The following is a 56931-nucleotide window of genomic DNA, read 5'->3' on the forward strand; positions in this document are numbered from 1 at the left end:
TAGCCGATGTTGGTGTAGACGAGACCGCTGGTGAAGTCGAGGTAGCGGTTCCCGTCGTAGTCCCAGAAGTACGAGCCCTCGGCAGCGGCAAGCCCGCCGCAGGCGCACCGCACCGCCCGCTCAATCCAGCACCCGTGCCAGATACGCCCGCAACAGCTCCCGCGTCTCCCCCACGATCTCCTCGTCCCCCGACGGCCCCACCCGGAACGCCAGCTGCAGCAACGCATCCGCCGCCTCGACCGAGACCAGCACCGCCCGCCGCAGCTCCGCGTCAGCCGGGGCGCGGCCGAGGTGGCCCGCGAGCATGTCGGCCAGGCGGTCGGCGACCTGGTGGTTCGCGCCCGAGGCGGGCGCACCCACCGGGATCTGGTAGCCGAAGTCGATCAGCGCGAAGCCGGGAACGGTCCGCTTCATCGCCAGATATTCGTCCAGTACGGCATCGAGGGCGCCCCGCCAGTCCCCCGCCGGAAGCTCCTCGAGACGGCCGCCGATGCGTTCGGCGTACGTGTCCAGATTCCGATGGGCCAGGGCTTCGGCCAGCGCACGCTTGTTGCCGAAGAAGCGGTAGACGGAACCGATGGGCACCCCGGCCCTGGCGGCCACCGCGCGGGTGGACAGCTCCTCGTAACCGGTCTCGTCGAGGAGCTCGGCGCAGGCGTCCAGTATCCGGGTGAGCCGTTCGGCGCTGCGCTGCTGCACGGGCGCACGGCGGAGGTGGGCTGGGGACACGCCGTCCATCATGCCGTCCCGTTCCCGTTGACGGGGCGGTCCAGCAATCCTACGGTTGTCCATAGGATTCCTTCAGCACCGGGAGCGGACGATGAGCGGCATCGAGCAGGCGCGGAAGACGGCCGAAGGCCTTGGGCATCTGGCCGGCTTCGGCAATGAACACAGCTCGGAGGCCGTGCCAGGCGCGCTTCCGCACGGACGCAATTCACCGCAGCGCGCCCCGCTGGGGCTGTACGCGGAGCAGCTGAGCGGCAGCGCGTTCACCGAGCCGCGCGCCCACAACCGCCGCTCGTGGCTGTACCGCATCCGGCCCTCGGCCGCGCACCCGGCCTTCGTGCGCATCGACAACGGCGACGTACGCAGCGCGCCCTTCACCGAGACCGTCCCGGACCCGAACCGGCTGCGCTGGAACCCCCTGCCGGAGCCCGCGCCGGGGACAGACTGGCTGGCCGGTCTGTGGACGCTCGGCGGAAACGGCGACGCGACCCAGCGCACCGGCATGGCCGTGCACCTGTACAACGCCAACTCCTCGATGACGGACCGGGTATTCAGCGACGCGGACGGCGAGCTGCTGATCGTGCCCGAGAAGGGCGGCCTGCTGCTCCGCACGGAGCTCGGGCTGCTCGCCGCCCGCCCCGGCGAGGTCGCGCTGATCCCCCGCGGCGTCCGCTTCCGCGTCGAGCTGCTCGACGAGAGTGCCCGCGGCTATGTATGCGAGAACTACGGGCAGCCCTTCCAGCTCCCCGACCTCGGCCCGATCGGTGCGAACGGCCTCGCCAACGTCCGCGACTTCCTCGCGCCGGTGGCGGCCTACGAGGACGTGGAGGGCCCGGTCGAGGTCGTCAACAAGTTCTGCGGCAACCTCTGGGCCGCGACCTACGACCATTCGCCGCTGGATGTCGTCGCCTGGCACGGCAACCACGTTCCGTACGTCTACGACCTGCGCCGCTTCAACGTGATCGGGACGATCTCGTACGACCACCCGGACCCGTCGATCTTCACCGTGCTGACCTCGCCGAGCGACACCCCGGGTCTGGCAGGTGTGGACTTCGTCGTCTTCGCGCCGCGCTGGCTGGTCGGCGAGGACACGTTCCGGCCGCCGTACTTCCACCGCAATGTAATGAGCGAGTACATGGGCCTGATCGAGGGCGCGTACGACGCGAAGGCAGAGGGCTTCGTTCCGGGGGGCGGCTCGCTGCACAACATGATGTCGGCGCACGGACCGGATCGGGAGACCTTCGACAAGGCCAGCGCCGCCGAGCTGAAGCCGCAGAAGATCGACGACGGGCTTGCCTTCATGTTCGAGACGCGCTGGCCGTTGACCGCGACCGGGCAGGCAGCGAACGCCGGACATCTGCAGAAGAGCTACGACGACGTGTGGCAGGGTCTTGAGCGCCACTTCCGGTCGTAGTACGGAGTACGCCGTGACCGCCTTCGCCCCCGACTCGCTGGTCCTGAACCGCAAGCTGCCGCTGTGGTACCAGGTCTCGCAGTCGCTGCGCGCCTCGATACTGGGCCGAACACCCGAGGCGTCGCTGCGGCTGCCCACCGAGGAGCAGCTCGCCGCCCACTACGGCGTCAGCGTGCTGACCATGCGCCAGGCCCTCAAGGAGCTCGAGGCGGAGGGCCTGATCAGCAGGCACCGGCGGCGGGGCACTTTCATCGAACCGGGGGCGCGACGGGGAGCGCCGAGGCGGCTGCTGGGCTCGATCGACGCGATCGTGGCCCAGCAGTCCGGCGAGCGCACGACGATCCTGGGGCACGGCCCCGGGCCGGTGCCCGGTGAGCTCGCGGAGTACTTCCCCGATGACACCGAGGTCGTGACGTACAAGCGGCTGCGCTGCGACGGCGAGAGCGGTGAGCCGACCAACTGGGCGGAGAACGCGGTCCGTCCGGACATCGCGGCGCGGCTCGACCTCGCGGATCTGGAGCGCTGGCCGATGACCAAGGTGCTGCGGGACGGGGTGGGCGTGCGGATCAGCCGCATCACGGACACGGTGGAGGCGCGCCTTGCGGACCCGCCGACGGCGGAGCTGCTGAAGGTTCCGCTGCTGAGCCCGATCCTGCACTACACGGGCGTGACGTACGACGAGGCGGGCCGGGTGGTGGACGTGGCCCGGATCCGGTACCGGGGGGACCGGTTCTCCTTCTCGGTCACCCTCGACGCGGAGTGAGCGCTGTCAGGGCCCGCGGTTAGCATTTCCGCATGCCGATGCTGGACGAGCTCATGCCGTGGGGAACAGCACCCCTGCGGCTGGGGCGACCCTGGGTGATGGCTCCGGATGCAGCTTCCCTCCAGGCGCGCTGGGATGCCCTTGTACGGGCGGAGGGCGTCGAGCAGGACACGTTGTTCGGGTGCACCCGGGCGCGTACGCCGCGCAGTGCCGCCAGCCAGCTGCCCGGGCAGACCACCGGCACCAGCCGGTTCGTGCGGGAGGACGGGCCCTGTCCGGTGCCGGTGCGGGTGTCCCACGGGGCCTTCGACGAGCAGTGGCTGATCCCCGACCACCGGCTCATCGACGTCGCCAGGCCCGAATTGTGGCGGGTGGCCGACGAGCGGCAGCTGTTCGTCGTCGAGCACTGCTGGGTGGCGGAGTCCGCGGGACCCGCCGTCAGTGTCTCGGCGATGCTTCCCGACGGGCACTCGCCCGCCGGACGGCCCGGCCGGATTCGTCCGCTGTACCGGCGGCCCGGTGGGATCGAGCCCAATCTCGCGCCGGGTCTGCTGTCCGCCCTCGGCAGCCGTTACGGGCGCGAGGTCGACGCCGACGAGCTGGTGGCCTGGATCGTCGCGGCCGCCGAGCCGTCGGCCGCCGGGTGCGTGGTGCCCCTGCCTGCCGACCCCCGCGTGTGGCTGTCCGGCGTCGAGTTGGGGCGGCGGATGACACAGATCCAGCTGCGCGGGGCGCGAGGTGGCGAGCGGCCCCGGCTGCCCGGCGGACGGCGCCCGTATGTGCGGGCCGCCGTGCCCGCGCGGCCCGACGCGATCACGTACGACGCCGAGGATGAGGTGCTCAGCCTGGGCGACGGCCGTATTTCACCCGTGCCCGCCGAGGCCTGGGACTTCCACGCCGGCGGTGTACGCATGCTGGAGCTCTGGTTCGAGCACCGTACCGCCGCGGCCGAGCCCGGGACGCTGGAGGCGATACGGCCCGCCGTATGGCCGCAGGAGTGGACCTCCGAGCTGCTTGAGCTGATCACCGTGCTGGCTCTGCTGGGTGAACTGCGCGGCCGGCAGGACGAGTTGAAGGTCGGCCCGGAGATCACCGAACTCCCGGGCGTGCTCCCCCCGCCGACCGCGGCCCGGCGGCCCGCCTCCGTGCTCGACCACCACGAAGAGGGCCCTGAAGGTCAGTTCGCCCTGCTGTGAGGGCCGAAGGTGCCGTTTCGCGAAAAAACACCAGGTGATACCCGTCGGGGGGTGACAAAGGTGGTACGTACACGGTAGGCACGGCTGTCATGAGCCATCAGCCCCTCCCCCTCGACGGGATCACGGTCGTCGCCGTCGAACAGGCCGTCTCGGCGCCGTTCGCCACACGCCAGCTCGCCGACCTCGGCGCCCGCGTCATCAAGATCGAGCGCCCTGACGGCGGCGACTTCGCACGCGGCTACGACACCGCAGCCCGCGGGCTCGCCTCGCACTTCGTCTGGTGCAACCGTGGCAAGGAGTCCATCGCCGTCGACCTCAAGGACCCCCGCGGCCTCGACATCGTGCGCCAACTCCTCGCGGACGCCGATGTGTTCGTGCAGAACCTGGCCCAGGGAGCGGCGGCCCGGCTCGGTCTGGACGCGGCCACCCTCTGCGCCGCGCACCCGCGGCTGATCGCCGTCGACGTCTCCGGCTACGGCGCGGAGGGACCGTACGCACACAAGCGCGCCTACGACATGCTCGTGCAGTGCGAGGCGGGCCTGGTCTCGGTGACCGGGACCGCAGAGCACCCCGTCAAGGCGGGCATTCCGGCGGCCGACATCGCGGCGGCGATGTACGCCTTCTCGGGAGTGCTGGCGGCCCTGCTGCGGCGGGGCACCACGGGGCTCGGCGGGCCGGTGGAGATCTCGATGCTGGACTCGCTGGCCGAATGGATGGGGCATCCCCTGCACCATGAAATGCACGGGGGCGAGACCCCGGCGCGCACCGGCGTCGCGCACGCCGTCATTTCGCCGTACGACGCCTACGCCACGGCGGACGGCGGCCAGGTTCTGCTGTCCGTACAGAACGACCGGGAGTGGCGGCGGCTGGCCGAGCAGGTGCTCGGCCGGCCCGAGCTGGGCGACGATCCGGTCTTCGCGACCAACACGGCCCGCACGGCCAACCGGGAGCAGACCGATGCCGTGGTGGCCCATGCCCTGTCGTCCCTGAGCCGCGACGAGGCGATCGGCAGGCTGGAGGCGGCAGGCATCGCCTGCGCCCGGCTCAACAGCGTCACGGACCTGGCCGCGCATCCGCAGCTCGCGGCACGCGACCGGTGGCGGGAAGTGGACTCACCGGCCGGACCGCTGCGGGCCCTGCTGCCGCCGATCATCCTGCCTGGCGGGGACGAGGCTCGGATGGGCGCGGTTCCCGCGCTCGGCGAGCACACCGACGCGCTGCTGAGGGCCCTGGGAATGACGGACGAGGGGACAGCGGCGCTGCGCCGGGACGGTGTGATCGCCTGAGCGCGTTCGCGTACGGGTGAAGTCAAGGGGAGGGGACGCCGACGCGCCCAGGTTGAGGAGCGCGGCGACGACGAGGCCGATGATCGGTGCCGGGCGCCGCTCAAGCCGTTGCGACGCCGCGGGTCCTGAAGGTGCCCGCGGCCCTACCTGCGGCTGCCGAACAGTGAGCGACGCAGCCGCTTGAGCGGCGCGAAGAGCGAAACTCGCGCACTCTTGCTCTTGCGGGTGTGCGCGACATCACGCGAGGTGAGCTCGCGCATCAGCGACGTCGCCTCGGCCGTCTCGCGCTGCGGGAGGGCGGGACCGCCCAGCACCGAGAGATGGCGGTCGAGACGCGTGCTGGTCGCACTGCTCCCACACGTGATCGCAGGCACACGCGCCCTGCTGCGCATTGCTATCTGTTCCATGTCACTCCCCACCCGTACGAGGGCACCCGGCCCGGGCAGGTTAACCCTATCGCCCCGCCGTGACACTCGTGTATCCCGGTCGCAGGATTCACCACACCAGTACGCGAGTTGACGACTACTCTCCGAATCCGCCTGATTCCAGGGCGAGTTGGACAGCCCCTCGGCAAAAGCTCTCTCAACTTCTCAGAACTTCTCGGACTGACGACCAATCCGTTCCGTACTCCGCACCGAATGGCTGGCATCGGAGCAGAACCAGCACTCGCGAAGGACGGATTCGATGACCGCAATGAGCAGCAGCGGGCGGGGGCCCACGAGGCTCGCCGCTCTTACCTGCGTGGCGCTGGCGGCCGGGGCGCTCGTGGCCTCCGGTGTGACCGGGGTCGAGCCGGGCACCGCCCGGGCCTCCAGCCACCGGGAGGCGCCGCTGATCTCCGGGCAGCCCCAGTACGACAACACGGACCTGTATGCGTTCGTCAGCCCCGACAAGCCCGACACCACCACGATCGTGGCCAACGTGCTGCCGTTCGAGGAACCGGGCGGCGGCCCGAACTTCTACAAGTTCGCCGACGACGCCCAGTACGACATCCACATCGACAGCGACGGTGATGCCCAGGGCGACCTGATCTACCGGCTGACCTTCAAGAACCACGTCAAGAACGGCAATACGTTCCTGTACAACACCGGTCCTGTCACCACGATCGACGACCCGGACCTCAACATCACGCAGACGTACGACATCGATCTGCTGAGGCTGAAGAACCAGCATGTGATGCACTCCACGAAGATCGGCGACGATCTGCCGGTGGCACCGTCGAACGTGGGCAAGGCGTCCATGCCGGACTACCAGGCCCTGCGCGACCAGGCCGTGCAGCAACTCGCGGGCGGATCAACGGCGTTCGCGGGCCAGGCGGACGACCCCTTCTTCGCGGACCTGCGCGTCTTCGACCTGCTCTACGGCGGGAACCTCACCGAGGTCGGCAACGACACGCTCAAGGGCTACAGCGTCAACTCCGTCGCCCTGCAGGTGCCGACCGCGTACATCCGGCAGTCGGAGAAGCAGCCGATCGTCGGCATCTGGTCGACCACCCAGCGCAAGAGCGCGAGCGGTCACTGGACGCAGGTGTCACGGCTCGGAATGCCGCTGGTCAACGAGGTCGTCATTCCCGTCAAGGACAAGGACAAGTTCAACGCGTCCCACCCGTGGAACGACGGTGACTTCCTGAAGTTCGTCACCCAGCCCGAGCTGCCGAAGCTGATCGAGGGCATCTACAAGATCAAGGCCCCGGCCGAACCCCGCAACGACCTGGTCTCGGTGTTCCTGACCGGCGTCGACAAGCTCAACAAGCCGCCGCACGTCCGGCCCGCGGAGGCGCTGCGGCTCAACACCGGTATCGCGCCGAGCGCAGAGCCCAAGAGGCTGGGTGTGCTGGACGGCGACAACGCCGGATTCCCCAACGGCCGGCGCCTGACGGACGACGTTCTGGACATCGCACTGCAGGCCGTCGAGGGCGAACTGGTCGGCTCGAAGAACGACTTGGGCGACGCGGTGAACGAGAACGACCAGAAGTTCGGTGCGGCCTTCCCGTATCTGGCCCTGCCGACGGCAGGCTCGCGAGGCGCGCTCGCCAAGGAGGGCGCCGCCAAGGACGCCCAGGGCAATCTGCTCAGCGGGGGCGCGTCGTCCGCATCCTCCAGCAGCGACTTCACCGACAACACGCTGATCGCCTCCGCGGTCGCCGCCGGTGCGGGCGTACTGCTGGTCGCTCTGGGTCTGAGCTGGTGGCGGATGCGGCGCCGGAACATCTACCGCTGACCGACCCGGCGCACGACGGATCGACGGATCGACGAGAGGAAAGGGCAGATTCATGTCCCTGCGAAGGGCGCCAGGAACGACCGCGGCCGAAGGCCGCGACCCGGGGGGCCGGGAGACCGGCCCCCGGTTCGGGGCGGGACGCGTGGCCGGGGTGCTGCTGCCCGCCGGGATGCTGGCCGTCGCTCTGACCGTGGGCATCGTCGTGTCCGGCGGTGCGGGCAACGAGCCCCCGGCAGCCCGCACCGCCGCGCCCGTGGCGGACGCACCGTTCGACCGGATCGGCACCGGTGACCTCGCCCGCGGGGTCACCGGCCTCCAGGCGCATCTGCGGGCGCAGCCCAAGGACGCGCGGGGGTGGGCGGCCCTGGGTGCCGCCTATGTCGAGCAGGCCAGGACCAGTGGCGACCCGACCCGGTATCCGCAGGCCGACAAGGCGCTTGCCCGTTCCCTGGCGCTGCAGCCGCGGGACAACGACACGGCCCTGGCGGGTCGTGCCGCGCTCGCGGCGGCGCGGCACGACTTCCGTGGCGCGCTGCGCGAGTCGGAGGCCGCGCTGAAGGTCAACGCCTTCAGCGAGCGCGCGCTCGCCTCCCGGATCGACGCCCTCGTCGAACTGGGCAGCTATCCAAAGGCGTTGGCGGCAGCCAAGGAGGCCGATGGCCGCCGCCCCGGCATCCCCGTCTTCACGCGCTATGCGTACGTACTGGAGCTGCGCGGCGACATCGCCGGCGCGCGGCGGATACTCGGCGGCGCGCTGAACTCGGCTTCCTCCCCCGGCGACACGGCGTATGTGGCCACCGCGCTGGGTCAGCTGGAGTGGACCCAGGGGGCGTACGCCCCGGCGCTGAAGTACTTCACTACGGCGCTCGACGCGGACCCGGGCTATCTGCCCGCGCTGGAGGGCAGGGCCCGCACCCAGGCCGCCCGCGGTGACGCCAAGGGCGCGCTGTCCGGGCTCGAAGCGGTGGTGGACCGGCTGCCGCTGCCGGGTCAGCTGGTGGCGCTGGGTGAGCTGTACGAAGCGGGGGGCCGCGCGGCGGACGCCCACGCCCAGTACGAACTCATCGGCACCTGGACCGAGTTGGCCCGCGCCAACGGCGTGGACACCGATCTCGACACCGCTCTGGCGCTGGCCGACCATGGCGACAAGGCCGAGGCGCTCAAGGCCGCGCGCGCCGAGTGGGGCAAGCGCAGGACCGTGCACACGGCGGACGCTCTCGCCTGGGCGCTGCACGTCAACGGCCGTTCCGCGGAAGCCCTCCCGTACCTCGCCACATCGGCGCCGGCCGGCTGCCGCAACGCGACGTTCCTCTACCACCGCGGCATGATCGAGCGCTCGGTCGGCAGGACGGACGCCGCCCGTGCGTCGCTCGGTGCCGCGCTGAAGATCAACCCCGGCTTCTCCCCGATCGGTTCACGTGCGGCCCGCTCCGCGCTGACGGCCCTGGAGGCGTCATGAAGAGGCGTACGACCGCCGTCGGCGCGGCGGTCCTCGTCGCCGGAGCGGCGCTCGCGGTGCTGCCCGCCGGGACGGCCGCGGCGCATCCCCTCGGGAACTTCACGGTCAACCGCTACGACGGACTCCTCGTCGCGCCCGGGCAGCTCGGTGTCGATCACGTAGAGGATCTGGCGGAGATACCCGCGGCCCAGGCCCGAACGAAGATCGATCGCGACGGCGACCGTGAGATGTCGCCGGGCGAGCTCACTCAGTGGGCCACGGTTCGCTGCCGGGACGCGGCGCGGGACAGCCGGGTCACGGTCGAGCAGCGCGCAATTCCGCTCACGCCCGGGGCGAGCCGCGCGCAGGTGCGTCCCGGGCAGGCCGGGCTGCCGACACTCCGCGTCGAGTGCCGGCTGACGGCCGAACTGCCCGACGGGCGGCAGACGATCGCCTTCCGGGCGGCGGGCGGAAGCCAGGGGCCTGGCTGGCGGGAGATCACGGCCCGCGGCGACCGGATGACGCTCGCCTCGTCCGACGTACCGAAGACGTCGGAGTCGCAGCGGCTGACGAAGTACCCGGACGGGCAGCTCTCCTCGGCGCCGGACCGCACGGCGGCCGCGCTCTCGGTCACACCGGGCGGCGCGCCCGCGGCGGCGGACCAGCAGGAGGCGGCGGCCCCGGCGTCCATACTGCCGCGCGGCGCCGACCGCTGGACGCAGGCGCTGACCGGCCTGGTGGCCCAGCGCGACCTGACCGCGGGATTCGCCGCACTGGCTCTGGCGACCGCGCTGCTGCTGGGCGCGCTGCACGCGCTCGCGCCGGGTCACGGCAAGACGGTCATGGCCGCCGCGGCGGCAGCGGGCGGGCGCAACTCCCTGCGCGACGTCCTGTCCCTGGGCGCATCGGTGACGATCACGCACACGCTCGGGGTGTTCGCGCTCGGCGGCCTGATCGCGGTGGGCTCGGCGGCGGCGCCGTCGGTGGTCGCCTGGCTGGGCGTCGCGAGCGGAGCGCTGGTGGCGGGGGCGGGGGCGGTGCTCGTACGCAGGGCCTGGCGAAACCGAGGGGCGGCGCACGGGCACAGTCACGGGCACGGGCACGGCCATGACCATGGGCACGGACACAGCCACGACCACGGATCCGCGCCGGGCCACAAGCACGGCGATGCGTCCGGGCATGGGCCCGGCCACGGGCCGGAACAGGACCACGGCCATGACCATGGTCATGCGCACAGCCACGGGCCGAGTCACACGCATGGCGACGGGCCCGGCCACGAACCGGAACACGACCACGGGCACAGTCACAGCCATGCGCACGGGCACGCCCACACCCACACTCACGACCACCGCTCGCTGGGGCTCCGCTCCACCATCCTCCTCGGCTTCGCCGGCGGACTCGTCCCCAGTCCCTCCGCCGTCGTCGTCCTCGTCGGCGCAGCCGCCCTCGGCCGGGCCTGGTTCGGGCTGCTGCTCGTCCTCGCGTACGGCGCCGGGCTCGCCCTCACCCTTGCCGCCGCGGGCTTCGCGGCCGTACGGCTCGGCGAGCGCGCCACCCGCCTGCTCGCCGACCGCAGCCGCCGCAAGGGACGGCTGTTCGCCACCGCCCAGCGCGCGCTCCCGCTGGGCACGGCGTTCATCGTGCTCGCCATCGGATGCGGATTGGCGCTCAAGGGGGCGGCAACAGCTCTTGCGTGAGCTAACTTGGGGTAGTTCCTCTGCTACCGATGGGGGCTCGCTGTGAGCGAAGTGCCGGGCGATTCGCGGCTGGTGGCAGGGCGCTACCGGCTGCTGAGCCCCTTGGGCGAGGGCGGGATGGGCGTGGTGTGGCGCGCCCGCGACGAGGTGCTGAACCGCGAGGTCGCCGTCAAGGAGGTCCGCGCCCCGGCCGGGCTCGGCACCGCGGACGAGCAGCGGCTGTACGCGCGTCTCGAGCGGGAGGCCTGGGCCGCCGGCCGGATCTCCCATCGCAATGTGGTGACCGTCTACGACGTGGCGACCGAGGACGGCCGCCCCTGGATCGTGATGGAGCTGGTGCGCGGGCTCGCGCTCTCCGATGTGCTGGACGCGGAGGGCCCCCTAGCCCCGCAGCGCGCCGCGCACATCGGCGCCGAGGTCCTCGCGGCCCTGCGCGCCGCGCACGAGGCGGGTGTGCTGCACCGGGATGTGAAGCCGGGAAACGTGCTCATCGGCAACGACGGCCGTGTCGTGCTCTCGGACTTCGGTATCGCGGCCGTCGAGGGGACCTCCAATCTGACGATGACGGGCGAGCTGATCGGCTCTCCCGAGTTCCTCGCGCCCGAGCGGGCGCTGGGGCGTACGCCGGGGCCCGAGTCGGATCTGTGGTCGCTCGGCGTGCTGCTGTATGCGGCCGTCGAGGGCAACTCCCCGTTCCGCCAGAACACCCCGCTGAGCACCCTGCGTGCCGTCGTGGACGAGGAACTTCCGCCGCCGCGCAGGGCCGGGGCGCTCGCGCCGGTGATCGCGGGGCTGTTGCGCAAGGATCCGGCACAGCGGCTGTCGGCCGAGGAGGCCGAGCATCTGCTGCGGGTGGTGGGCGCGGGTGGCACTGCGCGTACGACTCCTGTGCCGCCGGGACCGTACAGCTCCACCGTCTCGTCGACGTCCCCCACACCTGTCGGGCTCCCGGTCCCCCCGCCGCCGACGCCCGTTCCCGGTCCGGCCACCACGGCCACGACCGGTGTGGCGCCAGACCGTGCGCGGCGGGCGACCGTGGTGCTGATCGCCGGGGTGACAGTGCTGCTTCTGGCGGTCGGCGGCCTCGCCTGGGCGCTGGTCAACAACAAGAACCGGGCCGGCGGGGACGACAACGCCGGCAGCTCGAGCCCCGCGACGGGCAGTTCGGGCACCAGTCCCGGCAGCACCTCGTCCGCCCCAGGAGCCGGCGGTACGGACGGCGGCAGCACAGGCGCCGGCGGAAACAGTGGCAACAACGGCGACAATGGCGGTACGTACACCCCGCCGCAGAGCGTCAAGGTCTACGCCGAGACCGTGCACGGAAGCTATTCGGGCACCTGCCCGCCGCCCGAAGCGGAAGCTCCGGCCTTCCGGGCGACGATCACGGTGGGCCGCACCCCGGCGTCCGTCGACTACCGCTGGGCCACGAAGAGCGGCGAGAGCTCCGACTCCGAGTGGAAGACGCTGGACTTCGGGGCCGGAGGATCGAAGCGGAAGCAGGTCAATCACATCGAGCTGACGTACAAGCAGGGCGAGACGCACCACGACCGGATCCGGGTGGAGATCCGGAGTCCGGTCGAGGCGTATTCACAGTGGATCGACTTCTCGGTCACGTGCAAGCAGGAGACCCCGACGGACTCGGGCTCCTACACCGCGAACGCCACGAACGCCGTTCTCAGGCGCGCGAGCTGAAGACGGGCAGGTAGCCGCCGGACTGTCCGGAGGCGGTGGGGTGGTACGACTCGCCGATGTTGAGCCAGTTCAGGCTGTGCAGCCAGGCCGACCCGGAGCAGATCTCGTGTCCGGTGAAGGCGGGGGTGACGTCCGCGAAGGCGTAGCCGTGGTCGGCGGCGCGCTTCGCGGTGGCGGCGTTGAGATAGTCGGCCGCGCCGTTGATCGCGGCCCGTTCGTTCTCGCTCAGCCCGGCGATGCAGCTGCCGCCGAGCTTGTAGAAGCGGGGGTAGCCGAGGACGACGACCTGGGCAGCGGGTGCCTTGGATCTGATGGCCGAGTAGACGGAGTCGAGCTTGCCGGGCAGGGTCGTGTCGACGTAGCTCTTGGCCTGGTTGATGCGGTTGATGCAGGTGGACTCGGACTGCAGGACGCAGGTGGTCATGACGTCCGAGAAGCCCGCGTCATTGCCGCCGATGGTGATGGAGACGAGGTCGGTCGCCGAGCTGAGGGGGGCGAGCTGACCGGCCGTGACATCACCCGTACGAGCGCCCGAGCAAGCGGTGAACGCGAACGACGAGGGTGAATGCGCGGCCGCCCAGAGCTTGGGGTAGGCCTTGGTGCTGCGCTTGCAGTTGCCGCTCGCGCTGTCGTAGCTGCCGGCCCCGACGCCCGATGAGTACGAGTCGCCGAGAGCCACGTAGTCAAGGGCGAGGGCGCTGTCCGAAGCCTGTGCCTGGCCGGCTCCGGTGAGAGCGAGGACGGCGCCGAGGAGGAGTGAGGATGAGAATGCCGCGATTCGGGACAGTTTCATGGAACCTCCCTTTAGCAGGATCTCTGCCTCAACTTTCGTAGCAGCGGGCATACTTCACCGGAAGTGTCCATGCCAAGAATGTTGCGCTCGGACTACGCTCGGACCATGTGAGGGCTTCTTGACGGAGCGTCGCGAGCTGCGCAGCATGGGGGTCGCAACCGATGCATCCGACGCCTTGGGGGCAAAGTCGGCCATGCAGACGATCAGCAACAAGCCATCGGCAGTCCGGACAGATCTCCTTCCGGCACTCGCGGGTGCGGCATGCGCGGTCTCGGGGGTCGGCGTCGCACTCACGCTCACCGGCGTCGAGTCGCCGCTGCGCGCGCCGTTCACCCTCTTCTTCCTCTTCGCCGGACCGGCGGGCGGACTTGCCGCCGCACTGCCCCGCCTCGACCCGGCGGCCCGCGCCGCAGTGGCAGCGGCCGGCGCGATCGTCATCGACCTGCTGGTTGCCCAGTCATTGAAGTCGCCGCACGTCCTGACGGTGGACGGAGGGATCACGACAGTCGCCGTGATCACGGTTCTGCTCTTCCTCTCGGCCCTGGGCCGGCGAATGCGGAACCCGGAACACATCAATCCGGCAGACCGGTTGATGAAAGGGATCAAGAAGATTCGATCAGGACGCTTCCGTTACTGACCACCGAATCGGTACCAAAAAGTAAAAAAGTGCGTCCTTGTTCCAGGTCTTGCCATACAGTCCTAATCATCAATACCGTCGTACATCCACCCGCAACGACCCATCATGCAAAGCGACTCTAGGGGAGGGCTCAAGCGTCGCGATGGGTTTCTGAGCGGGGCGCGGTAGGGGGGTGCCGTGCTCGGTTTTCGCGCTCTTGCCGAGCCGTACACCGCGCGGCCAGTTTTGCCAGCTCACCCACCAAGTACGGAGCCGTTATGCCTGCATGGCCGGGGTGAGAAGAACCCCCCTTTCAAACCGGAAACTCATCCGGACTGCCCGGGGGTGGGCAGTCCACCGGTGGAGAGGGAAACAGACTCATGAGTTCAGTCCTGCACCCGGCCGCTCCGGGGCAAGATCCGTATCTCGAAACGTCGCACCGTCAGGGCACCACCGAATCAACCGCCACATCAGTCACCACTTCAGCCACCGATTCCGCTGCCCAACCGGAAGCTCCGGTGAAGGGACTCGGCCGAATATCAGCCGCCTACCGGCCGATCTCCTCGCATCTTGCGATCACTCCGCCCGTGAGCGTCGTGATCCCCGCCATGAATGAGGCGGAAAATCTTCCGTACGTCTTCAAGACACTCCCTGACTGGATTCATGAAGTCGTCCTGGTCGACGGGAATTCCAGCGACAACACCGTCCAAGTGGCCCGCGAACTGTGGCCGGACGTCAAGGTCGTCAAGCAGGTCGGCAAGGGCAAAGGGGATGCCCTCATCAGCGGATTCGCCGCCTGCACGGGCGACATCATCGTGATGGTGGACGCCGACGGTTCGGCCGACGGCCAGGAGATCGTCTCCTATGTCTCGGCCCTCGTCTCGGGCGCCGATTTCGCCAAGGGCTCCCGCTTCGCCAACGGCGGCGGCACCGACGACATGACCCCGATCCGCAAGCTCGGCAACTGGGTCCTGTGCTCCATCGTCAACGCCAAGTTCGGCGCCCGCTACACCGACCTCTGCTACGGCTACAACGCCTTCTGGAAACACTGCCTCGACAAGATCACCCTGGACTGCACCGGCTTCGAGATAGAGACGCTGATGAACATCAGGGTGGTCAAGGCCGGTTTGCGCGTACAGGAGGTACCCAGCCACGAGTACCTGCGTATCCACGGCGTCAGCAACCTCAGCGCCGTACGGGACGGGCTGCGGGTCCTCAGAGTGATCCTCAAGGAGAAGGGTGTCAGCCGCGCCGAGCGCCGCCGGGAGGCGGCGCTCAGTCTCAGGATCCCGCGGGGAGAGGTGTCTTGAGCGACCGACGCTTCTCGGTGGTCATCTGCGTGTACACGGAGGACCGCTGGGAGGACATCCTCGCGGCCGTCGACTCCGTACGGCACCAGTCGCTTCCGGCGCTGGAGACGCTGCTGGTGGTCGACCACAATCCGGCGCTGCTCGACCGACTCGCCAAGGAGTACAAGGAGTACGGCGATCACAGTGAGACAGTCGCGCGGGGTGAGGAGGTGCGGGTGCTCGCCAATGCGGGCCCCCGCGGCCTCTCCGCGGGCCGCAACACCGGAATCGCCGCGGCCCGCGGCGAGTTCGTCGCCTTCCTCGACGACGACGCCGTGGCCGAGCGTGACTGGCTGCGGTACTTCGCCGAGGGATACGACGACCGCCGGGTGATGGCCGTCGGCGGCCGGACGATGGCCGCCTGGGCCTCGGGGCGCAGGCCGGTCTGGTTCCCGGAGGAGTTCGACTGGGTCGTCGGCTGTACGTACCGGGGCCTGCCGCCGGGAAAGGTGCGGGTGCGCAATGTCCTCGGGGGCAACGCCTCCTTCCGGCGCAGCGCGTTCGACGCGTCGGGCGGCTTCGCCACCGGGATCGGGCGTGACGGCGACAAACGGCCGCTGGGCTGCGAGGAGACCGAGCTGTGCATCCGGCTCGCCAAGGCGCTGCCGGATGCGGTGCTGCTGATCGACGACCGCGCGGTGATCCACCACAAGGTCCCGGCCGCGCGTGAACGGTTCGGGTACTTCCGCACCCGCGCCTATGCCGAGGGCCTGTCCAAGGCGCTGGTGGCCCGAAGCGTGGGCGCGGACAAGGGGCTCGAGTCCGAGCGCCGCTACACCACGCGGATCCTCCCGGCCGGTGTCGTACGCGGGCTGCGCGACGCGGTCCTGGGCCGCCGCGGCGGCGCGGGCCGGGCGGGCGCGATCGTCACCGGGGTCGCTGTGGCGGCGGGCGGCTATGTGGTGGGGAGCGTACGGGCGCGAAGGGGCGGTGCGGCCTTCTCGTCCGGGCCGATCGCGGAAGGCCGGGCCCTTTCGGACCCGGCCCCGTCGAGCCTGGCTCCCTCGGGACCGGGTACACCCGAGCCGGTCCCGTCCGGGCCCGTGCCATCCGAGCCGGTCCCATCCGTGCCCGTCCCTTCGGGATATCAAGCACCCGATCCGAGCACGGGAGGCAGGTCCGGTTGAACCAGCCCGTCCCCATCCTGATGTACCACGCCGTCGGACACCGGCCGGCCGAGGCCGCCTACGGCCTGTCCGTCTCGCCCGACGCCTTCGCCGAGCAGCTCGAGCTGCTCGGCGAGCGCGGGTTCACACCTCTCACCACCGCGCAGCTCGGCGAGGCCTGGCGGTCGGGCGGACGCCGGCCCCTGCCGCGCCGCCCGGTGCTGATCACCTTCGACGACGGTTACGAGGGCGTGCACCGGCACGCCCTCCCCGGCCTCGTCAAACACGGCTTCGCGTCCACCCTCTTCGTGTCGACCGGCTGGCTGCGCGGTGCCCATGACGAGGGCGGCGCGCTCGACACCATGCTCGACTGGGACCAGGTGCGCGAACTGGCCGCCGCGGGCACGGAGATCGGCGGCCACACCCACACCCATCCGCAGATGGACCAGCTCGACGACGACCGGCTCCACCACGAAACGGTCCGCTGCCGGGACATCGTCGCGGACGAACTGGGCAGCCTCCCGGTCTCCTTCGCCTACCCGTACGGCTACTCCAGCCGCCGGGTGCGCCGAGCGGTCCGGGCGGCGGGCTTCGCTCAGTCGCTCGCCGTGGGAAACGCGCTCGCGCTGCCCCGGCAGGGGCCGTACGCCCTTGAGCGGGTGACCGTACGGCGCTCCACCGGCATCGACGAGTTCGAGCGGCTCGTCGACGGCCGCTCGATCGCCCGGAACTTCGCCAAGGACCGTGCGCTGACCAAGGGTTACGCCGTGGTGCGCCGGACTCGCCGGGTCGTCGGTCTGATCCGCCGGGGCCGCGGCTGATGCGGGACCCGGCAGCCGGCCGGTCCTAGGGGGTGGCCGGCGGATCATGCTGGGCTCGCCACCGGTCAAAACACCGTGCGCGCGGCGGTCCCGTGCCGGATCATGGGCCCATGTCTGCAAAGCCTCAGGACGCACTGCCGATCCGGCTCACCGTCGACGACAGCGATTCACCTTCGGACGTCGTCGACGCGCTGTTCCTCGGCCGCTTCGCGACGGGCGAGCAGCCGTACTCCCACAGCTCCACCATCGACCGCGTCAAGCCAGGCGCCACCCTGCTGCCGCCGGCCGCATCCGTGCTGCGCTCCGCACGCGACGACGACCGCAGCGCCACGCTCGCCGAGGGCGAGGGCTGGACGCTGCTCATCTCCCGCTGGAACCGCGGCGCGGACGTCACGGTCACCGCCCTGACTTCCGAGCTCGCCGAGAAGGTGCTCAAGCAGGCGACGGACGGTGCGGCCGACGAGCCGGAGCCGCAGCCGGAGAACGTGACCATGGGGTTCTGGTACGTGTCGCCGCGCCGCGGCCCGCACCGCACCACCCGCCAGATCGCCGCCGGGACCTGGGACGAGGTCCGGCCCAACTACACGGCGCCGGTGGCCGATGCGATGGACCGGCTGATGAAGGTGACACCGGACGACATCGCGGGACGGCTGCTCCTGCTGCACGGCCCACCCGGCACCGGGAAGACCTCCGCGCTGCGCACGCTGGCCCGCTCCTGGCGGGACTGGTGCCAGGTCGACTGCGTACTCGACCCGGAGCGGCTCTTCAACGACGTCGGCTACCTGATGGACATCGCCATCGGCGAGGACGAGGGCACCTCGAAGGGCCGTTGGCGGCTGCTGCTCCTCGAGGACTGCGACGAGCTGATCCGCGGCGAGGCGAAGCACACGGCGGGCCAGGCGCTGTCCCGCCTGCTCAATCTCACGGACGGTCTGCTGGGCCAGGGCCGCAATGTCCTGGTGGGCGTGACGACCAACGAGGACCTGGAACGGCTGCATCCGGCGGTGGTCCGCCCGGGGCGCTGTCTGGCCCGCATCGAGGTGGGCGCGCTGACCCGCAAGGAGTCGGTGAACTGGCTGGGCACGGAGGAGGGGGTCGGCCGCGAGGGCGCGACGCTGGCGGAGCTGTACGCCCTGCGCCGCGGCAACAGCCCGGCGTCGGTCCCGCTGCAGCACGACGGCGCGGACGCGGGCCTGTACCTGTGAACAGGACGGGCTCAGTTTGAGCCCGTCCGCGTTCGGACAGCCCCTGCCTTACTTTCCGTACGCCGCACGCAGCGCTTCCTCGACCGCGGCCCCGGCATCGGCGCGGCTCAGGCCCAGGCGATGCACCTGCTCGGCAAAGGCTGCCGCGGCCACCGCCGCCTGCCGCTCCGCCGCATCGCCCGCCGCAGCCACGAACGTCCCATTGCGCCCCCGCGTCTCGATCACCCCATCCGCCTCCAGGGCCCGGTACGCCTTGGCGACGGTATTCGCGGCGAGCCCGAGGTCCTCGGCCAGTCCGCGTACGGTCGGCAGCCGGTAGCCCACCGGCAGCGCGCCCGAGCGTGCCTGTGCGGAGATCTGGGCGCGCAGCTGTTCGTACGGAGCGACGGCCGCGTCTGCATCGATGGCGATCTTCAGAGTCACACACCGATTCTCCCCCACCACCGGAAGTCCACCGGAAATTGGGAGGCGACACGGCCCGGCCGCCACGTAGCGTCAGTCCCCATGACTCTGATCGTCCGTGATTTCCATACGGACGCGTTCACCAGCAATGACGCAGACAATGGCCCCATGCTGGCGATCAACAAGTGGTTCGGTTATGAGATCTGTGCGACGGAGGTACGGCATGTCCGCACGCTCGGTTGAGGTGGTTCTGGTCAAAGCAGGCAAGACCAAGATCCGTTACGCCGCGGAGCTGCTCGCGGACGACGGCATCCATGTGACGGTGCGCGCGCCGTGGGCGGGTGAGGGGACGCGTGACTTCGGCTTCGTACGCTTCGAGGCGGGTGATGTGTTCACCGAGCACTACTGGCGGGACCGCTGGTACGCGGTGAAGGAGGTCAGCTCCGGCGACGGCACGCTCAAGGGCTGGTACTGCGACATCACCCGCCCCGCCGTCCTCGACGGCGACGAACTGGTCGTAGAGGACCTGGACCTCGATCTGTGGGTGTCGGCGGACGGGGCAAAGGTGCTGCGCCTGGACGAGGACGAGTTCGAGGAGAGCGGCCTCGCCGCCCGCGACCCGCAGGCGGCCGGGCACGCGGTGCAGGCCCTGGACGAGCTCGAAATCCTTGCCCACAGGGGCAAGTTGACCGATCTGCTCGACCGGACAGGCCGTTAGGCGAGCTGCTTGCGGTAGTGGATGCGGTCGTACGGCCCGTCCACGCGGCGCTCGACGACCTCGTAGCCGTACCGCGGATAGAGCTCCTGGTTCTCCCACATCAGCGCGTTCGTGTAGAGCCGGATCTCGGCGAGGCCCAGCTCACGCGCGTACTCCTCGGCGAAGGCCAGCAGCCTGCGGCCGAGGCCGGTGCCCCTGGCGTCCGGGTGGACGGCGATCGACGCCAGGAAGAGATGACCGGCCTCCGGGACGAGGACGATGACCCCCCGCACCGGATCGCCGATCACGAACACCCGCCCCGCCGCCACCTCGGCCGCGTGGTCCGCCTCCATCGGGGCGGGCACGACGCCGATCCGTTCGATGTAGTGGTGATAGGCCGCGTCGGTCACGGCCTTCACCACACTCACGTCGTCGGTGGCTGCGGGGCGGATGTTCTCGGTCATGCCGCTACGTTACGGCGCCGCGTGATCAGCTTCTTCAGCCAGGGCCAGGTCACCAGGATCAGGATCACGGCGTACACCGTGACCGAGAAGGGCGTGTTGACCAGGCCACTGACGCTGCCGTCGCTGATCTGCAGCGCCCGGCGCAACTGCTGTTCGGCGGCCGGGCCGAGGATGACTCCGATCACCGCGGGCAGTACGGGAAGTCCGTAGCGCCGCATGCCGAAGCCGATCAGGCCGATGATCAGCAGGATGACCAGGTCGAGCGCCTCGCCGCCCACCGCGTACGCGCCGACCGCCGCGAAGAAGAGGATCCCCGCGTAGAGATACGGGCGCGGGATGCGCAGCAGCTTCGCCCAGACCGGCGCGAGCGGCAGATTCAGCGCCAGCAGCAGCACCATGCCGACGAAGAGCGAGGCGATCAGACCCCACACCAGATCGGGCTCGCGCTCGAAGAGCAAGGGCCCCGGCTGGATTCCGTACTGCTGGAACGCGGCCAGCATCACGGCCGCTGTGGCCGTGGTGGGCAGGCCGAGCGTCAGCATCGAGACCAGGGTCCCCGCGGCCGAGGCCGAGGCCGCCGACTCCGGTCCCGCGACGCCCTCGATGGCTCCCTTGCCGAACTGATCCTTGTGCTTGGAGAGCCGCTTCTCGGTGACGTACGAGAGGAAGGTCGGGATCTCCGCGCCGCCGGCCGGGATCGCGCCGAACGGGAACCCGATGAGGGGCCCGCGCAGCCAGGGCTTCCAGGTACGCCGCACATCGGACGTGGCGAGCCACGGGCGGCCGACTGGAATGGCTTCGCCGCTGGAGCGCCGAAGATGGGCCGCGACCCACAGCGCCTCGCCGATCGCGAAGAGACCGACCGCGACGATGACGACGTCGATGCCGTCGGCGAGCTGGAGCGAGCCGAAGGTGAGCCGCTGCTGGCCGGTCATCTCGTCCAGGCCGACAAGGCCGAGGGTGAGGCCGATCAGCAGAGACGCAAGACCGCGGATACGCGACGAACCGAGTACCGACGTCACCGCGATAAAAGCGAGCACCATGATCACGAAGTAGTCGGGCGCGCCGATGTCGACGGCGAGTTCGGCCACGGTCGGCGCGAGGACGACCAGCAGGATGGTGCCGATCATGCCACCGGCGAAGTGACCGCCCGCGGCGGCCGCGAGCGCCTGCGCGCCCCGGCCGGCCTTGGCCATCGGATTGCCTTCCATCGCCGCGACGACGGCTGCGCTCTCACCGGGGGTGTTGAGCAGGATGGAGGTCGTGGAGCCACCGAACATCGCTCCGTAGTAGATACCGGCGAACATGATGAACGCGCCGGTCGGCTCAAGGCCGTAGGTCACGGGCAGCAGCAGCGCCACCGCCATCGCGGGTCCGATTCCGGGCAGTACGCCGATCGCGGTGCCGAGCAGCACTCCAAGTGCCGCCCAGAGCAGATTGACCGGAGTCAGCGCGGTGCCGAAGCCGTCGAGGAGTGAGTTGAGAGAGTCCATCGGCTACAGCACTCCCATCAGCGGGCCACCCGGCAGCGGAACGCCGAGCAGGTTGTTGAAGACGATGTAGGTGACCAGGGCGAGGGCCGCTGCGATGAGCGGGTCGCGGTCGAGGTGGCGGCTGCCTAGCGCGAAGGCCGCGCCCCAGAAGAGCAGGGCTCCTGCGATGGGGAAGCCGAGGGGGCCGATGAGCACGGCGAAGCCTAGAAACACGCCGGCGAGGAGCAGCACCGTACGCCAGTCGCTCGGCTCGGTGAGGTCGATGTCCTCGCCGCCCTCTGCCTCGCCGCGGCCGCCGCGCAGGACATCGACGGCGAGGAGTACGGCGACGACCAGCAGGCCGGCGCCGACGACGACGGGGACGGTCTTGGGGCCGACGGGACCGCGCTGCGCGATGTCGACGTTCATCGTCAGTGCATCGGTGAGGACGAGCACGCCGATGACGAACAGCAGGACGCTGACGCCGAGTTCGGAGTATTCGCGCAGCCATTCCTGCGGTGAGCGCCGCGCGTTGGTGGGCCTGTCGGTTTCGGTCTCTGTCGTCGTCACAGCCCGAGCTCCTTCAGTACGGAGTCGACGCTCTTGTCCTGTGCGCCGAGGAAGTCACCGAACTTGTCGCCGGTGAGGAAGGCGTCGTCCCAGCCGTTCTTCTTCAGCGACTCCTTCCACTGCGGGGAGTCGTGCAGCTTCTCGACGAGGCCGATGAGCTTGTCGCGCTCCGCGTCGGTGAGACCGGGCGGGGCGACGATGCCGCGCCAGTTGGTGAAGTCGGTGTCGAGCCCGGCCTCGCGCAGGGTCGGAGCGTCGAGGCCCGGGACCCGCTTGGGCCCGGTGACCGCCAGCAGCCGCAGCTCGCCCGCCTTGATCTGGTCGAGGTACTCGCCGACGCCCGAGACTCCGAAGGCGACCTTGTTGCCGAGGATGGAGGCGAGGAGCTCACCGCCGCCGTCGAAGGGGATGTAGTTGACGGACTTGGGGGCGATTCCGGCGGCCTGCGCCATCAGCATGGGCGCGAGATGGTCGGGTCCGCCGGGCGACGACCCACCGCCGACAGGCAGTTTGCCCGGGTTCTTCTTCCAGGCCGCGAGCAGATCCTGGATGGTCTTGTACGGGGAGTCCTTGCTGACGACCACGATGTCCTGCTCTTCGGTGAGCCGGGCGATCGGGGTGGTGTCCGCCAGGGTCCTCGGCGACTTGTTGGTGTGTACGGCGCCGACGACACCGAGGCCCATGGACATGGCAAGCCTGCCGTTGCCGTGCTCGCCGACGAGGCGGGCCAGTCCGACGGTGCCACCGGCGCCGGGGAGGTTGAACACCTCGATGTTGTGGGTGAGTTCGGCGTCCTCGGCGTTCTTGGCGGCCGTACGCGCGGTGATGTCGTAGCCGCCGCCGGGGGTGTTGGGGACCATGAAGCGCAGGCCGGGTATCTGCGTACCGGTGGCGGAGCCACTGCCGGCGGAGAGCAGCGGCGGCCCCACGAGCACCAGCAACGCCGCCCCGAGCAGGGCGAGGGGAGTGCGCAATCGCACGTGTGCCGCCTTTCCAGGAGATGGGGAGAGGTGTGACGTGGCCCACATGTTGCCTGCGCGTTAAGAAGCTGTCTCTCTTCCGGAATCAACGGACGTTGTGGTCCTTGTGGTCGCGCCTTAGCGTGTCGGCGTGACGACGGTGCTGGTGGTGGACGACGACTTCATGGTCGCCAAGCTGCACAGCCGCTATGTGTCAGCGACGGAGGGCTTCACGGTCGTCGCGGTGGCGCACAGCGGCGCCGAAGCGCTGCGCGCGGCCGAGCGGCTGCGCCCCGATCTCGTACTCCTCGACATCTATCTGCCCGACATGGACGGAATCGGCGTCCTGCGGGAGCTGCGTGCGGCAGAGGAACGCGACGGGCGTGCTTCCGTGGACGCGCTGTTCATCACGGCGGCGAGGGACGCGGGCCTGGTCCGCGCGGCCCTGCGCGCCGGCGCCCTGCACTATCTGATCAAGCCCTTCACGCAGGCGGCGCTGCAGGAGCAACTGCGCCACGTGGCATCGCTCCGGTCCCGCTTCGACCGCCTCGACGAGGCCCGCCAGGAGGACGTCGACCAGATCTTCGGCACCCGCCCGCCCGGCTCCCGCGAACTGCCGAAGGGCCTGGCGGCCCACACGGCGGAGCTGGTGGAACGGATCCTGCGGGAGCACCCGGGCGAGGACCTGTCGGCGTCGGAGTGCGCGGAGGCGGGCTCCCTGTCGCGGGTCAGCGCGCGGCGCTATCTGGAGTACTTCGTCGAGACCGGACGGGTCGAGGTGACGCTGCGGTACGGAGGGACGGGACGGCCGGAACGGCGCTACCGGCGGATCGGCTGAGCTACGTCAGTTCCCTGAAGAAGGCCCGTACGTCGGCGACCAGCAGCTCCGGCACCTCCATCGCGGGAAAATGCCCGCCTCTGTCGAATTCGGTCCACCGCACGATGGTGTTGGTCCGATCAGCAATGTGCCGAAGCGGTACGAAATTGTCGTGCGGGAAGACGGCCAGGGCGGTCGGCGCGGTCGACGGCTCGGGTCCGGTGCAGTCGGAGTGGGCCCGCTCGTAGTAGATCCGCGCCGCCGAACCGGCCGTGCCGGTCAGCCAGTAGAGCATCACATTGGTCAGCAGCTGATCGCGGTCGACGGCGTCCTCGGGACGGTCCTTCGAGTCCGTCCACTCCTTGAACTTCTCCGCGATCCAGGCCAGCTGGCCGATCGGTGAGTCGGTGAGCGCGTAGGCGAGGGTCTGCGGCCGGGTGGCCTGGATGTCGGCGTACCCCTTGCGGTCGCGGTCCCAGTTCCGGCTGCGCTCCCACGAGATGAGGGTCCGCTCACGCTCGGCCGGGCTCAACGCGGCCAGCTCGTCGGCGGTCGGTTCCTCGGCGGCGGCCGCGCCGGGCAGCAGATTCAGATGCACGCCGATGACGCGGTCGGGGTCGATCCGCCCGAGCTCCCTGGAGATGGCCGCACCCCAGTCCCCGCCCTGCGCGCCGTACCGCCCATACCCGAGCCGCCCCATCAACTCCGCGAACGCGGCGGCCACCCGCCGAAACTCCCATCCGGTCTCCTGTGTGGGCCCGGAAAGCCCGAACCCGGGAATGCTGGGCAGCACCAGGTGGAAGGCGTCGGCCGCATCCCCACCGTGGGCGCGCGGATCCGTCAGCGGCCCGGCGATCTCGGCGAACTCGACGATCGAACCGGGCCATCCGTGGGTAACGATCAGCGGGGTCGCGTCCGGCTCCGGCGACATGATGTGCGCGAAGTGCACGGTGGCACCGTCGATCACGGTGGTGAACTGCGGCCATTCATTCAGCTTCGCTTCGGCGGCGCGCCAGTCGTACTCATGCCGCCAGTAGTCCGCGAGCTCCCGCAGATGGCCGAGCGGAATCCCGTAGTCCCACCCGACGCCCGGCAGCTCGTCGGGCCACCGAGCACGGTCCAGTCGCTCGTGGAGGTCGTCCAGGTCGCGCTTGGGGATGTCGATGCGGAAGGGGCGAAGGGTGGCGTCGTCCTGGCTGGTCATATCGGGAGCGTAGCCAGCCACGTCTGATTTCAATACGCCGGACCGTGAGACCGGAGGCGTATCGTCGCGCCGTGACCGGCTGGTGGAACCCGAACCCTCACGACTCCAGCGAGGACCGCGATGCGAAAGATCATCCTGATGATGTCGGTGTCCCTTGATGGCTACATCGAGGGACCGGACCGCGATATCGACTGGCACATGGTCGACGACGAGCTGCACCGCTACTTCAACGATCAGATCAGGACGATGGGCGGCATCCTGAGCGGCCGCGTCACCCATGAACTCATGGCCGAGTTCTGGCCCACCGCCGACGCCGACCCCTCAACTACGGGACCCATGGCGGAGTTTGCGGGCATCTGGCGTGACATGCCCAAGATCGTCTACTCCCGCACCCTGGAGCGGGCCGACTGGAACACGACCATCGTGCGGGACGTCGTCGTCGACGAGGTCCTGGAACTCAAGTCCCAACCGGGCGGAGACCTGGCCCTCGGCGGCGCGGACCTCGCTGCGACCTTCATGGAGCACGACCTGATCGACGAGTACCACCTCTGCATCCACCCGGTCGTCATCGGCCGGGGCAAGCCGTTGTTCCCGGTCTCGGACACCAGGACCCCGCTCCGGCTGGCGGAGACACGGGCCTTCGGGAACGGGGTTGTGCTCGTCCGGTACGAGCGTGCTGGGGCTCCCTCGTCGGGCTGATAGTTGCGGAGACCGACCTCGCGGGCAGTATCGCCGCTGCGCTTCCTACGGTTCGCCCTGTCCCTCCGGGGTGAACTCGTACTGCAGCTCGTAGAGATGACCTGCTTTGACCATGACGGTGGCTTCGATGGGGCGGTCGTGGTCGCCGTACACCACCCGCAGGGTCCGGAGAACGGGCAGATCGCTGGGCAGTTGGAGTGCCATGTACTGCTCTTGCGTGGGAACTCGCGCGGAGATCCTGTCCACGCTCAGCCTGGGCGGGTATCCGAGTTCAGCGAGGAGTGTCGGCGTGCCGCCCTTGATCTTGCGGCGCTCCGTCATCGCGGTACCGCGGGCGATCTCCATGGGGTAGTAGGACGTGACCAGTTCCGCCGGTTCGTCGCCAAGCAGGAGCACCTGGCGACGCATCAGCGCCGTGCCACCCTCCGGAAGGTTCAAGGCGGCGGAGACGTCCGCAGGGGGCACCGCTTCCCCGACGTCGAGCAGTCGGCTCCGCGCCGGGGCGCCGTGCTTCGCGGCCTCGGTGAGCCAGCGGTACGGCGCACCTGCCTCCGCCGGAGCCATGTACGACGCAGGTCGCATCGTCCGCTGCCGGTGCTCGCGTACCGTCACGGCCGCACCTGCCCGTCCGATGACCAAACCCTCGTCCTTGAGGAGCTGCAACGCCTTCTGCACGGTCGCGTTCGAGGCGTCGAACCTGGCCTTCAGCTGCACGGTGGATGGCAGTTTGGCCCCGGGACCGAGGTCGCCGCTCATGATTTCGTCGCGCAGGTCGGCGGCGATCCGCTCGTGCAGAGAGCGGTGGTCGAACGCGTTCGCTTCGGTCGTGGGCACTGTCATCCGATTCTGATCTCGTAGCGCAGCCGCTGGCGGTCGGCGGGCATGGTCATCATGTCCACCTGAATCGGCTGGTCGTCGCCGTCCAGTGTGGTCCGTGTCAGCTGCAGGACAGGGGTGTCGGGCCCGGTCTGCAAGGCCTCTCGTTCCTCTGCGTGAGGCATGCGAGCGATCACGTCCTCGCGGACGCGTACGCCAACGTGCCCGAGCTCGGCGAGGAGCGTGACCGCGCCTCCGGGGATCTTGGCCGTCCCTGCCAGGCGAGTTCCGCGGGCGATGTCCAAGGGGTAATAGGTGTCGGTCAGTTCGCATGGCTGGTCGTCGAGGAACATCGTGCGCCGGCGCACGACGACCGCATCCCCTTCGGCGACCCCGAGCAGCATCGCCACTTCAGGCGGTGCAGGCACTTCGCCTGCGTGGACGATGCGCTGGCTGCCTCGCTTGCCCGCCTCGGCCCCCCAGGCATCGGGCTGCCCCTTCTCCCGTGGCGTCAGATACGGCATCGAGGTGCTGACCCAGTCGCTGGTGCCCACGGCGTCCTCCTGCGCAGGTGACGATCTACCGACCTTGCTGCTTTACACGGTAAGCGCATCACTCACCGTATCCACCTTGGGCAAGCTTGCTGCTTTTCGTGAATAGCAGTACGGTTCTGGGGAACCTAGAGCCCGGATCAAGGTGGTGTTCACCGTGCCTCTCTCACGGCAGCAGCGATTCCCCAGATCCCGCATCTCCGTCGGCGCTGCGCGCGCCTTCGTTGTCGGCACCGCCTCAGAGTGGGGCGTTGCCGATCGGCAGGACGACATACGGCTGTGCGTCTCCGAACTAGCCACGAACGCCCTGCTTCACGGAGTACCGCCGGGCCGGGAGTTCTGCGTGAAGCTGACCACGGACGGCGATCTCTTACGGATCGAGGTGCGGGACAGCGGTGACGGGCGCCCCGAGGTCCGTTCCTCATGCGTTCACGAGAGCACGGGACGTGGGCTTCGCCTGGTCAAGGAGCTGGCCGATGACTTCGGAGTCGTCGAGCACACCGTCGGCAAGAGCGTATGGCTCGCGTTCAAAATCCCGCCCGTATCAGAAGGAGCCCGCTGAATGGAAAACTTCGAACGCGCCCGACTCGACGCTTACTTCGGTCGTATCGCCTCGCGCTTCGCGCCCATCGAGCAGCCTGCCGCATTCCTGATCACGCACCTGCTGCCGGAGCGTCCGGCGTTCGTACGGGGCGTCGCGGGCGTGACCGAGCTGCGCTCGGTGTTACCCAAGCCGAAGTCCGTGCACGCCGAGGCGCTGCGCCAGATCGAGGCGGATGGGCACGCATGCGACACGCTGTCGCGTGAGCTGTTCGCCGACCCCGACCGCGCCGTGCGGTTCATCGAGACGCGCGCAGCAGGCCGCCCGGTCGTCCTGCTCGACGTGGGCGGCTACTTCGCCCCGTCGCTCGATGCCCTGTGTGACCGCTTCTCCGGCCAGATCCTCGGCGTCGTCGAAGACACCGAAAACGGCCACCGCCGCTACGCCGACCTCGACAAACTGCCCTGCCCGGTCGCCTCAGTCGCCCGCTCCCCGCTCAAGGACCCCGAAGACTTCCTCGTAGGACAGTCCGTCGTGTTCTCGACCGAGGCGCTCATGCGCAGCAGAGGTGACATCCTGCACGGCCGAACCGCGCTCGTGATCGGCTTCGGCAAGCTCGGTTCAAGCATCGCCCGCCTGCTGCACGCCAAAGGCGTACGAGTCGCGGTGTACGACATCGATCCCGTGCGCCGAACCCAGGCACTCTCCCAGGGCTTCACCGTGGCCCGCAACCGCGACGCCGGACTGACCTACGCCGGGCTCCTGTTGTGCGCGACCGGGGCCATCTCCCTGCGCGGCGAGGACTTCCCCCGACTGCGCAACGGCGCCTACGTCGCCACCGTGACCAGCAGCGAGGACGAACTCGAACTCGCCGGCCTGCCGGACGTGTACGAGCGCGCCACGATCGGCGAACACGTCACCCGCTACCTGACGACCGGCCACTACTTCTACCTGCTCAATGGCGGCAACGCCGTCAACTTCCTGCACGGCGCCAGCGTCGGGCCGTTCATCTTTCTCGTCCAGGCCGAGATACTCGCCGCCTCCACCGCACTCGCCCGAGGCGAACTCGACCCCGGCATGCACGAGATCAGCCCCACCGACCGCGCCGCCATCGCCGCGACCTGGCTCGACTACTTCAACCGATAAGGAGCACTCGTGCCCATCACACCCGGCCACATCCGCGAAACCCTCGACGACTACCTCGACACCCACCCCAACGAGAAATGGCAACTCGCGGTCATTCCCGAACTCCTCGACGCCGAGGCCAACCTCGTCTGCCGCAAAGAGTTCCGCGGCCACGTCACCGCCGGAGCGATCCTCGTCGACCCAGCCGGCCGCGTACTCCACGTCAAACACCGCGCCCTCAACCGTTGGCTCCTGCCGGGCGGCCACCTCGAACCCGACGACACCAGCCTCCTCGCTGCCGCTCAGCGTGAGTTGACCGAGGAAACCGGCATCACCGCCTCGGTCGTCATCCATGCCGGCCACCGCCCCGTGCACATCGACGCCCACCACATCCCTGCCAACCCCGCCAAAAGCGAACCGGAGCACAGGCACTTCGACTTCCGTTTCCTCTTCCGCACCTCGGCCGACGTCATCGAGCTGCAAACCGAAGAAGTCGCCGCACCCGCCTGGCGCCACACCGACACCATCGAGAGCGACACCCTGCGCAACCGCGTCCTCGATGCGCTTCGCTGTGCCACACCGCTCTGTTCACCGAGCGCTCCACCTCTTCGTGATCCAGCCCGACCGCCGCCACGCCCACTGGCACAGCCATCATCAAGAATGGGGACAAATGGTCATGCAGGTTGAAGGAGGGGTGAATATCGCACGATCCTTGCCGCTATGAGTCTCGCTCCCATCCCCAGCCATGTGCCCAACTTGCGTGACTACGCGTTCGACTGGGCGCTGGTGGACGTGGAGACCTCGGGCCTGGTGCCGCGCCAGCATCGCGTGCTGTCCGTCGCGGTCGTGACAATCGGCCCGGACGGCGACCAAACCGGAGAGTTCTCGACCCTGTTGAATCCCGGCTGCGACCCCGGGCCGGTGCACGTACACGGGCTGACCGCCGAGCGGCTGCAGGGCGCCCCGACCTTCGAGCAGATCGCTGGTCAGGTCGGGGCCATGCTTCAGGACCGCGTACTGGTCGCCCACAACGCGCAGTTCGACTACGACTTCCTCGCTCACGAGTTCGCCCGCGCGCGGATGTGGCTGCCGGTCTCCCAGCGGCTGTGCACCCTGGCGCTGAACCGGAGAGTGGACCCACCGACCGACGACCTGCGCCTTGGCACACTGGCTGCCCACTACGGTGTCCCGCAGCGCCACGCACACGATGCGCTGGACGACACACGCGTGCTGGCCGGCGTACTGCGCGCATCCCTCCGGGAGGCAGCCCGACTCGATCTGCCGTTGCCTCTCGTGAACTGTCCGCCGCGGCAGGACTCACAGTTCATGCCGAAGCCGCCCAAAACGCCGTGCGCCTTCCGCAATCCTGGACGGTTGCCTCCCGGCGGCCCGCTGACACAGGGCATGAAGATCGCCATTACTGGGGAGACCGCCACGTCCCGAGCCGAGCTGGTTGCCCGCTCAGTCGCCGCCGGGATGAACGTGATGTCCTCGGTCAGTCGGCACACCAGCGTGCTTGTGACCAACGACCAGGCATCAGGGTCCGCGAAGGCACGGCGCGCCCTTTCCGAAGGCGTGCCCGTCATCGATGAACACACCTTCCTCCGACTACTGGGCAACGTACGTTCAGGAACGCCGCACGAGCAGCAGCCCGCGAGCCCTCCGTCGGCCGAGTCGGCTCCGGCACAGACCACCGCTCTGGCGCCGCCAGAGAGGACGGCGCACGTTCCCGCCGCTCGCGGGCCAGAAGACGATGGTCACGCCCCCAGCCCGGCACCAGCGAGGAAGGAAGCGGGAGGACCGCTGGCGGGGCGACGCGTACTCGTGCTGGGCGGAACGCACCCGAACGCGGCAGCAGCCCGCGTACGAGTCGTAGAACTGGGGGGAGCAGCAGCTATCAATCTGTCTGCCAGTGTCACCGACGTAGTGCTCCTTGTCGGCGGTGACACCGACCGTCGTATGCCGCGGATCACCGCGCTCGAAATCCCCACCTATGACGCCAACTGGCTCGACGCACCCACCGCCGAGCCTCTCCTCCCGGCCGACCGGCGGCAGGCTCCGCATGTACTGCCGAGAGGGTGCGTGGTCGATCTTCCGGGCCAGATTCGGACTTCCCGATGGAACGTCACGGCCGCTTGGGCCCAGCAGACGACGTGCGAGATCGATCTCGTCGCGTTCATGGTCGACGAGGACGATCAAGTGGCGTGCGATGAGGACTTCGTCTTCTATTCAGTGCCGGAAAGCCCCGATGGCTCCTTGCGGCTCCTCACTGACGGGCCGACAGAGCAGACCATCACCGTCGACCTCGGCGCACTCCCGTCGGCGGTTCGTAAGGTCGTGATCGCCGCCGCCATCGACGGCACCCTGACATTCGGCGACATCGGCCCGATCCAAATCACGACGGGCCCGGGCAGCAGCGCGGCGCCTCTCGCCCAGGCCGCTCTGGACGCTGCCACTACGGAGCGCACCATGCTGCTCGGGGAGATCTATCGCCGCGGACCCGTGTGGCGCTTCCGCGCAGTCGGCCAGGGCTTCGACCACGGCCTCGACGCGCTCGCACGCAACTACGGAGTAGACGTCGAAGACTGACGGAATTCGGATACCAGGGCGGGCGGGATGCCCCCGGCATACGGGACAAGGTCTCCCCACACGCTGTGTGAGACGAGGCCAATCTGCGTGGCGCTGACTTCACTCACGCCACCGCACCCGCCAACTTGGGCCTCATCACCGACAGCACGACGGTTTGACCTCCCCACAGCACGATGCCCCGCCTCCGAGGCGGGGCATCTCACGCCCAGGCGCTACGGGCAGGTCTCGCTCAGCTTCACAGTGCCGAAGTCGAGTTCGGTGCTGGCCGGGATGGTCTTGCCTGCCGCGTAGTTCTGGTCGCAGACCTTCCAGTTTCGGTCGAAGACCTGCATCCGCCCGGCCCCAGTGTTGTCGTGGGAGGTGAGCAGGAAGAAGCCCTTTGCCTGCGCCGCGTCCTGAGCCTGCTGCAGCCCCATGCCGACGAAGTCTGGAACAGCGAGGGTCTCCTCGGCCGGTGCATCGGCCTTGGGTCGTCGGCGCTGCTCGCCGCGGGGGCCTGCGTGACGGTCTTCGTGGCGGCCGGGGTGGACGTGGCCGTGTCCTGGCATGCGGTGAGCGTCAGGCCGGCGGCTGCGAAGAGGAGCGGAGCGATGCAGCGAGTGTTCATGGTGCCCCCAAGGTGTGCGAAGAGGCAGCGACCATAGCGCTGGATGTGGGGCACGGCGGGCAGAGTTGCAGAACCGCGACAAACGGGGCCGCTTGAGAGTATCCGCAAACGATCGCCTGCGAGCTACCGCGGCCGACCTCGCTCATCCTGCACCGCTGTACGGCGTCACGCTGGAGCAGTACAACCAGATGGCCGGCTGGTGTCGTCACATGGAAGAGACATCGTGGATGTCCTCCGCCAGCACGGACACACCACCCTCGGCTCCTGGCTAGCGCACAACTTCCCCATTCCAGGTGGTGCACTCTGCTCGCTCGGGGAGCCACAAGGGGAGCCACCGCCGCCAACACGAGACGGTTCTCCCTGGACGGCTACGGACGATAACCGCCTCGGCCAGGGAGCCGACCCACTCAACGCCGCCACTTCCTGAGCCCCCTCTTACCCCCGCCTTAAAGCGACCATAAGGATCGCCATCACCCCCTCCCAACAGGCGATTTCCCCGTTCCGAGCGGCTAGCTTGCTGGTCGCCAGGGCCTGTTCGAACGGTCGGCGCCGATGGTCCTACGGGGGGCCGCGCCGCCCGTTCGAACTCGCCCCGGTCCCCCCATATGCCGCCGTTGAAGGAGTACGTCACCATGACCGCTCGCCGTAAGGTCGCCTCGGTCGCCGCCCTCGGGTTCGCGCCCCTCGTGCTCGCCGGGCTGGCTGCCGGGCCGGCCTTCGCGCACGGGTCGATGACCGATCCGGTCAGCCGGGTGTCCGCCTGTTTCGCCGAGGGGCCCGAGAGCCCAAAGACCGCGGCGTGCAAGGCTGCGGTCGCGGCCAGTGGGACGCAGGCCTTCTACGACTGGAACGAAGTCAACATCGCCAACGCCGCGGGCAATCACCAGCAGTTGATACCGGACGGCAAGCTGTGCAGCGCGGGCCGTGACAAGTACAAGGGGCTCGACCTGCCCCGGGCCGACTGGCCTGCCTCCACGTTCGCCTCCGGCAATCACACCTTCCACTACAAGGCGACCGCCCCGCACAAGGGGTCCTTCGAGCTGTACCTCACCAAGGACGGCTACGACCCGACGCAGCCCCTCAAGTGGTCCGACCTGGAGGCCAAGCCCTTCGCGAAGGTCACCGACCCCAAGCTGGTCAACGGTGAGTACGTCTTCGACGGCATCGTCCCGAACAAGTCCGGGCGGCACCTGATCTACTCCATCTGGCAGCGCTCGGACTCCCCCGAGGCCTTCTACACCTGCTCCGACGTGGTCTTCGGCCAGGACAACGGCAACTCCGGCGGTGCGCCCGCCCCGACCGCGTCCGCCCCCACCGACGACGAGATCGCGGACGGCTCCGACAAGTCCACCGTCGACCACGGCGGTCACGGGGGCGACCAGTCGGAGCACTCGACCGCTCCTGCCGCTCCCGTCGACAACGCTCCCGAGGCCAACGGCTCTGCCAAGCCCGCCGCCGGGACCGAAAACCTCGCCGAGACGGGTGGCGACAACAACACCGCGTACATCGCCATCGGCGGTGCCGCCGCCCTCGCCCTCGGCGCCGCGGTGATGTTCGGGACCGTCCGGCGCAACCGTCACAGCCGCTAGGCCCTGTCCGGCATACGACTGCGGTCCGTCCCCCGCCAGGGAGACGGACCGCAGTCGCGTGTCGCTCAGGAGAAGACGGACGCGCAGTTCGTCGGCGACGCATGCGCCGGGTCCAGCGCGTTCGCCACCTCGTGGTACGCGATCCGGTCGAACAGCCCTATCGCCAGATGCTCCGACAGGTCGACCGCACACAGGTCCTGCAGCAGCACATTGCGTACGTTCGCTCCGTCCAGGTACGCCGAGCGGTACGGAGTGACCACCTCGTCGTACCGGCTGGCGATGACGGTGTAGCGCACGCCGGGCACGGTGTCGCCGCCCGCGTTGAGCTTGGTGAGGAAGGCCGAGCCGGCCATCTGGTCAGCCAGCCCGGGGGTGGCGGTGCTGAGCAGATCCTCCGCGCCCGGGAAGTACGGGAGCAGCTTGGCGAAGCCGTTCAGCGTCGTCCCGTGGTTGTCGGGCGCGAGGCCGATCAGCGCGTTCACCTTGTCCGCCCCTCCCAGGAACTTGAGGTAGTAGCGCGGCATCATGCCGCCCTGGGAGTGGCCGACGAGGTCCGCCTTCGGCGCGCCGGTCGCGGCGAGCACGTTGTCGACGTACGTGTCGAGTTGTCCGGCCGACTTGTCGATCGGGCCGAGGCCGTTGAAGAGGGGCACGCCGGGGAGCTGCCCGTAGTCCAGGCTGAAGACGCAGTATCCGCGGTGCACCAGGTACGGAGCGAGGGCGAGCCAGTTGTCCACGGAGTTCCCGAAGGTGCCGTGGACGAGGACGACGGGGCGGGGGTGGGTGGCGGAGGGCTTGCAGGAGTAGTCGTTCCAGCCGCTGTGGGGAGCCGATTCGGAAGTGGCTGAATCGGCGGTGGCGGCGGCAGCGGGCGTGAGAGCGACAGACAGCGCCAGGAGTAAGGCGGCCAGCGGTCTGTGCGCACGTTTCCAAGGCAGCATCGAGCAGTCTCCTTGCGGCTCAAGGGAGTAGCGATGGCTGGTGCAATGGCTGGTTTTGCGGCTCGCTCATGTCAAATTACGCACGAGTAACCGAAGAATGGAAGTTACGCGCGGGTAAAAACTGAATACGTGTCAATAAGCCGCGTGTGTACAGGCGTCACGCGGCGAGTGAGCCCGGCACGACCGCCCGCGGTCCGAACCTCGCCCGCGCCCGGTCCGCCACCGCCTCGATCCGCCGCGCCCGTTCGTCCGCGGGGTCGAACGTCAGCTGCCGCGCGGCCCGTTCGACGGGTGTCAGGTCCTCCGCCCGCAGCGCGAGGCTCCGCACCCGGGCCCGCTGCAGGCCGAGCGACTCATGGATCCGGTACGCGACATCGGTGAGCGCCGCGGAGTGGGCGGTCGGCTCGCGCAGGGTGCGCGCCCGTGTGGTCGTGGACCGGTCGGCGTACCGCACGGTGAGGCTCAGCGAGCGGCACACCTGGCCCTCGCCGCGCATCCTCAGCCCCAGCTCCTCGGCGAGCGAGACCAGCGCCCTGCGGTGTCGTACGGGATCCAACTCGTCGCGTGAGAAGGCCCGTTCGGCGGCGATCGAGCGCGAGGCGGCGTTCGGGACGACCGTCGTACGGTCGATGCCGCGCGCCCGCTCCCACAGCTCCCGCCCGGCCCGCGCGCCGACGATCCGCTGGAGCACGGCGAGCGGGGCCTCGGCGACCCTGCCGATGGAGTCGAGGCCGTACGCACACAGGGTGCGGGCCGTCGACGTCCCGACCCCGTCCAGCGCGGCGACCGGTTTGCCGGCCAGGAACCCGGCCGTCTCGTCGTCCGTCACCACCAGGGTCGTCCCGGGCCCGGCCTCCCGCGCCGCCATCCTGGCCAGCATCGTGCTCGGGGCAGCCCCGATCGCGCAGTCCACCCCGCAGTGGGCGAGCGCCCGCACCCGCAGCAGCGAGGCGAGCTGGGCCGCGTCCCGGCCGAAGTACCGTTCGGCGCCGCGCACATCGATGAGCGCGGCGTCGGGCGGGAGCGCCTGCACGACGGGGCTGATGTCCTCGGCCAGGCCGAGCAGGGAAGGCAGAACGGCCTCGATCCCGCCAGTCCCGAACGCCGGGGGAAGCCGGAAGTGTACGTAGAGGATCATCCCGCGCTCCCCGGGCTCTGGTGCCACAACTTCCGCCCGGTGGGGGACCCTTCACCCGGTGGCTGGAGGTCCGCCCAGGGGTTCATCTCATAACCGGTCGACAGCTGGATACGGCGGCCACTGTCCGCCGGAGCCTCGGCCGACCCGTCCTCAGGAATCTCCGCCAGCCGCGCCGCGACCGCGTCGAGCCCTCCCGTACGCCGCAGTTCCACCAGTTCCGCCAGGTTCCAGGCCGCCGCGCCGACCACGCTGAGGCTGCGCGGCCCGCGCCGCTGCACCACTCCGCGTACCAGCAGCAGCCAGGAGTGGAAGACGGTGTGCGCGCACGCGGCGTGGCTGTCGTCGAAGAAGGCGAGGTCGACCAGGCCCGTGCCGTCGTCGAGCGTGGTGAAGATGACCCGCTTGCCGGACCGGATCGGCGGGGTCTGGGTGGCCGCCTTCGCGCCCGCGACCAGCACCGTCTGTCCGTGCTGTGCCGAGCGCAGCCGCTGCGCCGAGACCACTCCCAGCTCCTTCAGGAAGGCATGGTGATCCCCCATCAGGTGGCGGGACGCGTCCATGCCGAGTACGCCGAGCTCGGCGCTGAGGCGTTCCGCGTCGCCCAGGTCGGGGAGCCCGACCGGGGCGGTCTTCTGCCCGTCGCCCAGCGGGAGTTGACTGCCGTATGCGCCCGGACCCCGCTGCCCGCGGTGGAGTTCGGCGAGATGCAGCAGCAGATCGCGGCGGTTCGCGCCGAAGGCGTCCAACGCGCCGACCTGGGCGAGCCGTTCGGCGACCGGGCGGCCGGGACGGGAGCGCTGCCAGAAGTCCAGCAGGGAGGAGTAGGGCTGCCCGGCCTCGATCCGCGCGACCTCGGCCTCGCTGATGCCATGGACGTCCGAGAGCGCGAGCCGCAGGCCCCACCGGTCAGGAGAACCAGCCGGACCGGACACCAGTTCGATTCGATGAGCGGCCGCGGACCGGTTCACATCCAGCGGCAGCACCGGCACCCCGCGCCGCCGCGCGTCCGCCAGCAGCAGCCGCTTCGGATACATCCCGGGGTCGTGCGTGAGCAGCCCGGCGTAGAAGGCCGCCGGATGGTGCGCCTTGAGCCAGGCCGACTGATAGGTCGGCACGGCGAAGGCCACCGCGTGCGCCTTGCAGAAGCCGTACGAGCCGAAGGCCTCGATGATCTCCCAGGCACGGGCGATCACTTCGGGCGCGTACCCCTTCGCCTCCGCGAGCTGCGCGAACCAGACCTTGATCTTCCCCTGCGACTCGGGGTGGGAGAGCCCGCGCCGCACCCGGTCGGCCTCGTCGAGACCGCAGCCGGTCATGATGTTCACCATCTCGATGATCTGCTCGTGGAAGACGACAACTCCGTACGTCTCCTTCAGCGGGCCCTCCAGGTCGGGATGCGGATAGCGGGCGGGCGCCCGGCCGTGCCGGGCCTCGATGAACGGCCGCACCATGTCGGCGGCGACCGGCCCCGGCCTGAAGAGCGAGATGTCGACGACCAGGTCACCGAAGGTGGAGGGCTGCAGCCTGCCGACCAGATCCCGCTGGCCCGGCGACTCGATCTGGAAGCAGCCCAGCGTCTCGGTGGACTGGATGAGTTGATACGTGGCCGGGTCGTCCGGCGGCACCTGCTCCGGGTCGTCGAGGTCGAGCTCCTCCCCCGTCGTGCGCCGCAGCTCGGCGACCGCGTGCGCCATCGCCGACTGCATCCGCACCCCCAGGACATCGAGCTTGAGCAGCCCGAGGTCCTCCACGTCCTCCTTGTCGAACTGCGACATGGGAAAGCCCTCGCCGCTGGTGGGCATCACCGGCGTACGGGTGAGGAGCGTGGCGTCCGAGAGCAGCACCCCGCACGGGTGCATGGCGATCCCGCGCGGGAGTGCGTCCAGCGCCTCGACCAGCTCCCAGAGCCTGCCGTACTTGTCCTTCTCCGCCGCCAGAGAACGCAGTTCGGGCAGCTCCTCCATGGCTGCGCGGGCGTCGCGGGCGCGGATGTGCGGGAAGGACTTGGCGATCCTGTCGATCTCGGCCGGGTCCATGGAGAGCGCGGCGCCCACGTCCCGTACCGCATGGCGCACCCGATAGGTCTCGGGCATGGCGACGGTCGCGACCCGCTCCTCGCCGAAGCGGCCGATGATCGCGCGGTAGACGTCGAGACGGCGGGCGGACTCCACATCGATGTCGATGTCGGGCAGTACGGAACGCCGCTTGGACAGGAAGCGCTCCATCAGCAGACCGTGCTCGACGGGGTCGGCGTGCGCGATGCCGAGGAGATGGTTGACGAGCGACCCGGCGCCGGAGCCGCGTGCCGCGACCCTGACGCCCATCTTCTTCACGTCATCGACGACTTGAGCGACCGTCAGGAAGTACGAGGCGTAACCCCAGTGCGCGATGATGTCCAGCTCCTGGTGCATCCGCTCCCAGTACTCACGACGGCCGTCGTAGCCGCGCAGCACCATTCCGGCGGCGGCCCGGGAGGCCAGCACCCGCTGCGGGGTGCGGCGCCCGGCGCCGACCAGATGCGGCTCGGGGAAGTGGACGTTGCCGATCCCCAGATCGTCCTCGGGATCGATCAGGCAGGCGGCCGCCGTCTCCTCCGTCATGGTGAGCAGCCGGTGCGCGGTGTCGCGGCGGAAGCCGGCGGCTTCGGCGACCCGCTCGGCGATACGGGCCATCGCGGCCGGTTCCTTGAGCCAGCGCTCACCGCTGTCGAGGCCCTTGCGCGAGTCGACCGGGACCAGGCGGCGGGCCGAGTCGAGGACGTCGGCGACCGGGCCCTGTCCCTGGTCGGCGTACCGGACGGCATTGGTGAGCACGGCCCGTACGCCCTGTTCGGCGGCGAAGCCGAGGGTGCGGGCGGCCTGGCGCAGCGAGCCGGGTCCGGTGCCCTTGAGGCCGTGGTGCACGACCTCGAGGCGCAGGCTGTCGCCGTAGCGCTCCTGCCAGGGCACGAGCAGCTTCGCCGCGCGGTCGGGACGTCCCGCCGTCAGTGCCCGGCCGATCTCGGAGGCCGGTCCGAGCAGGACGGTCAGGTCATCGCCGTGGTTGTCGGCCCAGGGCAGCAGCGGGCTGCCGTCGTCCGCCGCATGGGCGGCGGTCACCAGCCGGCACAGCTCGGCCCAGCCCTCCCGGGACCGGGCGAGATAGACCGTACGGGGCGCGGACTCGTCCACGAACGCGCCACCGCGCACCGGGGTGCGCCGCCGCTCGGAGGGTCCTTCCTTGTGCGCCCGCTCCCCCACCGCGAGGTCGACGCCGAAGAGCGGCCGCACCCCCACGCCCTCTTTCGCGCAGGCCTTGGCGAAGCGGACCGTGCCCGCGACGGTGTCGCGGTCGGTCAGCGCGAGGGCGTCCATGCCCCGCTCGGCGGCGCGCTCCGCAAGCCGCTCCGGGTGCGAGGCCCCGTACCGCAGGGAGAACCCGGAAACGGTGTGCAGATGCGTGAACCCGGGCACCTGCACCTCCTGGATCAGTCCGTCTCACCTCCCCCGCTTCCACCATAGACCACGTTTCGAACATTCGTACGATACGTATCGCGCGCATGCCCCCTCAGCCATTCGGCCCCGTCCCACCTGCGTGAATACCGGGCGACACGGAGCGTGGGGGCCATGACCCAGACATCCGACAGCCCACGCAAAGGCTTCATCGACGAGTTCAAGGACGCGGTGAGTGTGCGGGCGACGGTCCTGGTCATCGGGGTGCTGGCGCTCCAGCTCGCCTTCATCACGTCGTACATCGGCGCCTTCCACAAGCCGAAGCCGCACGAGATCCCGCTGGCCGTCGTCACGCCCGCGGCACAGATCACCGACCAGGCCGTACAGCGGCTCGCCGCGCTGCCCGGCGATCCGCTCGACCCGCGCGCCGTCAAGGACGAGGCGACAGCGGTGCAGCAGATCAAGAACCGCGACGTCGACGGGGCGCTGATCGTCGACCCGCGGGGCGCCGCGGACAGACTGCTGGTCGCCACCGCATCGGGCGCCTCGCTCGCGCAGGCCCTCGTCGAGGTGATCGGTGCGACGGAGAGGGCGCAGCGGCGCACCGTGGCCGTCGTGGACGTGGTCCCGGACGCCGGCGGCGACGCGCGCGGGCTCTCCTCGTTCTACCTGGTCATCGGCTGGTGCGTGGGCGGCTATCTGTGCGCCGCGATCCTCGCGATCAGCGCGGGCGCGCGGCCCGCCAATACGGCGCGGGCCCTGATCAGACTGGGCGCGCTGCTGCTGTACTCGATCGCCGCGGGCCTGCTCGGTGCGGTGATCGCGGGCCCGGTCCTGGACGCGCTGCCTGGCAGCATCATGGCCCTCTGGGGCCTCGGCACGCTGCTGGTCTTCGCGGTCGGGGCGATCACCCTCGCCTTCCAGGGCCTCGCGGGCATCGTCGGTATCGGTCTGGCGATCCTGCTGGTGGTGGTCCTCGGCAATCCGAGCGCGGGCGGGGCGTATCCGTATCCACTGCTGCCGACGTTCTGGCGGGCCATCGGACCCGCGCTGCCGCCGGGGGCCGGCACCTTCTCGGCGCGTTCGATCGCGTACTTCAAGGGCAACGGCATGACCGGCCCGATGCTGGTGCTCGCTGCGTGGGCGGCGGGAGGGGCGCTGGTCACGCTGGCGCTGGCGATGCTCCGCGGCCGGACACCGACGACGGTCGGCCCGGACGTGACGGTGGGCGGCGGCACCGCGGCGGGCCCTCTCTCGTAAAGCCCGGGGCTCCGCCCCGGACCCCCGTATGCGACCTTCGGCCGCATACGGGGGCTTGGAGGCTTGCCGCCAATTAACCGATCTCGGCGCCGAACACTGAAAGCGCCTCCGTCACCGGCTGGAAGAAGGTCTCGCCGCCCGAGGTGCAGTCGCCGCTGCCGCCCGAGGTGAGACCGATCGCGGTGTCGCCCGCGAAGAGCGAGCCGCCGCTGTCACCCGGCTCGGCGCAGACCGTGGTCTGGATAAGGCCGTTGACGATGTCGCCGTTGCCGTAGTTCACGGTGGCGTCGAGCCCGGTGACCTCGCCGTCGTGCACCTGCGTGGTCGAGCCGCTGCGGGTCACCTTCAGGCCGACGGTGGCGTCGCCCGCCTTGGTGATGGGCTGCGTGCTGCCGTTGTAGAGGTTGACCTCGCTGGGGTGCGCGACGTCCGCGGTGTACTTCACCAGACCGAAGTCGTTGTCCGGGAAGCTGGAGTCCGCGTTCTGGCCGATCTCGTTGCCGCTGCTGTCGGACCAGGTGGAGATCGCCTCGGTGCAGTGACCGGCCGTGATGAAGAACGGCTGGCCGTCCTTGACGACGTTGAAGCCGAGCGAGCAGCGGCCGCTGCCGCCGGTGATCGCGTCGCCGCCCGCGATGAAGGGCTTGAACTCCCCCGCGGACTTCTTCAGTTCGGCCTTGCCTCCGAGGGTCTTGACGACCTGGCTGAGCTTGGTCCACGCCGCGCCCTTGACCGTACGGTCGGCGGTGACGACGACCTTGTTGGTGACCGGGTCGACGGCCCACGAGGTGCCGGGGATGGTCGCCTTGGTGGTGAGGGTCTGCCGGGCCGACTTCAGCTCGGCGAGGGTGTTCTCCACGATGCGGGCCTTGCCGCCCGCCTTGCGTACGGACTCGGCCGCCTTCTCGTCGAGAACGTTCACGATGAGCGACTTGGCGTCGGCGTCGTAGTACGTGCCGGCCGCGTCGGCGCCCAGGTCCTTGCTCAGCGTGGACGCGAGGTTTCCGGCCGCAACCGCCGACAGCGTCTTGGCGGCGAACTGCTCAGTGTTGTCACTGGCGTTCGCACTCTGGAAGGTGACGCCCGCGGCCACCAGGGCGGCAACCGCGCCGCCCGCTATCGCCGCTTTTCTCTTGGGTATCCGTCGGTGCTTCAACATCGACCTCCTGTGGGGGCCGTGTCCGGGCAAGTGGGGTGCCCTGACACGGAGGATGGGGAGCCCACTATTCCGATACCGACTGGTAGCACACAAGGTCGACTTCAGGACGGGCACACGACAACACAGGTGCGTTCACAGTGCCTTCACAGAATGCGTTCACACTGGTCGATTCCGATTGCGAACACCGCATGCACCGGCCCATGGGCAGGGCGTAAGGACTAGTCCTGTCCAGTTTTCGACTGCGTCGGACCGGAATCGGACGGCGGCAGCGGCGGCCCGGGCTGCTGGGCACGCTCGAGGAAGCGCAGAAGCTCCACCGGGAACGGCAGCACCAGCGTGGAGTTCTTCTCCGCCGCCACTGCGACCACGGTCTGGAGCAGCCGGAGTTGAAGGGCAGCGGGTTGTTCCGACATCACCCCGGCTGCCTCAGCCAGCTTCTTGGACGCCTGCAGCTCCGCGTCGGCGTTGATGACCCGGGCACGCCGCTCACGGTCGGCCTCGGCCTGCCGCGCCATCGAGCGCTTCATCGTCTCCGGCAGCGACACGTCCTTGATCTCCACCCGGTCGATCTGCACACCCCAGCCGATCGCCGGACTGTCGATCATCAACTCCAGCCCCTGGTTGAGCTTTTCGCGGTTCGACAGCAGATCGTCCAGATCGCTCTTGCCGATGATCGACCGCAGCGAGGTCTGCGCCATCTGCGAGACCGCGAAGCGGTAGTCCTCCACCTGCACGATGGCCTCGGAGGCGTCCACAACCTTGAAATAGATCACTGCGTCGACACGCACCGTCACGTTGTCCCTGGTGATGCCGTCCTGCGCGGGCACCGGCATCGTCACGATCTGCATATTGACTTTACGGAGCCGGTCCACGAACGGGACTATCAGCGTGAAACCCGGGCCGCGTACGGCGGATCGGACCCTTCCGAGCCGGAAGACCACACCCCGTTCGTACTGCTTCACGACCCGGGCCGCCGCCATCACATAGACGACGCCCGCGGACGCGACGGCCGCTGCGGCCGCCACCAGTGCCTCTACCATCACGGCCCCCTGGGGTGCGATGTGGACGCGCATGCACGTTCCTCTTCGACGGTAACCCTCAAATGACGTCAAAGGGAGTCCCGGTCGGGGCCCCTGATGGGTAATCATCGAACCGGTGGGGAATGCCTGGCTCACCATGTCTGCACAGGACACTTACCGGCACGGACAGGCATGTACTACGGAGGGGGGCGCGGGAGTGCTGCGACGTCGGGTGCGCGCGACGGACGGGCGGCATCTGATGGTGGAGCGGCTGGGAGATCCGCGCGGCAGGCCCGTCTTCCTGCTGCACGGCACCCCCGGCAGCCGGCTGGGCCCGGCGCCGCGCGGGATGGTGCTGTATCAGCGCGGCACCCAGCTGATCGCGTACGACCGCCCCGGCTACGGCGGTTCGGACCGGCTGGCGGGCCGAAGTGTCGCCGATGTGGTTCAGGACGTACGGGCGATCGCCGACGAGCTCGGCCTGGATCGCTTCGCCGTGGTGGGCCGCTCGGGCGGCGCGCCGCACGCGCTGGCCTGTGCGGCCCTGATGCCGGAACGGATCACCCGCACCGCCGCGCTGGTGACGCTCGCGCCCAGGGACGCGGACGGGCTCGACTGGTTCGAGGGCATGGCCGCGTCGAATGTCCTGGAGTTCACGACCGCCTCCGACGACCCGGCGGGCCTGATCAGGCGGTTCATCCGGCGCTCGGCCGAGATCAGGAAGGACCCGATCCGGCTCCTCGACGATCTGCGCAGGGAACTGACGGATTCCGACCGGATGGTGGTGGCGGATGCCGGTGTCAGGTCCATGCTGCTTCGCAACTACCAGGAGGCGCTGCGCACTTCGGCGTACGGATGGATCGACGACGCGCTCGCCTTCTGCAGTCCGTGGGGATTCGACCCGGCGGACATCAAGGGGCCGGTGATGCTGTGGCACGGCGAGAAGGACGTGTTCTCGCCGGTGGGGCACTCGCGGTGGCTGGCGCAGCGGATTCCGGGGGCGACGGCGGTGCTGGAGCCGGCGGCGGCGCACTTCGATGCGCTGAGGGCGTTGCCGCGGATTCTGACGTGGCTGCTGGCGAACTGACTGGGGCAAGCCCCCAGACCCCGTATGCGACCTTCGGCCGCGTGTCCTCAAACGCCGGACGGGCTGAAACTCAGCCCCGCCGGCGTTTGAGGCGCGGGGGTCCGGGGGCGAAGCCCCCGGGTCAGACCGCCAGCGGCTCCAGGTCGCGATGGACCCGGCGTTCGTCGCGGGCGATGCGCGTCAGCGCATGGTCCTCGCCCAGCAGCCGCTGCAGCTCCTCCACCGTCTCCGCCCGCAGCTGAGCCGACTCGTCCTTGCGGCCGAGCAGGCCGAGCGTGACCGACATGTTGGACGCGATGCCCAGCACCTCCGGATGGTGCGGCCCCAGCACCTCACGCAGCCGGGTCACCGTACGCTGCTCGATCTCCAGCGCCTCCTCCAGACCGCCCAGATCCGCAAGGGCGTTGGCCAGGTTGATCGTGCCGTACAGGGCGTGCGGATGGCTCTCGCCCAGGACCTCACGCATCGTCCTGGACACCTTCAGCAGCAGCGCTTCCGCGGCCTCCGCATCGCCGCAGCCCCACAGGAAGATGCCCAGGTTGTTGCTGGCGGCTAGAGCGTACGGATGCCGCTCCCCCGGCACCTTCCGGTACTGGTCGACGACCTCCTGCGCCAGATCCCGCGCGGCTACCGGCTCACCCGCCGCGAACAGGTCGGCCGCCAGATTCAGGTCGCAGGCGAGCGAGTCGGGGTTGGCCGAGGTGTACTTGGCGCGGTAGCGGTTGCGCGTGGCCGTGGTCAGCCGCCGTGCGTCCTCGAGACGGCCTGCCCTGCGGAGCGAGACGGCGAGGCTCTTGGCCGCCGCCAGCGTGCCCGGGAAGGTCCGGCCCAGCTGCTCCTTGTAGAGCTCGTAGGTGCGGCTGAGCAGCGAGACCGAGTCCTCGTACCGTCCGACCTCCCTCAGGTCCCGCGCCAGGTTCATCGCGGAGGAGAGGGTGTAGGGATGCTCCGGGCCAAGGACCTCGGTGCGCCGGTCGAAGACCTCCTGGTCGATCTCGCGCGCCCTGGCGTACTGGCCGACCATGCGCAGATTCAGCGCAAGGTTGTTGGCGGCCGCGAGCGTGCGCGGATGGGACTCGTGGAAGATCTGGCTGAATCCCTCGTGCGCCTCGGTGGCCAGCTCCATCGCCCTGCCGTACTGGCCGAGGGTTCCCAGGTCCATCGCGAGACCGCTGGTGGTCATGTACGTGTGCGGATGGGAGGTTCCCAGGACGGCCTGCTGACGCTCCAGGGTGACCTCGTCCAGTTCCTTGGCCTCCACATAACGTCCTTGTGAGCGAAGGATGTTGGAGAGGTGGAAGCGGAGGTAGAGGTACTGGAGATCGTCGTTGCCCAGCATCTCCCGCCAGCTCTCACGCAGGTCGTCGGCGAGCGTGTAGGCGGTGTTCAGATCGCCGCGCTTCCACAGATAGCGCACGCGGTCGATCATCAGCCGACGTGTTTCCGGCTCCTTGCAGAACCGGGCCTCGGAGGTACCGAGATGCGGCCAGATGGTCGCGAACCGCGGCCATGTCTCGGGGTTGTCGATCGGCTCGTCGTCGTCGGGCCGGGCGCCCGCGAGAACCCGGTGGACGGCGTGCCGTGCCTCCTGCTGCTCCTCCTCGGTCAGCTGGGCCCGGATGACCGCCTGCACAAGACGGTGCACCTGGATGGAGTTGGAGACCTGGTCGACCTTGGCCAGCGCGAACCGGCCGATCTCCCGGATGACCCGGCCGAGCACCAGCTTTTCCTGAAGGGCGGCGTCGTACGGCTTGAGCGCGTCGATCATCTCCTTGCTGTAGAGGAGGTTCGCGGATATCGGCTCGGGCGCGAAGAAGGCGCAGAGCTGGAGAAGGCGTACCGCGGCCGGTGAGCGTTCCTTGAGCCGCTGGATGGAGACGTTCCAGGTCGCGGCGACCGGCTCGGGGTAGCCGGCGGGCTGGTTGAGTGCGAGAACGCTCGCGGCCTGTTCCTTGAGCTGTTCCAGATACGCGGCGACCGGTGTGGCTGTCTCCGCGATCCAGGCCGCGGCCTGTTCGACGGCGAGCGGCAGATCGCCGACAGCGGTGGCGACCTGGTCCGCGTCCTCGATGGTCAGCCCGCGGGCACGCCGCCGGAGGTGCTCGATGGACTCTTCCCGCAGGAATACGTCGACGGGCAGCGCGTCCCCGTACTGCGACCAGGTCTGGTTCCTGGAGGTGACCAGGATGTGCCCGGGCCCCTGGGGCGGGAAGTACCTCTTCAGCTGCTCGGGGTCGTCGGCGTTGTCGAAGACCAGCAGCCAGCGCGAGGACGGCACTCCGCGCCGCAGTAGATCGATGGCCTCCTGGGATGCGGCCGCCATGTCCTCGCCGCCCTGGGCGCCGAGGCGTACGGCGAGTTCGGCGAGGCCCGCGACCACGTCGTCCGGCTGCTCGGAGGAGATCCACCACACCAGGTCGTAGTCGGCCATGAAGCGGTGGACGTACTCCAGGGCGACCTGGGTCTTGCCGACGCCGCCGAGACCGTACAGCGTCTGCGGCTGCGGCAGCACCGCGGCCACCGCCATGCCGCCGCCGAGCTGGTCGCGCATCCGCTCGAGTACCACCGAGCGTCCGGTGAATCCGGGGTTGCGGGGCGGCGCGTTCCAGATCTTGGGCACGGTGCCGGGGAAACGCGGTCCTGGCGATGTGCTGTCGGGCAGCTGGACCGGGCGGTCGAGTGCGCGCAGCAGCGCGCTGGTGGCGTGCACCTCGTCGAGCCGGAAGAGGTCGACCGGGTTGCGGTCGATGTAGGGGGTGGTGAGTCTGACGTCGCCGACCCGGATCGGCAGCAGGTGGTGGCGGCCGCCCCCGGGATCCTCGGCCGCGGCACGCGACCAGACCTCCACGGCCCGGGAGGACTTGAGATATGCGCTGGACAGCAGCACGACGGTACGGGCGGCGTTCTCGGCGGCGAGTTCGTCCGCATCGGCCGGGTCCCGCTCGGCCGATACATCGCGCGGCACAACCCGGAAGCCGGCACGGCTGAGCTGGTACTCGACCCAGTCGGCCCACATGCGGTTCTCGGCCACATAGCTGAGGTAGAGGTCGGCGGGCAGAGCGGGGCGGCGGCGGGTGAAGGCGTCCCTGATCCGGAGCCTGACCTCTTCGCCGACCGCGGGCATCGAAGTGATCCGCTGCTCGGTGACGACCGAGGTGAGCCGTTCGAAGGCGGAGAGCAGGGAGTTGGTCAGGCCCGCTTCGTCGCCGAAGGTGGCCAGGGTCTCCTCGTACGCGTAGTAGGGCCGGTACGGGATCTCCACCGCGCCCCAGTAGGCGGTGAGTTCCTCGCCCGCGAGGCCGTTGGGGAACCGGTCGAACTTCAGCCGGGCCAGGGCCCGTCCGGCGTCCGCCTTCTCCTTCTCGCCCTCGTCGATCCGCATCGGGACGGGGTAGATCTTGATGCCGCGGCCGCCGTAGCGCTCGTCGATCTGCCGGGCGACCGCGGCCGCGCCGTCGATGGACTGGTCGCTGAGGGTGAAGCAGTCCACGAGGACGTCGGGCAGATGGACGGTGCAGATGTCGGCGATGTCGCTCAGGCCGGTACGGCTGTCGATGAGGACGTAGTCGTAGTTGGCCTTCATGTCCTCGCGCAGCGCGTCGAAGAAGTGGCCGCCACCGAGCCGGTCGTAGAAGTTGTCCCAGTCGAAGGTGGAGACGGTCGCGGAGTACTCGCGGTTCTGCTTGCCCGCGGAGACGAAGTCGAGCGTGCCCCCGTCGGGGAACTCCCAGCCCAGGTTCTCGGGTGTGAGTGAGACGGCATGGGGCTGGATACGCGCGTAGTCACGGTGCCAGTCGTCGCGGCGCGGCTCGGGACTCGTCGCCGCCCAGGCGTACTCGGTGATCAGATCGATGACCCCGGTGGTGGCTCCGAGCGTGGAGGGGTCGAGGAAGGGATGGAAGAAACGGTGCAGGCCGGGGGCTTCCAGGTCCCAATCGACCGCCAGGACGCGCTTGCCGTTCGCGGCGAGGATCCAGGCCACGTTGGCCAGGGCCATCGTACGACCCGTACCTCCCTTGTACGAATAGAAGGTGACGATGCGCCCGTCACGACTGGCTGTCATCCGTGTCCTCCGCATCGGGGGCGATTCCACGCGAGTTCGGAGCGTAGTGAGTGGTGCCGTACTCGGCCATCGGGCCGCGCAGCCGGGGCCGTTCGGAAGAGCGGGCTCCGGGTGGCGGGGGCGCCGCGGGCGGGAAGACTTCGGCGTGCCGCAGATACTCCTGGGCGGCCGACTCCACCACCTGCGGCAGGATCTGGCCGAAGGCCTCCATGCTGAGCACACCTCTGGCGGCGGCCCGGCTCGCGGCCCGGCCCTGGCGCATCTGATGCGGCATGGTCCGCTCCAGCTTCTCGACGAGCTCGGCCTCGGACACCCGGCTCTGCGGGTCGTCGCGGTTCCAGGGGACGATCACGCTCACCCAGGGGCGCGGCTCCGCGTCGAAGGCGGCGAGGCGCTGACGGCGGTCGTCGTCCTCCAGGGCCCAGCGGTCGACGAGAAGTATCTCGGGCCGGGTGGGCGGCTGGCCGGCGTCGGGCGGCGACTCGTGGTCGAACGAGGAGACCGTTGCCTGGTAGTTGAGCGAGCGCACCAGGTCCTGGGCGACGTACGCCAGCGGTCTCGCGGAGTCCGGATGGTACGGATTCCAGTCCTGGGACTGCTTGCCGTAGTAGTCGGGGGCCCGGCCTTCGGGCAGGTCGTGGCTGGTCGGCGCGGCGACCGTCACATGCATCGGACGGGGGCCGCCGGTGGGCTTGCCGAAGGCGCTGGGCGCCTGCCGGTAGTCGACCGGGCTGCCGGAGCCGACGCGCGTAGTGTCGGCGACGCTGACGATGCGTTTGGCGAGTTCATAGACGGCAGCCTCGTACTCCTCTGCGAATATCCGGAGTTTGATCAGTCCGTAGAGTCCGTCGGTGAAGTAGCGGTCGCCGAAGGCGCGGTGGTTGAACTGCAACCGCTCGGCGGGGCCCGGCAGTTGCTCCGGCGGCATCGGCACCCACAGCGCGGGCACGATGGCCTCGGCGGGCCGGTTGCTCTTGGCCTGGTGGTAGATCGCCCGCTGGGCGAAGGCGTACCACTCCTTGCCGCACATCTCACTGGCGAAGTAGCGCGGCGAGAAGAGCGGGACGAACACCCGGCAGGTGGCCAGAACTTCACCCAGCCGCTCCGACCAGCCCTCCCCCGAGCGGATCTCGCGGTCCATGAACCCGGCCGGCGCACCGGCAGGCAGATCGGTCATGGCCATCACATGGCCGCACAGATCGCGGAAGAGCCGCTCCACCCACATGTCCGGATCCGGACCCCCTGCCCCGTACCTCGGCGTATGCGCATAACTCAAGAAGAAGTACGGCCGATGGTCTGCCGCTCGCTGCGCTGAATCAGACACACGACCCCCGTCCTGTGTGAACGCCCGACCTCACACCCGGCATCGTTGCGAGATGCGAGCTAATTAATCATTCCGGAGCCCGACACACTCCATCCCCCCGACGTTCAGTCAATCAAGACCGCTTTTCGGTCATCCAGCTCTCCGCATGGCCGACCGCGTCCTTGATCGAGAACAACCGTGCCGTTCTTCCTCCCAGTTGTCCCTTCTGCTCCATACCCCATGTGAAGGCGGCGCCGATCGCGCCGAAATCGCTGTCGTCCAGTTCGACGTCTTCGTACTCAGTCCATTCCTTACCCCCGCCGGGTCGCTGCACCACACAACGGTAGGTCCGCACAGGAGCACCGGTCCTGTATTCGGCGAGATGGAATGCGGTGCAGACAGCGAAATCCACATTGATCATCAACACCTGTGCCCCGGCCCGGTACAGGGCTCCGAGTGGCGAGTTCTCGCCAAGATGTGAGGTCAGCGGATGTACGGCGAGCAGTTCCGCGGCCCGCCGTCCCACAGCGGCGAAGGAGCTCTGCGGATGGGCGCTGCGCACGGCCCCCTTCGCGGTCCGCACGGACTCGGCCAACCGGCCCATGCCCTGACTGCGCGTCGTCGCCGCGTCGAAGGCCGGCATTTCCGCCCGGAAGGCCGCCGACTGCTCGGGTGTCATGCCCCGCACGCGGGCCCGGTACGAGGCCGACGTGTCGGAGTTGCCGGCGGTGAAGGCGGGCACCACGAGGGTGCCGTCCTCGCCCAGTACGTCGAGCAGCGCATCACGCAGGGTTTCGGCACCGAGTCCGGTGCCGCGCAGGCCGGCATGGACCAGCAGCGTCATACCGTCCTGGACGCCCAGTCCTCGTAAGGACCGCCGCAGTGCGCGTCTGCGGGGCCCGTCCTCACCCACGGCCGGCCTCTTTCCAGAGTTCGTCCAGCAGCCGCTGCCCGCCGACGGTCAGCTCAGCCGCGCGACCGAGGGTCTCCAGCGCGCGCTTGGCCTCGTCGGCAAGGTCGGGCTGGAAGGTCGCCAGCCCCACGCGTTCGTACGCCCCCGCCAGCAGCTCGGAGACGACGACAGGTTCGTCCTGCCAGGGCGCGGGATGGCGCCACCAGCCGTCCTGTGCGTAGAGATCCGTGACGTCGAGCAGGGCATGCAGCCGGGCCCGCCGGAATCCGCGCAGCAGCGCGGTCGCGAGCTCTTCTGCCGTGCCGGGCAGGGCGATTCCGAGCGCTCCGAAGCCGTGCCGCAGCACGGCGGGCTGACCCTCGGCAAGCGGGGTCAGGGTGGTCAGACAGTCCGCGGCGTCCGTCGCCTGCTCCGGCGCCGTCTGCCGCAGCACGGACCAGGCCTCGGCCAGCCGCGTGCTCCACAGGGCCGCCTCCTGCGCGCCGAGCCGCTCCCGCACGGGAACGCCGAAGCAGTCGCGGTACGGGTCGAGGTCGTCGAGCCGCAGCGCGGGCAGCCCTTCGGCGGCGAGTGTGCGCACGGGTCGCCAGTCGCCGCTCTCCTCGGTGGTGTGTACGTGGCGCGGCTCGCGGCCCTCCGCCCGCACCAGGAGCCCGTCCCCGGCCGCGCGCACCTCGGCCTCGCCGTGCTGCCCCGGGCCCGTCAGCCGTAGCTCGCCGAGCGTGGGCAGCCAGAGCCTGCCGTCCTCGTACGGCACCCGGACAGGGACGTCGAGGCCGCCCCGTACCACCGCGGCGGCGAGATACGCCGGCAGCCGGAGAGCGAGGGCAGCCGCATCGGGCCGCCCTTCGCGCAGAGCGGCCAGGCAGTCCTGCAGCCAGGTGTAGGTGTAGGGATGGCCGTAGACCGCGTCGAGCGCGTCGGAGCGCTCCTCCAGGGCGGACGCCAGCTCCCAGGCCTCGTCCCAGGCTTCGCCGCCGCGCCCGTCGAGTTCCGCATGGACGTCGGCGAGCAGAGTGCGCGTCACATCCTGGTGCTCGGCCATGAGGACACCGGGATCCGTGACCGCGAGGGAGACCGAAGACGCGGCTGTGCGCTGCTCGATGCCCCGGATCAGTGCTTCGAGGTCGGTGCAGTACACGGAGGTGTTGTCGAAGTCGTTCTGGGAGCTGTAGCGGTGGGTGTAGAGCCCGCCGCCGCAGGACCGTACGACGGGGCACTGCCTGCAGGTCTCGCTGACTCCCGCGAGCCCCAGCTGGCGCGCCCTGACCCCGGGGTGTGCCGCGACAGTGTCGAAGGGGTGCGTGAAGACGTCGAATCCGGTGGCTGCCGCGCCCTCGTAGGCGCTTTTCAGCGAGTCGACCTGCTCCAGGGTGCCGTCGGTCTCCACGACGACGAGGTCGGTGGGGGCAAGGCCGAGGGACTCGGTGAGGCTGGGGCCGCCGCTGAGGGTGGAGAGCACGGACTCGAAGAGCCGTACCGGCACGTTCCTGCCCTGCTGGTTCCAGCGGTCGAAGATCGTCAGGATCCAGTCGGCGTACGCGGTGGGTGAGCCGTCGGGGCGGGCAGGCGGGTCGTCCCAGGTGCCGTGCGGGAGGAGGAAGTCGATACGCGGGGGTTCCAGCTCGGTGAGCGCGTCGTACACGGCGATCGGGTCGTTGGCCACGTCGATCGTGCAGAGGAGACCGAGGTAGAGATGGCGGTAGCGGTCCTGACTGAGCAGGTCGACGGCTCTGAGGACCAGCGGATGGCTGGTGCGGCCGTCGGCGAAGCGGCGATGGCGGTCGTTCGCGGCCTGGTCGCCGTCGAGGGAGATCCCGACCCTGACGTTGAACTCGCTGAAGAGGTCGAGGTACGAGCGGCTCAGTTGTAAGCCGTTCGTATGGATGCGAAGGTCGAGTTCGGCGACCCCGTCGAGTGCTCCGGTGAGCTCCTCACAGACGCGTCGCAGCCGTGCGGGCCCCGCCAGAAGTGGCTCCCCTCCGTGCAGGATCACTGACACGGAGGGCAGGGCATGACTCTTGGCATGCTCGGCCAGTCGCAGAGCTGTCCAGGAAATGGCTTCGTCAGAGATTGCCTTGGGGCGGGTACGCCAGCTCTGATCAGCGTGTTCGTAGATATAGCAATGGTCACATGCAAGATCACATCTGCTGTGGACCTTCAATACGATCTCGCGGAATGGGACCAGGGGTCCTGTCATTCCGCCAGTCTAGAGCGCCGAGTTGAAGGTGGAAGCACGCAGAGAGCGGTCGGTGGCGGCCGGGAGGACCCGTGCCAGCTTCCTCGCGGCATCCGTGCCACGCACATCGATCTGTGCGAGTGGAACACGGTTCTTCTTCGCAGCGGCGAAGGAGGCTGAGGTTTGAAACGTCATGAGGGCCGTCCTTGATGTTGTGTCCAGCACAGATACCACGCACCGTTGCGATGCCAGGCGGCACGACTTTACTCTCATGGCCACTCGCAGCAACTCAGCACATGGATACGCAACAAAAGAGTTGCGCGGCATTCTCGCAGGACAGCACGGAACAAGCCATTCCGCCTAAAGAGTGAAGACAAAACTGCAGACGGGGGTGCACGTGACCGGTTTTCCCGGCCCACTGCAAAGCATGGTCTTCCGTAACACTGATCTGCCGATTCTCTACCACCACACGGACTCCGTCGCGATCGCGCGCCAGCGTGAGGCCGTAGGCGCCACCCGCTACCAGCTGCTCCTGCTGGTGGCGGGTGCCGCTCTGGCCGCGCTGCCGTCGTCGCTCGAGCTGGGCTCCAGTTTCCAACTCTCTGGCGCCCTCAGCGCGTTGGCGTACGCCGGGGTGTTGATCTTCAACTATCGCTCGTCGAGCCGCAGAGCAAAGTCGCATTGGCAACTCAACCGCTCCGCAGCGGAGTTCATCAAGTCCCTGTGCTGGCGGTACGCGGTCCATGGAGCGCCGTTCGACTCCAACTCCAGTGACGCGGACGAGTTGTTCACCGTGAGGCTGGAGGAGGGACTGAGGGAGCTGACCAAGGTCGGCTGGGAGGACCCCCGCACGAGCGTGCCGGAGGTCGCGGCCGGGGAGCCGATCACGACAGCCATGCGGCAATTACGGGCCAAGTCATTCAGCGTCCGTAAGGAGACCTATGTACGGGACCGGCTCATTGAGCAGCGCAATTGGTACCACCGGCGCACGGAGATATCCCGCCGCGCCACGCTTCTGTGGTCCGCCTCGATCGGACTGCTCACGATGCTCGCGCTCTTCTTCGCCCTGCTGAGGACCTTCTCACTCGCCGAATCGGTCGATCTGGCGGGCCTGTTGTCGGCAGCGGCGGCCTCGTGTCTGGCGTGGAGCGAGATCCGTCGCCATCAACCCCTCATCGCGGCCCACTCGTTGGTCGAGCAGGACCTGGCGACGATGCACACGGCCATGGAGACGACGGTGAGTGATGTGGAGTGGCCGTCGGCGGTGTACGAGACCGAGCGCATTGTCTCCCCGCAGCACACGGACTGGCTTGTCAGACACCGGAGTTGAGGCCGTTCTTCGTCGGAGACGCCGTTCAGTCGGAGACGCTGTGAATCAGCGCTGTGAATCAGAGACGCTCAAGCCCGTCGCGCCAGATGACCGTGACGGGCTTGCCGCGGTCTCGCGCGTAACGGACGATGTCGCCCGTGCCGCCGAGGCCGCGGGCCGGGCGGCCGTCCCAGACCGCCAGCAGACGGTCGCAGTTGTCGGCGATGAAGGCGCCGGCCGCGTAATACGCCTCGTCGGTGGAGTACGGAAAGGCCAGCTGGACCTCCCGGGTGGCCAGCCCCCTGAAGTGCTGGAAGCGGGCCAGCTCCCCAGGGGCCGTGAAGCCGTCCTCGTAGTCCCCGCTCGGAATCACCACGGTCAGCTCCGCACCGCAGGCCAGCGCGATGTCGGCGAACAGCTGGTCGGCGCCCGCCGCGAGGCTGGACAGGGCTTCCATCGAGCCCTCGTGGCCGCACAGCACGGCGCGCATTGCGGCGCGGATATGGGCGTACGCCTCGGGAGGGATTCCTCTGTGGCCGGTCACTCCAATGCGTTTCACTGACCGCAACCCCCGTCCCTCCACGCCCGACCGCCCTCATATCCTCTCAAACAGAGACGCGACGTCGAGCCCCCGTCCCTTTATAGGGACGAGGGCTCGACTGCTGCCGGCTGCAGTAGTGGTGCGTCAGTAGACGCTGACCCCGTAGGCGCTGAGTGCCTCGGTGACCGGCTGGAAGAACGTCGTACCGCCGGAGGAGCAGTTGCCGCTGCCGCCGGAGGTCAGGCCGATGGCCCGGCTGCCGGAGTAGAGCGAGCCGCCGCTGTCGCCCGGTTCGGCGCAGACGTTGGTGCGGATCATGCCGTAGACGATGTCGCCGCCGCCGTAGTTGACGGTGGCGTTCAGGCCGGTGACGGAGCCGCAGTGGATGCCCGTGGTGGAGCCGCGGCGGCAGACGGACATGCCGACGGTCGCGTTGGCCGCGCTGGTGATGTCCTGGCTGCCGACGGTGCCCGGGTGGGCGAGCGAGGTGTTGGAGTACCTCACGATGCCGTAGTCATTGCCCGGGAAGCTGGATCCGGCCGTGGGGCCGATGCTCGTGGAGTGCGAGGAGTTGGTGTACCAGGGCGGGTTGCCGTCGGTGCAGTGGCCGGCGGTCAGGAAGTAGTAGGTGCTGCCGCTGCGGACGTTGAAGCCCAGGGAACAGCGCCAGCTGGTGGCATAGATCGCGTCGCCGCCGGAGATGAGCTTGGAGAGCTTGCCGGCGGTGCGTTCGATGCGTATCGCACCGGCGTTGGCCCCGGCCTGCTGCTTGATCTTGGCAATCTCGGCCCGGGAGACGGTGCTGTCGGCCGTGACGACCAGGGTGTTGGTCGCCTTGTCGACGATCCAGGCGGTACCTGCGACATCGGAGTCGAGTACGGCGTCGCTCGCGGCGCTGAGCTGGTTGGCGCTGAAGGTCTGTGCCTGGTTGGCGTTGGCGGCGGGGACGGCCAGCGCGGCGGCGGTGATCAGGCCAGTGGTGACGGCGAGCAGACGCAAACGTCTCGCCATGCCACTGCGGGGGGTGGTGCGCTTGATCCTCACTTGTCGTTCCTCCAGGGGGGAATCGGGGGCCCGTTGTGGGGTTCGGGGCCCGTGAGGCGCAGCCATGAAGTACAGGGAACTGTCCGGTTTCCGGACAAGCCGTGCTCCTGACAAGCGCTGTTCGGGAGTATTCGGTGCGTCAACATCCCGCGCAAGGGCGTCTTTCGGCCGCTCCACGCACCCACGCCACACGGCCCCGGCAGCTCTGTGGCTGCCGGGGCTGTGCCGTACGTGTCCGCCCGTAAGACGGGTCAGGCGCCCAGAAGGTTCCGTTCACCCGCCGGGACGCCGACCGCCAGCGTGTTGCCGGGCGGCGGGAAGGGGCAGATGAAGTGGTCGGCGAAGGCGCACGGTGGCAGCAGCGAGCGGTTGAAGTCGACGGTCACCGCACCGTCTTCGGCCGGTGCCGCGGGCCGCAGAAAGCGGAAGCGATAACTACTGTTTCCGCTGGTGGCGTCGGCGAAGACCGCCCACAGCGAGCCGTCCGCCTCGACCGCGACGTGCAGGGTGCGCTCCTCGCCGTCGAGTTCGAAGGCGATTTCGCCGCCGAGGCCCAGCCCGCGCTCGCGTCCGTCGGCGTTCTCCACCCGTACGCTGCGGTGTTCCTCGTACGGAGTGAAGCATCCGGGCAGCGCCCAGCGGGCGTCGTACGCACTCGCCTCGATGCCCTTGAAGGCCTTGCGCGCCGGGGAATCCGGGTCGAAGTCCCGTACCGCCCACAGCCCTTCGCGGCGCAGCACGACCAGGCGCCGCTCGCCGTGCACGACCCGGGCCTCGGGGATGGGAGCGTGGTCCGCGCCGAGCCGGATTCGGCCGGTGAGCGGCTTGCCGTCGACGGTGAGCCCGTCCTCGGCGGCAGCGGCGAGAACCACTTCGTCGCCGTCCTCGCGCCACTCGCCCGGGACGGCCGGAATTCGCCCTTCCGGGTAGTCGGAGAGCCAGTGCGTGCCGGTGAGGGAGAGCGGGCCGTAGGGCCCTGAGACCGTCGCGGTGCGGTGCTCGTGCCAGCTCTTCCAGTCCTGCTGCGGGTCGGTGCTCATTGGTCAACCTTTCCACACCGGCTCCGCGAGCCCGAGATGCGAGCGCAGCGTCGAGCCGGTGTATTCCGTGCGGAAGGCCCCGCGCTCCTGGAGGAGCGGCACGACCTGCTCGACGAAGTCGTCGAGGCCGCCGGGGGTGAGACGGGGAACGAGGATGAAGCCGTCGGCCGCGTCCGTCGAGACGAACTCGTCCATCGCGGCGGCCACGGAGTGCGCGGTCCCGATGAAGGACTGCCTGCTGGTCGTCTCGATGACGGTCTGCCGGATCGACAGGCCCTTGGCCTGGGACAGCGCGCGCCACTTGGCGGCGATCGCGAACGGGTCGCCGGTCCTGACCCGGCCCTGTACGAGCGCCGAGTCCGGGTCGGGATCGATGTCGGGCAGCGGCCCGTCGGGATCGTACGAGGACAGGTCGCGGCCCCAGACCAGTTCCAGGGCGAGGATCGCGTTCTGCGGGGAGACCTGCCGGTGGCGGAGGGCCGCGGCCCGCTCCTGCGCCTCGGCGTCGCTGTCGCCGAGGACGAAGGTGACGCCGGGCATGACCTTGAGGTCGTCCGGGCTGCGGCCGTAGCGGGCGAGGCGCTGTTTGACGTCGGCGTAGAAGGCGCGGCCCGCCTCCAGCGTCCCGTGCCGCGTGCTGTGCCTTTCCGGGGGATGACCCCCGGACCCCCAGCGGGCAAAGACGACGTCCGCGGCGGAGGCTGCGAACTCCCGGCCCTCGTCGGAGTCGCCCGCCTGGATGACGACGGGATGGCCCTGCGGCGAGCGCGGAACGGTGAACTCGCCCTCGATCGCGAAGTGCTGACCGTGATGGGCGAAGGGACGCGGGACCCCGTCCGGCGTCCAGGAGTCCCACAGTTCGCGGGCGGTGGAGACGAACTCGGCGGCACGGGTGTATCGGTCGGCCCGGTCGAGATAGCCCCCGCGCCGGAAGTTCTCCCCGGTGAAGGCGTCGGACGAGGTGACGACGTTCCAGGCGGCCCGTCCGCCGCTGAGATGGTCCAGCGAGGCGAGCCGGCGGGCCAGTTCGTACGGCTCGTTGAAGGTGGCGTTGACGGTGGCGGCGAGACCGAGCCGCTC

General features: G+C 69.4%; 50 protein-coding genes and 1 pseudogene (1 of these 51 only partly in view). 25 read left to right on the forward strand and 26 right to left on the reverse strand.

What is annotated here, in order from left to right; translation table 11 throughout:
* Positions 1 to 120: 120 nt before the first annotated feature.
* Complete coding sequence (locus tag ABZS64_RS29055) at positions 121 to 738, reverse strand: TetR/AcrR family transcriptional regulator (RefSeq protein WP_355836066.1); 618 nt, start codon at positions 736 to 738, stop codon at positions 121 to 123.
* 82 nt (positions 739 to 820) lie between these two features.
* On the opposite strand from ABZS64_RS29055, the gene hmgA reads away from it, so the two are divergent.
* From hmgA to ABZS64_RS29075, 4 genes are all read left to right on the forward strand, one after another.
* On the forward strand, positions 821 to 2140 hold the full coding sequence (gene hmgA, locus ABZS64_RS29060) for a homogentisate 1,2-dioxygenase (RefSeq protein WP_355835919.1): 1320 nt from the start codon (positions 821 to 823) through the stop codon (positions 2138 to 2140).
* 13 nt (positions 2141 to 2153) lie between these two features.
* Positions 2154 to 2903: a GntR family transcriptional regulator gene (locus ABZS64_RS29065; protein ID WP_355835922.1), complete on the forward strand. Its 750-nt coding sequence runs from the start codon at positions 2154 to 2156 to the stop codon at positions 2901 to 2903.
* 32 nt (positions 2904 to 2935) lie between these two features.
* A complete protein-coding gene (locus tag ABZS64_RS29070; protein WP_355835925.1) occupies positions 2936 to 4099 on the forward strand; it encodes a type ISP restriction/modification enzyme in 1164 nt (387 codons plus the stop codon).
* 89 nt (positions 4100 to 4188) lie between these two features.
* Positions 4189 to 5385, forward strand: a complete 1197-nt coding sequence (locus tag ABZS64_RS29075; RefSeq protein WP_355835928.1) for a CaiB/BaiF CoA-transferase family protein — start codon at positions 4189 to 4191, stop codon at positions 5383 to 5385.
* A gap of 143 nt (positions 5386 to 5528) precedes the next feature.
* On the opposite strand, the gene ABZS64_RS29080 is transcribed toward ABZS64_RS29075, so the two are convergent.
* Positions 5529 to 5792, reverse strand: a complete 264-nt coding sequence (locus ABZS64_RS29080; RefSeq protein ID WP_355835930.1) for a hypothetical protein — start codon at positions 5790 to 5792, stop codon at positions 5529 to 5531.
* 277 nt (positions 5793 to 6069) lie between these two features.
* On the opposite strand from ABZS64_RS29080, the gene ABZS64_RS29085 reads away from it, so the two are divergent.
* From ABZS64_RS29085 to ABZS64_RS29100, 4 genes are all read left to right on the forward strand, one after another.
* On the forward strand, positions 6070 to 7605 hold the full coding sequence (locus ABZS64_RS29085; RefSeq protein WP_355835932.1) for a DUF4331 domain-containing protein: 1536 nt from the start codon (positions 6070 to 6072) through the stop codon (positions 7603 to 7605).
* 169 nt (positions 7606 to 7774) lie between these two features.
* Positions 7775 to 9064 carry a hypothetical protein gene (locus ABZS64_RS29090; protein ID WP_355836069.1) on the forward strand — a complete coding sequence of 430 codons (1290 nt, stop codon included), beginning with the start codon at positions 7775 to 7777 and terminating at the stop codon, positions 9062 to 9064.
* Positions 9061 to 10740 carry a nickel transporter gene (locus ABZS64_RS29095; protein ID WP_355835935.1) on the forward strand — a complete coding sequence of 560 codons (1680 nt, stop codon included), beginning with the start codon at positions 9061 to 9063 and terminating at the stop codon, positions 10738 to 10740. Before ABZS64_RS29090 ends, ABZS64_RS29095 begins: the two co-directional genes overlap by 4 nt.
* A gap of 42 nt (positions 10741 to 10782) precedes the next feature.
* Positions 10783 to 12432: a serine/threonine-protein kinase gene (locus tag ABZS64_RS29100; RefSeq protein WP_355835938.1), complete on the forward strand. Its 1650-nt coding sequence runs from the start codon at positions 10783 to 10785 to the stop codon at positions 12430 to 12432.
* On the opposite strand, the gene ABZS64_RS29105 is transcribed toward ABZS64_RS29100, so the two are convergent.
* Positions 12416 to 13225: an SGNH/GDSL hydrolase family protein gene (locus ABZS64_RS29105; protein ID WP_355835940.1), complete on the reverse strand. Its 810-nt coding sequence runs from the start codon at positions 13223 to 13225 to the stop codon at positions 12416 to 12418. The genes ABZS64_RS29100 and ABZS64_RS29105 overlap by 17 nt on opposite strands.
* 193 nt (positions 13226 to 13418) lie before the next feature.
* Here ABZS64_RS29105 and ABZS64_RS29110 point away from each other — a divergent pair, with 193 nt between their 5' ends.
* The 5 genes from ABZS64_RS29110 (at position 13419) to ABZS64_RS29130 (ending at position 18322) form a co-directional block, all read left to right on the forward strand.
* Positions 13419 to 13862, forward strand: coding sequence for a hypothetical protein (locus ABZS64_RS29110; RefSeq protein ID WP_355835943.1), 444 nt, complete (start codon positions 13419 to 13421; stop codon positions 13860 to 13862).
* A 359-nt stretch (positions 13863 to 14221) separates the two neighbouring features.
* On the forward strand, positions 14222 to 15151 hold the full coding sequence (locus tag ABZS64_RS29115) for a glycosyltransferase family 2 protein (protein WP_355835946.1): 930 nt from the start codon (positions 14222 to 14224) through the stop codon (positions 15149 to 15151).
* Entirely contained in the window at positions 15148 to 16317 is a 1170-nt protein-coding gene (locus ABZS64_RS29120; protein ID WP_355835949.1) for a glycosyltransferase, read from the forward strand. Before ABZS64_RS29115 ends, ABZS64_RS29120 begins: the two co-directional genes overlap by 4 nt.
* Positions 16318 to 16337: 20 nt before the next feature.
* A complete protein-coding gene (locus ABZS64_RS29125; protein WP_355836072.1) occupies positions 16338 to 17117 on the forward strand; it encodes a polysaccharide deacetylase family protein in 780 nt (259 codons plus the stop codon).
* A 110-nt stretch (positions 17118 to 17227) separates the two neighbouring features.
* Positions 17228 to 18322: a DUF5925 domain-containing protein gene (locus ABZS64_RS29130; protein WP_355835952.1), complete on the forward strand. Its 1095-nt coding sequence runs from the start codon at positions 17228 to 17230 to the stop codon at positions 18320 to 18322.
* A gap of 48 nt (positions 18323 to 18370) precedes the next feature.
* On the opposite strand, the gene ABZS64_RS29135 is transcribed toward ABZS64_RS29130, so the two are convergent.
* Positions 18371 to 18745, reverse strand: coding sequence for a GntR family transcriptional regulator (locus ABZS64_RS29135; protein ID WP_355835955.1), 375 nt, complete (start codon positions 18743 to 18745; stop codon positions 18371 to 18373).
* A gap of 105 nt (positions 18746 to 18850) precedes the next feature.
* Between ABZS64_RS29135 and ABZS64_RS29140 the strand changes: the two are divergent.
* Together ABZS64_RS29140 and ABZS64_RS29145 are read left to right on the forward strand one after the other, a co-directional pair.
* Positions 18851 to 18967 (forward strand): annotated as a pseudogene (locus tag ABZS64_RS29140) (GNAT family N-acetyltransferase); the annotation flags it as partial.
* A complete protein-coding gene (locus tag ABZS64_RS29145; protein WP_355835959.1) occupies positions 18948 to 19442 on the forward strand; it encodes a DUF402 domain-containing protein in 495 nt (164 codons plus the stop codon). The pseudogene ABZS64_RS29140 and the gene ABZS64_RS29145, both read left to right, overlap by 20 nt.
* On the opposite strand, the gene ABZS64_RS29150 is transcribed toward ABZS64_RS29145, so the two are convergent.
* From ABZS64_RS29150 to ABZS64_RS29165, 4 genes are read right to left on the reverse strand one after another with little or no spacing between them, the layout of a single operon-like run.
* On the reverse strand, positions 19439 to 19885 hold the full coding sequence (locus ABZS64_RS29150; RefSeq protein WP_355835962.1) for an N-acetyltransferase: 447 nt from the start codon (positions 19883 to 19885) through the stop codon (positions 19439 to 19441). The two genes, ABZS64_RS29145 and ABZS64_RS29150, sit on opposite strands and share 4 nt — an antisense overlap.
* Positions 19882 to 21378 (reverse strand): tripartite tricarboxylate transporter permease, encoded by a 1497-nt coding sequence (locus ABZS64_RS29155; RefSeq protein ID WP_355835965.1) that lies wholly within the window; start codon positions 21376 to 21378, stop codon positions 19882 to 19884. Before ABZS64_RS29155 ends, ABZS64_RS29150 begins: the two co-directional genes overlap by 4 nt.
* 3 nt (positions 21379 to 21381) lie before the next feature.
* Positions 21382 to 21927 (reverse strand): tripartite tricarboxylate transporter TctB family protein, encoded by a 546-nt coding sequence (locus ABZS64_RS29160; RefSeq protein ID WP_355835968.1) that lies wholly within the window; start codon positions 21925 to 21927, stop codon positions 21382 to 21384.
* Positions 21924 to 22907 carry a tripartite tricarboxylate transporter substrate binding protein gene (locus ABZS64_RS29165; protein ID WP_355835970.1) on the reverse strand — a complete coding sequence of 328 codons (984 nt, stop codon included), beginning with the start codon at positions 22905 to 22907 and terminating at the stop codon, positions 21924 to 21926. The genes ABZS64_RS29160 and ABZS64_RS29165 overlap by 4 nt, the downstream gene beginning before the upstream one ends.
* A gap of 139 nt (positions 22908 to 23046) precedes the next feature.
* On the opposite strand from ABZS64_RS29165, the gene ABZS64_RS29170 reads away from it, so the two are divergent.
* Positions 23047 to 23724: a response regulator gene (locus tag ABZS64_RS29170; RefSeq protein ID WP_355836075.1), complete on the forward strand. Its 678-nt coding sequence runs from the start codon at positions 23047 to 23049 to the stop codon at positions 23722 to 23724.
* A 1-nt stretch (position 23725) separates the two neighbouring features.
* Here the strand turns inward: ABZS64_RS29170 and ABZS64_RS29175 are convergent, their stop codons facing one another.
* Positions 23726 to 24907, reverse strand: a complete 1182-nt coding sequence (locus tag ABZS64_RS29175; protein WP_355835973.1) for an epoxide hydrolase family protein — start codon at positions 24905 to 24907, stop codon at positions 23726 to 23728.
* Between the two features lie 120 nt (positions 24908 to 25027).
* Between ABZS64_RS29175 and ABZS64_RS29180 the strand changes: the two genes are divergently transcribed.
* Positions 25028 to 25606 (forward strand): dihydrofolate reductase family protein, encoded by a 579-nt coding sequence (locus ABZS64_RS29180; RefSeq protein WP_355835976.1) that lies wholly within the window; start codon positions 25028 to 25030, stop codon positions 25604 to 25606.
* Positions 25607 to 25651: 45 nt separating this feature from the next.
* Here ABZS64_RS29180 and ABZS64_RS29185 read toward each other — a convergent pair whose 3' ends face one another.
* Together ABZS64_RS29185 and ABZS64_RS29190 are read right to left on the reverse strand one after the other, a co-directional pair.
* Positions 25652 to 26446: a GntR family transcriptional regulator gene (locus tag ABZS64_RS29185; protein WP_355835979.1), complete on the reverse strand. Its 795-nt coding sequence runs from the start codon at positions 26444 to 26446 to the stop codon at positions 25652 to 25654.
* Positions 26443 to 26976: a UTRA domain-containing protein gene (locus tag ABZS64_RS29190; RefSeq protein WP_355835982.1), complete on the reverse strand. Its 534-nt coding sequence runs from the start codon at positions 26974 to 26976 to the stop codon at positions 26443 to 26445. The genes ABZS64_RS29185 and ABZS64_RS29190 overlap by 4 nt, the downstream gene beginning before the upstream one ends.
* A gap of 154 nt (positions 26977 to 27130) precedes the next feature.
* On the opposite strand from ABZS64_RS29190, the gene ABZS64_RS29195 reads away from it, so the two are divergent.
* Genes ABZS64_RS29195 through ABZS64_RS29210 form a run of 4 tightly spaced genes read left to right on the forward strand, consistent with a single transcriptional unit; the run spans position 27131 to position 31228 of the window.
* Entirely contained in the window at positions 27131 to 27535 is a 405-nt protein-coding gene (locus ABZS64_RS29195; protein WP_355835985.1) for an ATP-binding protein, read from the forward strand.
* The gene (locus tag ABZS64_RS29200; RefSeq protein ID WP_355835988.1) at positions 27536 to 28660 is read left to right on the forward strand and encodes an adenosylhomocysteinase; all 1125 of its coding nucleotides are present in this window, start codon (positions 27536 to 27538) and stop codon (positions 28658 to 28660) included.
* Between the two features lie 9 nt (positions 28661 to 28669).
* Positions 28670 to 29326 carry an NUDIX domain-containing protein gene (locus tag ABZS64_RS29205; protein ID WP_355835991.1) on the forward strand — a complete coding sequence of 219 codons (657 nt, stop codon included), beginning with the start codon at positions 28670 to 28672 and terminating at the stop codon, positions 29324 to 29326.
* A gap of 33 nt (positions 29327 to 29359) precedes the next feature.
* A complete protein-coding gene (locus ABZS64_RS29210; protein ID WP_355835994.1) occupies positions 29360 to 31228 on the forward strand; it encodes a TerD family protein in 1869 nt (622 codons plus the stop codon).
* A gap of 212 nt (positions 31229 to 31440) precedes the next feature.
* Here ABZS64_RS29210 and ABZS64_RS29215 read toward each other — a convergent pair whose 3' ends face one another.
* On the reverse strand, positions 31441 to 31776 hold the full coding sequence (locus ABZS64_RS29215) for a PASTA domain-containing protein (RefSeq protein WP_355835997.1): 336 nt from the start codon (positions 31774 to 31776) through the stop codon (positions 31441 to 31443).
* Positions 31777 to 32467: 691 nt separating this feature from the next.
* On the opposite strand from ABZS64_RS29215, the gene ABZS64_RS29220 reads away from it, so the two are divergent.
* The gene (locus ABZS64_RS29220; RefSeq protein WP_355836000.1) at positions 32468 to 33424 is read left to right on the forward strand and encodes a lytic polysaccharide monooxygenase; all 957 of its coding nucleotides are present in this window, start codon (positions 32468 to 32470) and stop codon (positions 33422 to 33424) included.
* A 65-nt stretch (positions 33425 to 33489) separates the two neighbouring features.
* Here the strand turns inward: ABZS64_RS29220 and ABZS64_RS29225 are convergent, their stop codons facing one another.
* From ABZS64_RS29225 to ABZS64_RS29235, 3 genes are all read right to left on the reverse strand, one after another.
* Complete coding sequence (locus ABZS64_RS29225) at positions 33490 to 34365, reverse strand: alpha/beta fold hydrolase (protein ID WP_355836003.1); 876 nt, start codon at positions 34363 to 34365, stop codon at positions 33490 to 33492.
* 157 nt (positions 34366 to 34522) lie between these two features.
* Positions 34523 to 35503 carry a hypothetical protein gene (locus ABZS64_RS29230; protein ID WP_355836007.1) on the reverse strand — a complete coding sequence of 327 codons (981 nt, stop codon included), beginning with the start codon at positions 35501 to 35503 and terminating at the stop codon, positions 34523 to 34525.
* Positions 35500 to 38955 carry a DNA polymerase III subunit alpha gene (locus ABZS64_RS29235; RefSeq protein WP_355836010.1) on the reverse strand — a complete coding sequence of 1152 codons (3456 nt, stop codon included), beginning with the start codon at positions 38953 to 38955 and terminating at the stop codon, positions 35500 to 35502. The genes ABZS64_RS29230 and ABZS64_RS29235 overlap by 4 nt, the downstream gene beginning before the upstream one ends.
* 153 nt (positions 38956 to 39108) lie before the next feature.
* Between ABZS64_RS29235 and ABZS64_RS29240 the strand changes: the two genes are divergently transcribed.
* Positions 39109 to 40194 (forward strand): DUF3533 domain-containing protein, encoded by a 1086-nt coding sequence (locus ABZS64_RS29240; protein ID WP_355836013.1) that lies wholly within the window; start codon positions 39109 to 39111, stop codon positions 40192 to 40194.
* 73 nt (positions 40195 to 40267) lie between these two features.
* On the opposite strand, the gene ABZS64_RS29245 is transcribed toward ABZS64_RS29240, so the two are convergent.
* Both ABZS64_RS29245 and ABZS64_RS29250 read right to left on the reverse strand, forming a co-directional pair.
* Entirely contained in the window at positions 40268 to 41446 is a 1179-nt protein-coding gene (locus ABZS64_RS29245; RefSeq protein WP_355836016.1) for a S1 family peptidase, read from the reverse strand.
* A gap of 125 nt (positions 41447 to 41571) precedes the next feature.
* Positions 41572 to 42393 (reverse strand): slipin family protein, encoded by an 822-nt coding sequence (locus ABZS64_RS29250; protein ID WP_355836078.1) that lies wholly within the window; start codon positions 42391 to 42393, stop codon positions 41572 to 41574.
* A gap of 199 nt (positions 42394 to 42592) precedes the next feature.
* Here ABZS64_RS29250 and ABZS64_RS29255 point away from each other — a divergent pair, with 199 nt between their 5' ends.
* Positions 42593 to 43459 carry an alpha/beta fold hydrolase gene (locus ABZS64_RS29255; RefSeq protein WP_355836081.1) on the forward strand — a complete coding sequence of 289 codons (867 nt, stop codon included), beginning with the start codon at positions 42593 to 42595 and terminating at the stop codon, positions 43457 to 43459.
* Between the two features lie 121 nt (positions 43460 to 43580).
* Here ABZS64_RS29255 and fxsT read toward each other — a convergent pair whose 3' ends face one another.
* The 5 genes from fxsT to fxsA form a co-directional block, all read right to left on the reverse strand.
* Positions 43581 to 47522, reverse strand: a complete 3942-nt coding sequence (gene fxsT / locus ABZS64_RS29260) for an FxSxx-COOH system tetratricopeptide repeat protein (protein ID WP_355836019.1) — start codon at positions 47520 to 47522, stop codon at positions 43581 to 43583.
* The gene (locus ABZS64_RS29265) at positions 47506 to 48846 is read right to left on the reverse strand and encodes a TIR-like protein FxsC (RefSeq protein WP_355836022.1); all 1341 of its coding nucleotides are present in this window, start codon (positions 48844 to 48846) and stop codon (positions 47506 to 47508) included. The genes fxsT and ABZS64_RS29265 overlap by 17 nt, the downstream gene beginning before the upstream one ends.
* A 112-nt stretch (positions 48847 to 48958) precedes the next feature.
* Entirely contained in the window at positions 48959 to 49669 is a 711-nt protein-coding gene (locus ABZS64_RS29270) for an AAC(3) family N-acetyltransferase (RefSeq protein WP_355836025.1), read from the reverse strand.
* Positions 49670 to 49730: 61 nt separating this feature from the next.
* Complete coding sequence (fxsB, locus tag ABZS64_RS29275; protein ID WP_355836028.1) at positions 49731 to 51938, reverse strand: radical SAM/SPASM protein FxsB, inactivated metallohydrolase extension form; 2208 nt, start codon at positions 51936 to 51938, stop codon at positions 49731 to 49733.
* A 9-nt stretch (positions 51939 to 51947) separates the two neighbouring features.
* The gene (fxsA, locus tag ABZS64_RS29280) at positions 51948 to 52112 is read right to left on the reverse strand and encodes an FxSxx-COOH cyclophane-containing RiPP peptide (RefSeq protein WP_355836031.1); all 165 of its coding nucleotides are present in this window, start codon (positions 52110 to 52112) and stop codon (positions 51948 to 51950) included.
* A gap of 232 nt (positions 52113 to 52344) precedes the next feature.
* Between fxsA and ABZS64_RS29285 the strand changes: the two genes are divergently transcribed.
* Positions 52345 to 53247 (forward strand): DUF4231 domain-containing protein, encoded by a 903-nt coding sequence (locus ABZS64_RS29285; protein WP_355836033.1) that lies wholly within the window; start codon positions 52345 to 52347, stop codon positions 53245 to 53247.
* 58 nt (positions 53248 to 53305) lie between these two features.
* Here the strand turns inward: ABZS64_RS29285 and ABZS64_RS29290 are convergent, their stop codons facing one another.
* The 4 genes from ABZS64_RS29290 to ABZS64_RS29305 all read right to left on the reverse strand — a co-directional run.
* Entirely contained in the window at positions 53306 to 53785 is a 480-nt protein-coding gene (locus ABZS64_RS29290) for a hypothetical protein (RefSeq protein WP_355836036.1), read from the reverse strand.
* A gap of 126 nt (positions 53786 to 53911) precedes the next feature.
* Complete coding sequence (locus ABZS64_RS29295; RefSeq protein ID WP_355836039.1) at positions 53912 to 54811, reverse strand: S1 family peptidase; 900 nt, start codon at positions 54809 to 54811, stop codon at positions 53912 to 53914.
* Between the two features lie 251 nt (positions 54812 to 55062).
* On the reverse strand, positions 55063 to 55851 hold the full coding sequence (locus ABZS64_RS29300) for a DUF1684 domain-containing protein (RefSeq protein ID WP_355836042.1): 789 nt from the start codon (positions 55849 to 55851) through the stop codon (positions 55063 to 55065).
* A gap of 3 nt (positions 55852 to 55854) precedes the next feature.
* Positions 55855 to 56931, reverse strand: the 3' portion of a protein-coding gene (locus tag ABZS64_RS29305) for an NtaA/DmoA family FMN-dependent monooxygenase (RefSeq protein WP_355836045.1). Its footprint extends 294 nt past the window's final position; only the last 1077 of its 1371 coding nucleotides appear in the window; its start codon lies beyond the right edge, outside the window — the gene reads right to left on this strand; it ends in the stop codon at positions 55855 to 55857.

The organism is Streptomyces sp. NPDC005408, from assembly GCF_040606445.1.
In the GTDB taxonomy this organism is placed as follows: domain Bacteria; phylum Actinomycetota; class Actinomycetes; order Streptomycetales; family Streptomycetaceae; genus Streptomyces.

Excerpts from the sequence above, each read along its gene's own strand:
- ABZS64_RS29055 (WP_355836066.1), bottom strand. The coding sequence starts at position 738 with ATGGACGGCGTGTCCCCAGCCCACCTCCGCCGTGCGCCCGTGCAGCAG.
- hmgA (WP_355835919.1), top strand. The coding sequence starts at position 821 with ATGAGCGGCATCGAGCAGGCGCGGAAGACGGCCGAAGGCCTTGGGCAT.
- ABZS64_RS29070 (WP_355835925.1), top strand. The coding sequence starts at position 2,936 with ATGCCGATGCTGGACGAGCTCATGCCGTGGGGAACAGCACCCCTGCGG.
- ABZS64_RS29075 (WP_355835928.1), top strand. The coding sequence starts at position 4,189 with ATGAGCCATCAGCCCCTCCCCCTCGACGGGATCACGGTCGTCGCCGTC.
- ABZS64_RS29080 (WP_355835930.1), bottom strand. The coding sequence starts at position 5,792 with ATGGAACAGATAGCAATGCGCAGCAGGGCGCGTGTGCCTGCGATCACG.
- ABZS64_RS29085 (WP_355835932.1), top strand. The coding sequence starts at position 6,070 with ATGACCGCAATGAGCAGCAGCGGGCGGGGGCCCACGAGGCTCGCCGCT.
- ABZS64_RS29090 (WP_355836069.1), top strand. The coding sequence starts at position 7,775 with ATGCTGGCCGTCGCTCTGACCGTGGGCATCGTCGTGTCCGGCGGTGCG.
- ABZS64_RS29095 (WP_355835935.1), top strand. The coding sequence starts at position 9,061 with ATGAAGAGGCGTACGACCGCCGTCGGCGCGGCGGTCCTCGTCGCCGGA.
- ABZS64_RS29105 (WP_355835940.1), bottom strand. The coding sequence starts at position 13,225 with ATGAAACTGTCCCGAATCGCGGCATTCTCATCCTCACTCCTCCTCGGC.
- ABZS64_RS29110 (WP_355835943.1), top strand. The coding sequence starts at position 13,419 with ATGCAGACGATCAGCAACAAGCCATCGGCAGTCCGGACAGATCTCCTT.
- ABZS64_RS29115 (WP_355835946.1), top strand. The coding sequence starts at position 14,222 with ATGAGTTCAGTCCTGCACCCGGCCGCTCCGGGGCAAGATCCGTATCTC.
- ABZS64_RS29125 (WP_355836072.1), top strand. The coding sequence starts at position 16,338 with ATGTACCACGCCGTCGGACACCGGCCGGCCGAGGCCGCCTACGGCCTG.
- ABZS64_RS29130 (WP_355835952.1), top strand. The coding sequence starts at position 17,228 with ATGTCTGCAAAGCCTCAGGACGCACTGCCGATCCGGCTCACCGTCGAC.
- ABZS64_RS29145 (WP_355835959.1), top strand. The coding sequence starts at position 18,948 with ATGTCCGCACGCTCGGTTGAGGTGGTTCTGGTCAAAGCAGGCAAGACC.
- ABZS64_RS29150 (WP_355835962.1), bottom strand. The coding sequence starts at position 19,885 with ATGACCGAGAACATCCGCCCCGCAGCCACCGACGACGTGAGTGTGGTG.
- ABZS64_RS29155 (WP_355835965.1), bottom strand. The coding sequence starts at position 21,378 with ATGGACTCTCTCAACTCACTCCTCGACGGCTTCGGCACCGCGCTGACT.
- ABZS64_RS29175 (WP_355835973.1), bottom strand. The coding sequence starts at position 24,907 with ATGACCAGCCAGGACGACGCCACCCTTCGCCCCTTCCGCATCGACATC.
- ABZS64_RS29180 (WP_355835976.1), top strand. The coding sequence starts at position 25,028 with ATGCGAAAGATCATCCTGATGATGTCGGTGTCCCTTGATGGCTACATC.
- ABZS64_RS29185 (WP_355835979.1), bottom strand. The coding sequence starts at position 26,446 with ATGACAGTGCCCACGACCGAAGCGAACGCGTTCGACCACCGCTCTCTG.
- ABZS64_RS29200 (WP_355835988.1), top strand. The coding sequence starts at position 27,536 with ATGGAAAACTTCGAACGCGCCCGACTCGACGCTTACTTCGGTCGTATC.
- ABZS64_RS29210 (WP_355835994.1), top strand. The coding sequence starts at position 29,360 with ATGAGTCTCGCTCCCATCCCCAGCCATGTGCCCAACTTGCGTGACTAC.
- ABZS64_RS29215 (WP_355835997.1), bottom strand. The coding sequence starts at position 31,776 with ATGCCAGGACACGGCCACGTCCACCCCGGCCGCCACGAAGACCGTCAC.
- ABZS64_RS29220 (WP_355836000.1), top strand. The coding sequence starts at position 32,468 with ATGACCGCTCGCCGTAAGGTCGCCTCGGTCGCCGCCCTCGGGTTCGCG.
- ABZS64_RS29225 (WP_355836003.1), bottom strand. The coding sequence starts at position 34,365 with ATGCTGCCTTGGAAACGTGCGCACAGACCGCTGGCCGCCTTACTCCTG.
- ABZS64_RS29230 (WP_355836007.1), bottom strand. The coding sequence starts at position 35,503 with ATGATCCTCTACGTACACTTCCGGCTTCCCCCGGCGTTCGGGACTGGC.
- ABZS64_RS29240 (WP_355836013.1), top strand. The coding sequence starts at position 39,109 with ATGACCCAGACATCCGACAGCCCACGCAAAGGCTTCATCGACGAGTTC.
- ABZS64_RS29250 (WP_355836078.1), bottom strand. The coding sequence starts at position 42,393 with ATGGTAGAGGCACTGGTGGCGGCCGCAGCGGCCGTCGCGTCCGCGGGC.
- fxsT (WP_355836019.1), bottom strand. The coding sequence starts at position 47,522 with ATGACAGCCAGTCGTGACGGGCGCATCGTCACCTTCTATTCGTACAAG.
- ABZS64_RS29270 (WP_355836025.1), bottom strand. The coding sequence starts at position 49,669 with ATGACGCTGCTGGTCCATGCCGGCCTGCGCGGCACCGGACTCGGTGCC.
- fxsB (WP_355836028.1), bottom strand. The coding sequence starts at position 51,938 with ATGACAGGACCCCTGGTCCCATTCCGCGAGATCGTATTGAAGGTCCAC.
- fxsA (WP_355836031.1), bottom strand. The coding sequence starts at position 52,112 with ATGACGTTTCAAACCTCAGCCTCCTTCGCCGCTGCGAAGAAGAACCGT.
- ABZS64_RS29285 (WP_355836033.1), top strand. The coding sequence starts at position 52,345 with ATGGTCTTCCGTAACACTGATCTGCCGATTCTCTACCACCACACGGAC.
- ABZS64_RS29300 (WP_355836042.1), bottom strand. The coding sequence starts at position 55,851 with ATGAGCACCGACCCGCAGCAGGACTGGAAGAGCTGGCACGAGCACCGC.